Genomic DNA, 56,132 nt, shown 5'->3' with positions numbered 1-56,132 from the left:
ACGGCCAACGCGGCCTTGGACAGCGGCAGTACGACGGAGACGAGCACCCGCCAGTCCCCCGCCCCGTCGAGCCGCGCGGCCTCGTACAGCTCCTCGGGGACGCCCTGGAAGAAGCCGCGCAGGACGACGAGGTTGAAGACGTTGACGAGGACGGGCAGCACCAGGGACGCGTAGCTGTCCAGCAGGCCCAGTTCCTTGACCAGCAGGAAGCTCGGGATCATGCCGGGCGGGAAGAGGAAGGTGAACAGGACCAGGAGCAGTACGGGGCGGCCGCCGAAGACGCCGGGGCGGGAGAGGGCGTAGGCGAGGGTGACGGTGCAGGCGAGGCTGAGCAGGGTGCCGACGAGCGTGACGCCCGCGCTGACGCCGAGGGCGTGGGTGACGATGCCGCCGTCGAGGATGTCGCGGTAGGCGTCGAGGCTGGGCTCGGTCGGCCAGAGCACCCAGCCGCCGTTCGCCACGACCTCGTCGGTGGAGGCGAGCGAGGTCGAGACGATGACGAGGAACGGCACGCAGACCAGGAGGACGACGGCGACGAGGGCCACCGCCTTCGCGCCCTGGGTGACGGGCCTCGGCTTCTCCATCCAGCCCGGCCGGGCGGGGACACGGGTTCCGGCGCTCACTTGTAGACCCCCTGTTCGCCGAGGCGGTGGGCGACCTTGTTGGCGGCGTAGACGAGGAGAGCGCCGATGACGCCCTTGAACAGGCCCGCGGCGGCGGCGAATCCGTAGTCGCCGCCGACGATGCCCTGGTAGTAGACGAAGGTGTCGATGATCTCGGCGGCCTCGGGGCCGACCGCGTCGCGCTGGAGGAGCATCTGCTCGAAGCCGACGGAGAGGATGTCGCCGAGCCGCATGATCAGCAGCAGCACGATCACCGGGCGGATGGCGGGCAGGGTGACGTGCCAGAAGCGGCGCCAGGGACCGGCGCCGTCGATCGCGGCGGCCTCGTACTGCTGCTCGTCGACCTGGGCGAGGGCGGCGAGGAAGATGATCGTGCCCCAGCCGGCGTCCTTCCAGATGACCTGGGCGACGACCAGCGGGCGGAAGGCGTCGGGGTCGCCGATGATGTCGACGGTGCGCAGTCCCATGCCGTCCAGCGAGGAGTTGAGCAGCCCGGTGTCGCCGAGGACCTGCTGGAAGAGGGCGACGACGATCACCCACGAGATGAAGTGCGGCAGATACGCCACCGACTGCACGAAGCGGCGGACCGTGCTCCAGGTGAGGCTGTGCAGCAGCAGGGCGAGGGCGAGCGGCACCGGGAAGTAGAAGACGAGCTGGAGGACGGCGATCCAGACCGTATTGAGGACGGAGTCCCAGAACGCGCCGTCCTCGAACATCCGCTGGAAGTTGCCGAGGCCCACCCAGGGGCTGCCCCAGAGGCCGTCGAAGGGCACGTACTCCTTGAAGGCGATGACGTTGCCGACCAGGGCGCCGTAGTGGAACAGCAGGAAGTAGGCGAGGCCGGGGAGCATGAGCAGGAGGAGGGCGCGGGATTGAAACCGTTTACGCTCCACTGATCCCCTCGTATCTCGGAGTTGGAGTGAGGGGAAGTTAAAACGTTTTCAGACGCCGGTCAACAGCCCTGACAAGAAGGGCTGTTGACCGGGGTCGCCGCGGGACGGCAGCCTTGTGAGGTCAGCTCCTGCCGCGCCGCGCCAGGGCCACCGCTCCCCCGCCCGCGAGGAGCAGGGCCACCGCGCCGCCCGCGATGTACGGCGTCATCGAGTTGCCGCCGGTCTCGGCGAGGTTCTCGTCGCCGGACTCGCCCTGGGGCTTCACGTCACCGGCCGGACCGGCGCCCGGGTCGGTGCCGGCCTCGGCGCTCGGGTCGGCCTGCCGGGCGGGTGCGGCCGGGGTCTCGCAGGTCGCCTTGGCCAGGGTCAGGGTGCCCTGGACGTCGGCCACGTTCAGCTTCAACGGGTTGACGGACACCTTGAGTTCGAGGGCGGTGGCGGCCGCCGTGCGCGAGGTCTGCTCCGTCTTGGAGTAGTCGAGGCGCACGTCGCCCACGCCGGGGACCTTGACGTTCGTGGTGCCGCCGGCGGTCAGGGTGACCTTCTTGCCCAGGACGGTGACGTCGCCGAGCAGGTTGGAGGTGGCGGTCGGCGTCTTGCCGGCCTCGCAGGTCGCCTTGGAGGTGACCTGGCCGACCTCGATGAGCGAGAGCAGCGGCAGACCGGGGACGTGGACCTTGGCGTGGGCGAGGTGGGTGTAACCCTCGGCCTTGCCGTCCTTAACGGTGGCCTTCGACTGGGCGACCTCGGCGTTCAGCACACTGAAGGGCCGGCCGCCGTCGACGCCGTTCAACTCGGCGGTCAGCGTGGCCTTCTCGGCGCTCCGCGGCGCCTGGACCTCGTTGAGGGAGACCGCGAGCGGGACGTTCACGGTCTTGTTGAGCAGGGAGACGTCGAGCCCGGTGCGGAGCACGACGGCGCTCGCGCGACCCTCGTCACCGGTCGCGTGCGCGGTGCCCGCGGCGCCCAGGGCCGCGGGACCGGCGGCCAGGGCGGTGGCCGTCGCGACGATCGCGAGACGGCGTGCGGGCAGGCGGAAGTTCTTGCCGTTCAAGGTGGGGACCCCCAGGGGAGACTTGCTCGGGACCCGGCAAGAATCGCGTACCGAGAGTGAACAGTCAGCAATCCGCCAGGACTTCACTCCTACGTGGGGTTTCCGTGAACTTTTTCGATTCGCGCGGCACGGGTGTTCCATGCTTTCACCGTCGCACCGGCATCTTTCCGAATACGCCGGTTGACGCCCCGGAGCGCGGGACGGCGTGCGCGACGCCCCACCGCCGGGTTCTGTCACGCTCCGTCGCGGTTCGTGCGGTCAGTCGACGACCCGCCCGCTCAGCACCACCCGCCGGGGCGCCGCCAGCACCCGTACGTCCGCCCGCGGGTCGGACTCGTACACCACGAGGTCGGCCGCGGCGCCCTCCTCCAGGCCGGGGCGGCCGAGCCACGCCCGGGCCGACCAGGTCGTCGCCGCGAGGGCCTCGACCGCGGGAATTCCGGCGGTGACCAGTTCCGCCACCTCGGCGGCCACCAGGCCGTGCGGCAGGGTGCCGCCCGCGTCGGTGCCGACGAAGACCGGGATGCCGGCGTCGTAGGCGGAGCGGACGGTGTCGTAGCGGCGTTCGTGGAGCCGGCGCATATGGGCCGACCAGCGGGGGAACTTGGACTCGCCGCCGTCGGCCAGCTTCGGGAAGGTCGCGATGTTCACGAGGGTGGGGACGATGGCGACGCCGCGCTCGGCGAACAGCGGGATCAGGTCCTGCGTCAGTCCGGTGGCGTGCTCGACGCAGTCGATGCCCGCCTCGACCAGATCCTGCAGGGAGTCCTCGGAGAAGCAGTGCGCGGTGACCCGGGCGCCCAGCCGGTGCGCCTCCGCGATGCCCGCCTCGACCGCGTCCCGCGGCCAGGTCGGCGCCAGGTCGCCGAGGTCGCGGTCGATCCAGTCGCCGACCAGCTTCACCCAGCCGTCGCCGCGGCGGGCCTCCTGGGCGACGTAGGCGACCAGGTCCTCCGGTTCGATCTCGTGGGCGTAGCCGCGGATGTAGCGGCGGGTGCGGGCGATGTGCCGGCCGGCCCTGATGATCTTCGGCAGGTCCTCGCGGTCGTCGACCCAGCGGGTGTCGGAGGGCGAGCCGGCGTCGCGGATGAGCAGGGTGCCGGCCTCGCGGTCGGTGAGCGCCTGCTTCTCCGCGACGTCGTCGTCGACGGGGCCGTGCGGGCCGAGGCCGACGTGGCAGTGGGCGTCGACGAGGCCGGGGAGGGCCCAGCCGTCCACGGTCCGGACGTCGCGGGCGTCGACGGGACGGTCATACGAGATCCGGCCGTCGACGACCCACAGCTCGTCCCGGACGTCGTCCGGACCGACGAGGACCCGGCCCTTCACGTGCAGCACCGCGCGTTCGCTCATGACTGCACCCTAATGAGCCGCTAGTCGCGCTTGCCGACCTGGTCGGAGGTCTCCTCCTCGACCTCGGCCATCGCCGGGTCCAGGAGCCGGGACAGGAAGTGGCGGGTGCGTTCGTGCCGCGGGTTGCCGATGACCTGGTCGGGGGTGCCGTCCTCGACGATCACTCCGCCGTCCATGAAGACGACCCGGTCGGCGACCTCGCGCGCGAAGGTCATCTCGTGGGTGACGACCATCATCGTCATGCCCTCGTTGGCGAGCATGCGCATGACCGCCAGGACGTCCCCCACCAGCTCGGGGTCCAGCGCGGACGTCGGCTCGTCGAAGAGCATCACCGCGGGGCCCATGGCGAGCGCACGGGCGATGGCGACGCGCTGCTGCTGGCCGCCGGAGAGGGAGGCGGGGTACGCCGACGCCTTCTCCGAGAGGCCGACGCGCTCCAGGTTCTCGGCGGCGACCTTCGCGGCGGCGGCCTTGTCCCGCCCCAGGACCCGCCGCTGCGGCAGGGTCAGGTTCTCGGTCACCGTGAGGTGCGGGAACAGGTTGAACTGCTGGAAGACCATGCCGATACGGCGGCGTACGGCGTCGATGTCGACGTCCGGGTCGGTGAGCTCGGCGCCGCCGACGAAGACCTGGCCCTTGCTGGGCTCCTCCAGCAGGTTCACGCACCGCAGCAGCGTCGACTTGCCCGAGCCGGACGGGCCGATCACACAGACGACCTCGCCCTGCTTGATCTCCAGGTCGATGCCGCGCAGCACCTCGTTGTCGCCGAAGGACTTGTGCAGGCCCCGGACGTCGATCTCCGGTCGGGGGCCGAGGGTCTTGTAGGTCACTTCACGGCCTCCTGGGCCTTCGCCTCCATACGGCGCACGACGAAGCCGAGCGGGATGGTCACCAGCAGGTAGCACAGGCCGGCGACCAGGATCGGCGTGGAGTTGGCGGTCTGGCTGGCCAGGTCGCGGCCGAACTTGGACAGTTCGCGCTCCTCCAGCGTGACACCGAGGAACAGCACCAGCGAGGAGTCCTTGAAGAGCAGGACGAGTTCGTTGGTGAGCGGCGGGAGGATGATCCGGAACGCCTGCGGGATGATGATCGAGACCATGGCCCGGGCGGGCGAGAAGCCGAGCGAGCGCGCCGCCTCCATCTGCCCCTTGGGGACGGCCTGGATGCCCGCGCGAATCGTCTCCGCCATGTAGGCGGCGGCCACCAGGCCGAGCGCGAGCGCGACCTTGCCGTACGTCCCGCCCGGGATCTCCGTGCCGGGGAAGGCCAGCGGTACGGCGACCCCGATGAAGATGAAGATCAGCAGGGCGGGCAGACCGCGGAAGATCTCGATGTAGACGCCGGCGAGCCAGCGGTACGGCCCGACGGACGACAGCCGCATCAGCGCGATCACCATGCCGAGGACCAGTCCGACGACGAAGCCGGACACGGTGTACAGCACGGTGTTCTTCAACGCCAGCGTGATGACGTCCGGGAACATCTGCCGGGCGATGTCACCTTGCGCGAACTGGTTCGCGAGCCGGTCCCAGTCGGCCGCGACCGCGAAGGCGATCAGGACCGCGACGAAGACGACGTACTGGACGCCGCGGGACAGGCTGCGCTTCTGACGCCGGGTCAGGCCCTTTTTCTTGGGCTGGAGTCGTACGTCCGTGTCGGCCATGGATCAGGCGGCGGGCGACGCGGAGGCGGCCGACTCGTCGTACGGGCCGATCCACTGCTCGTACAGCTTCTTGTACGTGCCGTCGGCCTTCGCGTCCTTGAGCGCCTTGTTGATGGCCTCGCGGAGCTTGGTGTTGCCCTTCTTCACCGTGAAGCCGTACTGCTCACCGGTGTTGATCTGCTCGGCGACCTCGAAGGCGGCCGCGTTGGCCTTGTCCTTCAGCCAGCCCTGGACGACCGGGTAGTCGATGACGACCGCCTGGACCTGGCCGGTGCGCAGGCCGTTGATCACGGCGTCGGAGGACTCGAAGGAGACCGGGTCGAGGCCCTTGCTCTTGGCGTAGTCCTCGCCGGTGGTCTGCGCCTGGGCGCCGACCTTCTTGCCCTTGAGGTCGGCGAAGGACGAGATGCCGCTCTTCTTGTCGACCAGGACGGCCTGGGTGGCCTCGAAGTACGGGTCCGAGAAGTCGACGTTCTTCTTGCGCTCCTCGGTGATGGTCATGCCGGCGGCGGCGAGGTCGCACTGGCCGGCGTTGAGGGAGCCGCCGGTCTTGAAGTTCTCGAAGGGCTGGTCGACGATCGCCTGCTTCACGCCCAGGTCGTCCGCGACCAGGTCGATGAGGGCGACGTCGAAGCCCTGCACCTTGCCGTCGATCTCCGACTGGAAGGGCGGGTAGGGCAGGTGGGTGCAGGTGGTGAGCTGGCCCGCCTTGACGACTTCGACACCGCCGGCCGCCGTCTTCGTACCGCTGCCGCCGTTGCCGTCGGAGGAGCAGCCGGCCACGAGCACCAGCCCGGCCGTCGCGGTGGTGGCGGCCAGAACGCGGGTCCGGCGCCCGAGGGTCGTCTTCACGGGGGGCCTCCTGTCAGGGAACTATGAGTTCCGATTATAAGGAGAGGTTTGAGATCCCCAAACCAAACCGATGGTTAAGGGGCCGTTCGACCTAAGAAGTCGGGAGTGGGGAGGGGCGTCGGGGTGCGCGGTTACGCTCGTCACGTCGTCCCCCTGGAGCACAGAGAGCGAAGAGAGCCCGCCGTGACCCACCCCGCCTCGACCCATCCCTTCCTGGACCTGGCCCCGCTGAGCGCCGCCCGATTCGCCGCCATCGAGGACCGGGTGGCGCGGCTGCTCGGTACCGGGCAGGACGTCGTGATCATGCAGGGCGAGGCTCTGCTGCCCCTCGAAGGGGCGATCCGGGGGACGGCCGGGCCCGGCACGGTCGCGCTGAACGTCATCACCGGCCCCTACGGGCAGACCTTCGGTGACTGGCTGCGGGACTGCGGGGCGACCGTGATCGATCTGGCGGTGCCCTTCCACACGGCGGTCACCGCGGACCAGGTCCGGGAGGCCTTCGCCGAGCACCCGGAGATCGACTTCGTGTCCCTGGTGCACGCGGAGGCGGCGACCGGCAACACCAACCCCGTCGCGGAGATCGGTGAGGTCGTGCGGGCGCACGGGGCGCTGTTCTACCTGGACGCGGTGGCGTCGATCGGGGCCGAGCCGGTTCTTCCGGACGCGTGGGGTGTGGACCTGTGTGTCATCGGGGCGCAGAAGGCGATGGGCGGGCCGGCCGGGGTGTCGGCGGTGTCGGTGAGCGAGCGGGCGTGGGCGCGGATGGCGTCCAATCCGCGGGCGCCGCGGCGGTCGTATCTGTCGCTGCTGGACTGGAAGGAGCGGTGGGTCGACGGGGGGCGGAAGGTGCTGCTGCATGCGCCCGCGCAGTTGGAGATGCTGGCGTTGGAGGCGTGTGTGGAGCGGATCGAGGGGGACGGGCTGGAGGCGGTGATGGGGCGGCATCGGGCCGCCGCGCTGGGTACTCGGGCCGGGGCGGTGGCACTGTGCGGGGGTCTTGAGCCGTATGTGCGCGATGTCCGGGAGGCTGCGCCGGTCGCTACGACGTTGAGGGTGCCTGAGGGGGTGGCGGCGTCGGAGGTGGTGGCTCGGGCGGTGGCGGGTGATCCTGGGTTGCCGCTGGTCGCCGGGGGTGGGGCGTTGGCCAAGGAGATGATCCGGGTCAATCACTACGGGGCGGATGCGGGGGTGGGGGTGGTACGGGGGTGCCTTGCCGCGCTGGGTACTGCGCTGGCTGAGCAGGGGCTGATTGTGGATGTGGAAGGGGCACTGCGCGCGGTCGACGCCGGCTGGCACTGACCCCGCCTACCTCGCCCCCGCCGCCCCTACCCATCCCATCCCCAGGGGCTCCGCCCCTTCGACCCCGGTGTCGCTCTTCGGGTGCAGCCCGGCGGGGGTTGGTCGCGCAGTTCCCCGCGCCCCTTCTGGGGCTCCGCCCCAGACCCCGCTCCTCAAACGCCGGAGGGGCTGGATTTGCCGGGCCTGGATCTTTCAGCCCGTCCGGCGTTTGAGGACGAGGCCCGGAGGGCCGATAGCGGGGGTCTGGGGGCGCAGCCCCCAGGGATGGGACGGGTAGGGGCGGCGGGGGCGATATTTTGCGGGAACGTGTTGACGGTGTAACCGGAGCCTGAATTCAACGTAATTCCAGGAATTCTTTTCCGGGCAGCTTCCCATCTTCTTCTGCCCGCTTTCTCCAGCCCTAAACGCAAAGATTTCGCGAACGCCATCCGTACCAATTCGGGCAGGTCTCGTGAGAGTTACATGGCTGTGACGCGTTCCACATCGTGACCGTTTTGGGCGGGATTTAAGGGATGAAACCGGGCAAGCCGCCCCGGTAAGCCGAGGGCCCTCACGCCCGCGTGATAACACACCCACCGCTCATACGTAACCCCACACGGCCATGCAATTTCGAATTTCCCTCGGTAAATTCAATTCGCATGACTGCCGCACAAGCAGACCTGCAAATCGACCGTCCGGCGGTGGCCGACGGGGCCGCGCTGTGGCGTATTGCCCGAGACTCCAAGGCCCTCGACCTCAACTCGTCGTACAGCTATCTGCTGTGGTGCCGCGACTTCGCCGGCACGTCGGCCGTCGCCCGCGACGAGCGCGGTGAGCCGGTCGGCTTCGTCACCGGATACGTACGGCCGGAGCGACCGCGCACCCTGCTCGTCTGGCAGGTGGCCGTGGACGACGCCTACCGCGGACGCGGCATCGCCGCCGCGCTGCTCGACGGGCTCGTCGCCCGCGTCGGTGGCGAGTACGGCGTCACGAACGTCGAGACCACCATCACCCCCGGCAACATCGCCTCCGAGCGCCTGTTCGACGCCTTCGCCGAGCGGCACGGTGCCGCTCTGGAGCGCGAGGTGCTGTTCTCCACCAGCCTGTTCCCCGACGGGCCGCACGACCCCGAAGTCCTGTACCGCATCGGTCCCTTCTCCCTCTGACCTCCCCCCACGCAACGAGGAGCGATTCGTCGTGACCATCACCCAGCCCGACCTCAGCGTCTTCGAGACCCTGGAGTCCGAGGTGCGCAGCTACTGCCGCGGCTGGCCCACCGTCTTCGACCGTGCCCGGGGCAGCCGGATGTACGACGAGGACGGCCACGAGTACCTGGACTTCTTCGCCGGTGCCGGCTCGCTGAACTACGGACACAACAACCCCGTCCTGAAACGGGCGCTGATCGACTACCTGGAGCGTGACGGCGTCACGCACGGGCTCGACATGTCCACCAGCGCCAAGCGGGCCTTCCTGCAGACCTTCCAGGACCTGGTGCTGCGGCCGCGTGACCTGCCGTACAAGGTCATGTTCCCCGGCCCCACGGGCACCAACGCCGTGGAGTCGGCGCTCAAGCTGGCCCGGAAGGTGAAGGGGCGCGAGGCCATCGTCTCGTTCACCAACGCCTTCCACGGCATGTCGCTGGGCTCCCTCGCCGTCACCGGCAACGCCTTCAAGCGGGCCGGCGCCGGCATCCCGCTCGTGCACGGCACGCCCATGCCGTTCGACAACTACTTCGACGGCACGGTCGAGGACTTCCTGTGGTTCGAGCGGCTGCTCGAGGACCAGGGGTCCGGGCTGAACAAGCCCGCCGCCGTGATCGTCGAGACCGTGCAGGGCGAGGGCGGCATCAACGTCGCCCGCCGGGAGTGGCTGCAGGCACTCGCCGCGCTGTGCGAGCGGCAGGACATGCTGCTCATCGTCGACGACATCCAGATGGGGTGCGGGCGTACCGGTGCCTTCTTCTCGTTCGAGGAGGCCGGCATCACCCCGGACATCGTCACCGTGTCGAAGTCGATCAGCGGCTACGGACTGCCCATGTCGCTGTGCCTGTTCAAGCCCGAGCTGGACATCTGGGAGCCGGGCGAGCACAACGGCACCTTCCGCGGCAACAACCCCGCCTTCGTCACGGCCACCGCGGCCCTGGAGGCGTACTGGGCGGACGGGTCCGCGATGGAGAAGCAGACCCGCAAGCGCGGTGAGCAGATCGAGCAGGCGCTGATCTCCATCACCGAGGAGAACCTCGCCGACGTCAAGGAGTACCGCGGGCGCGGGCTCGTGTGGGGCCTGGAGTTCCACGACAAGGAGCGCGCCGGACGCGTCGCGCACCGAGCCTTCGAACTCGGGCTGCTCATCGAGACGTCGGGCCCCGAGAGCGAGGTCGTGAAGCTGCTTCCGGCACTCACGATCACCCCGGAGGAACTGGACGAGGGACTCAGCGTCCTCGCCCGCTCCGTCCGGGAAACCATCTGAAACACCACCTAGGAGGCATCGCAGCACCGTGATCGTCCGTTCGTTCAAGGACATCGAAGGAACCGACCGCCATGTGAAGTCGGCGTCGGGCACCTGGGAGAGCAAACGCATCGTCCTCGCCAAGGAGCGGGTCGGCTTCTCGCTCCACGAGACGATCCTGTACGCGGGTACGGAGACGTCGATGTGGTACGCGAACCACATCGAGGCCGTCGTCTGCGTCGAGGGCGAGGCAGAGCTGACCGACCACGAGACCGGGCGGACGCACCTGATCACGCCCGGGACCATGTACCTCCTGGACGGCCACGAGAGGCACACGCTGCGGGTGAAGGAGGACTTCCGCTGCATCTGTGTCTTCAACCCGCCCGTGACCGGCCGGGAGGACCACGACGAGAACGGCGTCTACCCGCTGCTCACCGAGCCCGAGGAGGTGTGAGAAACCCATGACCACCGCCATGACCGGAAACGTCACCGATCTCTACCCCAGCCGCGGCGCCACCGAGGTGTCGACCCCGCGCAAGGACCCCGTCGTGTGGGGCTCCCCCGACACGCCGGGCCCGATCGCCACCGGTGACCTGCAGTCCTTCGAGCGCGACGGTTTCCTCGCCATCGACCAGCTCATCACCGAGGACGAGGTCGCGGTCTACGCGCGGGAGCTGGAGCGGCTGGTCACCGACCCGGCGATCCGCGCGGACGAGCGCTCGATCGTCGAGCCGCAGTCCAAGGAGATCCGGTCCGTCTTCGAGGTGCACAAGATCAGTGAGGTGTTCGCCTCCCTGGTGCGCGACGAGCGGGTCGTCGGGCGGGCACGGCAGATCCTCGGCTCGGACGTGTACGTCCACCAGTCGCGGATCAACGTCAAGCCGGGCTTCGGGGCGAGCGGCTTCTACTGGCACTCGGACTTCGAGACCTGGCACGCCGAGGACGGTCTGCCCAACATGCGGACGGTGTCCGTCTCGATCGCGCTGACCGAGAACTACGACACCAACGGCGGGCTCATGATCATGCCCGGGTCGCACAGGACCTTCCTGGGCTGCGCGGGTGCCACGCCCAAGGACAACTACAAGAAGTCCCTGCAAATGCAGGACGCGGGCACGCCGTCCGACGAGGCGCTCACCGCCATGGCGTCCGAGTACGGCATCAAGCTCTTCACCGGCAAGGCCGGTTCGGCGACCTGGTTCGACTGCAACTGCATGCACGGCTCCGGCGACAACATCACGCCGTTCCCGCGCAGCAACGTGTTCATCGTGTTCAACAGCGTGGAGAACACCGCCGTCGAGCCCTTCTCGGCTCCCGTACGGCGGCCGGAGTTCATCGGTGCGCGGGACTTCACGCCCGTGAAGTGAGCCGCACGTGAGGTGAACTCACAGCAAGGCGCCCCGGAACGGCCATGCCGCTTCAGGGGCGCCTTGCGCTTGCCCTCGGCAGTGGTTCAAGAGGACAGGACGTCCAGCAGGCGTTCGACGTCGGCCGTCGTGTTGTAGAGGTGGAAGGCCGCGCGCAGGTTGCCCGCGCGGTTGGAGGTCTCGATGCCGGCGGCGCTCAACTCGGGCTGGCGGTGGCCGAGTCCGGGCACGGAGACGATCGCCGAGCCGGGTGCGGGCACCGGTTCGTGCCCGAGGCTCGCGAGTCCCGCGCGGAAGCGGTCGGCGAGGCCGAGGTCGTGGGCCTCGATGGCGGAGACGCCCAGTTCCTCGATCAGCTCCAGGGACGCGCGCAGCCCGGCGTGGCTGAACAGGCTGGGGCTGATGTCGAAACGCCGTGCCGAGTGGGCGAGGTCCTCGACGGGGCCGTAGCAGCTGTCCCAGGGGAACTCCCCGGCGACCCAGCCGGCGAGCAGCGGGGTCAGCCCGCCGAAGTCCTCGGGGACGACGCAGAACGCGGCGCCGTGCGGGCCGAGCAGCCACTTGAAGCCGACGGCGGCGACGAAGTCGTACGCCCCGGCCTCCAGCGGCAGCCAGCCGGCCGACTGGGAGGCGTCGACGTAGGTGCGGGCCCCGTGCGCCTCGGCCGCCGCGCGCACCGCGGCCAGGTCGGCGATCCGGCCGTCGGCGGACTGGGCGGCGCTGACGGCGACGAGGGCGGTGTCCGGGCGGACGGACTCGGCGAGGCGCTCCAGCGGAACGGCGCGGACCTTGAGGTCGCCGCGCATGTGGAAGGGGTTCACGAGGGAGGCGAAGTCGGCCTCCGCGGTGAGGACTTCGGCGCCGGCGGGCAGCGAGGCGGCGATCAGCCCGCCGTACTCGGCGACCGACGCACCGGTCGCGACCCGCTCGACGGGAACACCGGCCAGCCGGGCGAAGGAGGCGCGCACGGCCTCCACGTCCTCGTACAGGGGGCCCGTCGGCGTGCCCTCGGCCCGCATCCGCACGGCCCGGTCCAGGGCGGTGACGGTGCGGGCCGGCAGCAGGCCGTTGCTCGCGGTGTTGAGATAGACGTTCTTCGGGGCGAACTCGGCACGGACCAGGCTCTCGAAGGTCTCCATGGCTCCACTCTGAGCCCTGAGCACCTATTGGTCCATTGCGATTCTTTACGCGGTTTCGCTAAGCAACGCTTATAGATCCCCCGTGACCTGCGGGTTCGCTCGGTGACTCAGTGCTGCGGCACCGCGCACCCGTCGGGACCGCACGCGTCCGCGTCGCCCTGGTCGATGAGCTGGAGCGGCGACCGGTCGCCCCACGCCTGCGTCAGAGCCTGCGTGAAGACCTCGGCGGGCTGGGCGCCGGAGACGCCGAACTTACGGTCGAGGACGAAGAACGGCACCCCGCCCGCGCCGAGCTCGGCGGCCTCGCGCTCGTCGCTGCGGACGGCGTCGGCGTAGGCGTCCGGGTCGGCGAGAACCCCCCGGACGTCGTCGGCGTCGAGCCCGGCGGCGACGGCCAGCTCCACCAGCCGCTCGTCGCCCTCGGCGAACACGGACCGCTCCTCGACGAAGTTCGCCCGGTAGAAGGCCTGGATCAGCGCGTCCTGCCTGCCGTGTTCCTTGGCGAGGTGGAGCAGCCGGTGCATGTCGAAGGTGTTGCCGTGGTCGCGGCCCTCGGTGCGGTAGTCGAGCCCCTCAGCGGCGGCCTGCGCGCCGAGGTTCTCCTCTCCGGCCTGCGCCTGCGCCTCGCTCATGCCGTACTTCCTGGTGAGCATAATGATCACGGGCTGGATGTCGCCCTTGGCGCGTCCGGGGTCCAGCTCGAACGAGCGGTGCACCACCTCGACCTGGTCGCGGTGCGGGAAGGCGTCGAGCGCCTTCTCGAAGCGGGCCTTGCCCACGTAGCACCAGGGGCAGGCGATGTCGCTCCAGATCTCGACGCGCATGTCTGTGGCTCTCTCCAGTCGTACGGTTCGGAGACTCCCTCCGCTCAGTGTGTGAACCTTCAATCAGCCGACTTCATTCCCCGTTGACGGAGAAGCGCAGGAAGAGATGGTGGTCGCCCTCGGCGGGCGGGTTCTCCGGGTCCGGGACCCAGCCCTGACGGGCGTAGAAGCCCTGGGCGCGCCGGTTGTCGACATGCACGTCCAGCACGGCCGTCCGCTTGCCGTCGGCCCGCCACTCCTCGACGCAGGCCGCGTGCAGGGCGGTGCCGACGCCGGAGCGCCAGTGGTCGGGGTCGACGTGGAACTGGAACAGCTTGACCGTGTCACGGGGGGCGTCCTTTGGGGTGCGGAAGGAGGCCAGCCCGATGATCCGGCCCTCCTCGACGACGCACAGCACATGCCCGTCCGGCCGCTCGATGGCGCTGCGCCAGGAGGCGAGCCAGTCGGTGCCGTCCTGCGGGATCCCGTCGGGGTAGTACGTCGCCCGGGCGCGGGCGTGCAGCGCGACGACGTCCTCGGCCTCGGCGGGCACGGCGGTGCGGATCACACGGTGTGCGGTCATCCGGTCACTGATCATGCAACGGAGGACGTGGTTGCCGCGGCGCCGGTTCCGAGCCGGCTGAACTGCGCCCGGTAGGCGCTGGGCGTCAGTCCGGTACGCCGGACCAGATGCCCCCGCAGCGAGTCGGCCGTGCCGAGGCCGCAGGCGTGGGCCACCTGGTCCATGGGCAGGTCGGTGGTCTCCAGCAGCTCCTTGGCGCGCTCGACGCGCTGGTGGAGCAGCCACTGCAGCGGGCTCACCCCGCTCTCGGCGTGGAAGCGGCGGGTGAGGGTGCGGACGCTGACGCCGGCGTGCCGGGCCAGGTCGGTGAGGGTGAGCGGCTTGTCGAGGTTGCGCATGGCCCAGCCCCGGGTGTCGGCGCAGGCGTCACCGCGCTCGGGCGGCAGCGGGGTCTGGGTGAACTGGGTCTGGCCGCCGGGCCGTACGGGCGCGACGAGGGCACGCCGGGCGACCTCGTTGGCGACGGCGGCGCCGTAGTCGGTGCGGATGACGTGCAGGCACAGGTCGATGCCGGCGGCGTAGCCGGAGGAGGTGACGTACGGCCCGTCCTGGACGTACAGCACGTCCCCGCAGAGCTGGACGTGCGGGTAGCGGCGGCGCAGTTCGTCGGCGTGCGCCCAGTACGTGGTGGCCCGGCGCCCGTGCAGCAGGCCCGCCTCGGCGAGCTGGAAGGCGCCGGTGCACAGGGACGCGATCCGCTTGCCGGCGGCGGCCGCCTCGCGGACGGCGGTCACGATCCTGGCCTCCGGTTCGTAGGGTTCCCCGGTCCCGGCGACGAGCACCGTGTCCGCCTCGCGCACGACGTCGAGTCCATGACGTACGTACAGGTCGAGTCCGCCGCTGGTGGGCACCGGGCCGGGCTCCGCGGCGCAGATGACCACCTCGTAGCCGGGTTGTCCGGCCACCTCGACCTTGCCGAACAGCATCTCGGGGATGGCGAGGTTGAACATCGAGACGGGTGAGGGGGCGACGACGGCGATGCGGTGCGGGGTACGCGACTGCGGCATGGCCAGAACCTCCGGGTGCATGGCATTCCGGCCACTACTGTACGACGGTCCGGGCCCCCAGCATGGAGGGCATGTCAACGAACCAGACCCTGAAGGGCGACGAACTCGCCCTGCCGCACGGCGCGTTGGAACCCAGCAGGTCCTCCGCCGCCGTCACCCTCACCGCCGGTCTTCTCGGCTTCGCGCTGGTCTGCCTCGACGCGTCGATCGTGAACGTGGCGCTGCCCGCGATGGGTTCCTCGCTCGGGGGCGGGATGTCCGGCCTGCAGTGGGTGGTGGACGCCTACACCTTGGCGTTCGCCGCGCTGATGCTGTCGACCGGGGCGTTCTCGGACCGGGTGGGTGCGAGCCGGGCGTTCGCGCTCGGTGCCGCCGTGTTCACGCTCGCCTCGGCGGCCTGCGGTCTGGCGCCGAACCTGCCGACGCTGATCGGCGCGCGGGTGGTGCAGGGCGTGGCGGCGGCCGTCGTCCTGCCGGCCTCGCTGTCGCTGGTGCGGCAGGCGTACGCCGATCCGGCGCGGCGGGCGCGGGCGGTCGCCGTGTGGGCGGCGGGCGGTTCGGCGGCGGTGGCGCTGGGCCCGGTGGCGGGCGGTGTGCTGACCACGGCGTGGGACTGGCGCGGGATCTTCTTCGTCAACCTTCCCGTCGGCGCCCTGATCCTCGTCCTGCTCCTGCGGGCCCCGCGCTCGGAACGCCGCCCGGCGCCGCTGGACCTGCCCGGGCAGGTGACGGCGGTGGTGGCGCTCACCGCGCTGACGTTCGCGGTGATCGAGGGCGGCACGGCGGGCTGGGTGGCGCTGGCGGTGGCCGTGGTGGCGGCGGCCGTGTTCCTCTGGGTCGAGGCACGTCACCCGCATCCGGTCGTCCCGCTCGGCCTGTTCCGTGACCGGACCGTCGCGGTGACGGTGGCGGCGGGCACGGCGGTCAGCGTGGCGTTCTACAGCATGGTGTTCGTCTTCTCGCTCTTCTTCCAGCAGGTGCAGGGGCGTTCCGCGCTGGCGGCCGGGCTGATGTTCCTGCCGATGACGGGCCTGATCGCGGTGACCAACGTGGTGGCGGGCAAGCTCGCGGGCCGCCACGGCGCCCGGCTGCCGATGCTGCTGGGGCAGGGCCTGGCCGTGGCGGGACTGCTCGCGATGCTGTACGTCGACACCGACACGCCTGCGGCCGTGGTGGCCCTGCTCCTGGTCCCCATGGCCCTGGGCTGCGCGCTCACGGTGCCGCCGCTGACGGCGGCGATGCTGGAGGCCGTGCCCACCGAGCGGGCGGGTCTGGCGGCCGGGGTGCTCAACGCCGCGCGGCAGATGGCCGGGGCGCTGGGGATCGCCGTGTTCGGGGCGCTGGTCTCCGACGGTTTCGTGACGGGGATGCGGCTGAGCCTGGTGGTCAGCGCGGCGCTGCTCGCGGTGACCGGCCTGCTCAGCTTCCGTCTCGCAGGTCCTTCGGCCAGTCGGGCCTGAACTCCAGGTGGTCGTACGTCACGACACACCCCTCCCCCATCGGCGACTGCGTCATGAAGCCGACCAGGGCGGCGTCGGTCTCCTTCTCCTCGCCCAGCGTGAAGAGCCGGACGAAGGTCCAGCGCTCGCCGTCGCGGGAGGCGTGGAAGGCGAAGGCCCGGCCGGTCCGGCTCACCCGCAGCCAGACCGAACTGCCCTCCACGGTGAAGGAGTTGGCGTCGTCGGAGTGCCCCCGGGTGACCACCGTGCAGACGGTGGGCACGTCCGGGGAGTACTCCAGGCAGAGTTTCGCCCAGGCCCGTTCCCCGACGTGGACGTAGAGGACCCCGGCGTCGAAGGCGGCGGCGAACCCGACGGTGACCCGCGCGATCAGCTGGAAGTCGCCCTCGGGCGCCCCGAGCAGCCGCGGCGCGTCGGAAGCGGGGTCGAGGCCCTCACCGGTGGGCGGCACGAACCGGTCCTGGCGGGGGCCCGCCCATCCGGAGAGGATGCCGTCCTCGTAGGCCCAGTGGCCGTCGGGGCCGTAGGTGCGGAGGGGAAAGGGCAGTTCAGGAAGTTCCACGTCCATCTCCTGAGTCTTTCAGTTTCCCCTCCGCCATGTGGCCCTTAATTCGTTCAGCGTTCGAGCTGACCGTTGAACCGGCGCGGCAGCCCCAGCGGGTTGTCGTCCCGCAGTTCCGGCGGCAGCAGCGCCTCGGGGGCGCCCTGGTACGCCACCGGCCGCATCCACCGCTCGATCGCCGTACCGCCCACCGACGTGGACGTCGAGGTCGTCGCCGGGTACGGCCCTCCGTGGTGCTGGGCCGCCGCCACGGCGACGCCCGTCGGCCACCCGTTCACCAGCACACGCCCGGCCAGCGGCGTCAGCTCCGCGAGGATCTCCGCCCCACGTCCCTCACCCGCCGCCTCCTCGGCCGACAGGTGGACCGTGGCCGTGAGGTTGCCGGGCAGCCGGGACAGCACGGTCTGTGCCTGCGCGTCGTCGTCGTAGCGGACCACGACGGTCACCGGGCCGAAGCACTCCTCCAGGAGCAGGTCGTACGCACCCTCGCTCGCGAGCTTCTCGGCGGCGACCGTCAGGAAGCCGGCGCTCACGGTGTGCTCGCCGCCGGCGCCCGGCGTCACCGGGGTCTCCACGTCGGGGAGCTCGGCACGCTCGGCGACCCCGGCGATGAAGTTGTCCCGCATGCGGTGGTCGAGCAGGACACCGGAGTCGGTGTCGCTGACGGCGTCCGTGAGCGACTTGACCAGGCCGTCACCGGCGGCACCGGACGGCACCAGCACCAGGCCCGGCTTCACACAGAACTGGCCGACGCCCAGCGTCATCGAGCCGGCCAGCCCGGCGCCGATGGCCTCCGCGCGCTCGGCGGCCGCGGCCTCGGTGATGACGACCGGGTTCAGGGAGCCCAGCTCGCCGTGGAACGGGATCGGCACCGGCCGCGCGGCCGCCGCGTCGAAGAGGGCGCGGCCGCCCCGGATCGAGCCGGTGAAGCCGGCCGCGGTGATCAACGGGTGCTTGATCAGCTCGATGCCGGCCTCGAAGCCGTGCACGAGGCCGATGACACCCTCGGGGATGCCGTGCTCGGCGGCGGCCCGCCGCAGGACGGACGCGACCAGCTCGGACAGGGCCGGGTGGTCGGGATGGGCCTTGACGACGACCGGGCAGCCCGCGCCCAGCGCGCTCGCGGTGTCGCCGCCGGCGACGGAGAAGGCGAAGGGGAAGTTGGACGCCGAGTAGACGGCGACGACTCCGAGGGACACCTTGTAGCGGCGCAGATCCGGGATCGGCGGGGTCGCGGTGTCGTCGGGGTGGTTGATCACGACGTCGAGGAAGGCGCCCTCGTCGACGATGTCCGCGAAGGACCGCAGCTGGTAGCAGGTGCGGGCGAGTTCGCCGGTGAGCCGGACCGGGCCGAGCGCCGTCTCGGCGTCGGCGGCCTCGACGAGGTGGTCCTTGGCCGCCTGGAGCCTGTCGGCGGCGGTGCGCAGGAAGGCCGCGCGGACCGTGCGGTCGGCGAGGGCGCCGCGCGCTTCGTGCGCGGCGCGGACGGCGGCGTCCACCTCCTGGGCTGTGGCCTCCACCGCAACCTGTTCACGCTGCTTCCCGGTTCGGGGGTCGACACTCCAGACTGGTGCTGCTGCCACCGCGGGTCCCTCCACACATGTATTGCCGCAGTACGGGGTCATCCACCAGGCTCGTTCGATATACTGAACGTTGTCTCTGATGATGAATATGCTTCGGAGACTATTTCCCGTCCAACGAAGGGGTCAAGGGCGATGTCGGCTGGCGAGACGGGCGGCGGGGCGCAGGTCAAGTCCGCGGTACGGACGGTTGAACTGCTGGAATACTTCGCCGGACGCCCCGGCATGCACTCCCTCGCGTCGGTCCAGGAGGCCGTCGGATATCCCAAGTCCAGTCTCTACATGTTGCTGCGCACGCTCGTGGAGCTGGGCTGGGTGGAGACGGACGCGACGGGCACGCGGTACGGCATCGGCGTCCGGGCGCTGCTGGTCGGCACGTCCTACATCGACGGCGACGAGGTGGTCGCGGCGGCCCGCCCGACGCTGGACCGCCTCTCGGACGACACGACCGAGACGATCCACCTGGCCCGCCTCGACGGCACGAACGTCGTGTATCTGGCCACCCGCCAGTCCCAGCACTACCTGCGCCCCTTCACCCGGGTCGGCCGCCGCCTCCCGGCGCACTCCACCTCCCTCGGCAAGGCGCTGCTGAGCACCTACTCGGACGAACAGGTCCGCAAGCTGCTCCCGGAGACGCTCCCGGCCCTGACCGAGCACACGCTCACCGACCGCGAGAAGCTCATCGAGGAACTGCAGCAGATCCGCGAGCAGGGCTTCGCCGTGGACCGCGAGGAGAACACGCTGGGGCTGCGCTGCTTCGGCGTCGCGATCCCGTACCGCACCCCGGCCCGGGACGCGATCAGCTGCTCGGTGCCGGTGGCGCGGCTGACGCCCGCCCATGAGCAGCTGGTGAAGGACGCGCTCTTCGACGCGCGGGACCGGCTGACCCTGGCGACTCGGAGGCTCTGACTGCCTAGGCTCTGTCCTCATGGATGTGGAGCTCCGTGAGGTGCACGACAGTGATCTGCCCGTCTTCTACCGGCAGATGAACGACCCGGAGGCCCTGCGCATGGCGGCCTTCACCCCCAAGGACCCGGCCGATCGGGACGCTTTCGACGAGCACTGGAAACGGATCCGGTCCTCGTCGGACGTCCTGCGCACGATCCTGGCCGACGGCGACGTGGTGGGCAGCACGGCCGTGTACGGGGAGCCGGGCGAGCGGGAGGTGACCTACTGGGTCGACCGCGCGTACTGGGGGCGCGGTGTCGCCACGGCCGCCCTGCGGGGGCTGCTCACCGAGGTCCCCGAACGCCCGCTGTACGCCCGTGCGGCGGCGGACAACGAGGGCTCGCTGCGGGTGCTGCACAAGTGCGGGTTCCGGGTGACCGCGCAGGCGAGGGGGTTCGCGAACGCGCGGGGCGAGGAGATCGACGAGTTCGTGCTGCATCTGGAGGGGTGAGGGCCTCTCCCGAACGCCCTGACCGACGCCACGACCGGCGCCTCCCCCTGCCGCCCCGGCGGCGGTCACGGTCTGCGGGGCATCGCCGACCGGACGCGGCTGCTGGGCGGGACCGCGCAGGCCGGGGCTGCCGGGGGGACGTGGCGGCTGAACGTACGACTGCCCATGAAGGGACCATGAAGGGACCCGCATGAGCGACCGCCCGCCCGTCCGTGTCGTCCTCGCCGACGACGAGCGCATGGTGCGCACCGCCCTGCGCGCCATCCTCTCCGTCGAGCCACCGAGCAGATCCTCGCCACGCTCGACGAGCCGCCCCGCATCGTGCTCGTCACCACTTTCGAGAACGACTCCTAGGTGTACGACGCGCTGCGCGCCGGAGCCGCCGGGTTCCTGCTGAAGCGGGCGGACGCCGACGCGCTGGTGCAGGCCGTGCGGCTGGTCTCGCCCACCGACACTCTGCTGTTCCCGGCGGCCGTGCGCACCCTGGCGGCCGAGCACGCACGCGCGTACCCGGCGCCACCGCCCTGGGTGGCGCGGCTCACCTGCCGGGAGAGCGAGGTGCTGCGGCTGATGGCGCGGGGCCTGACCAACGCGGAGATCGCGCGGCGCATGGAGGTCGGCCCGGCCACCGTGAAGTCGCATGTGGCGGCGGTCCTCGCGAAGACCGGCATCCGGGACCGTACGCAGGCGGTGATCGCCGCCTACGAGGCGGGCTTCATGAACGCGGCTTCATGAACCCCCGATGAGAAAACCGGGTGGAAGGGAACGTTCCACCCCATCCTGATCGTCCTTCGGAGTGGGATGAACAAGACGATCAGGCGGGCGTCCGTCTTCGCGCTGCTGCTGGTGTTGGCTCTGCTGGTCAGGGCGACCTGGGTGCAGTTCTACGAAGGCCAGGCGCTCGCGGACGACAAGGAAAACCGGCGGAACACGATCGCGCTGTACAGCGAGCCGCTCGGCAACATCGTCGTGGGCGGAGAGGCCGTCACCGGTTCGGCGCGGATGAAGAGCGGCGACCTCGCGTACAAGCGGACGTACAAGGACGGCGCGCTGTACGCGGCGGTGACCGGGTACAGCTCGCAGGCGTTCGGGGCGACTCAGCTGGAGGGCGTGTACCGGGACCTGCTCGACGGGACGGACAACCGCCTGAAGAGCGTGATGGACACCGTCACCAACAAGCGGTCCGACCCGGGCAACGTGATCACGACGATCGACCCGGACGTCCAGAAGGCGGCGTACGACGCGCTCGGCGACAACAAGGGCGCCGCCGTCGCGATCGACCCGGCCACGGGGAAGATCCTCGCGGTCGTCTCCACTCCGTCGTACGACCCGTCCCGGATCACCACGGGCGACTCGGACGTCTGGAAGCAGCTGACCAAGGACTCCGACAAGCCGATGACGAACCGCGCGCTGCGCCAGCCGCTGCCGCCGGGTTCGACGTTCAAGCTGGTCGTGGCGGCGGCCGCGCTGGAGGACGGGCTGTACTCGTCGGTGGACGAGAAGACGGACAGCCCGGACCCGTACCCGCTGCCGCAGTCGAGCGACAAGCTGGGGAACGAGAACCCGTCCGCGCCCTGCGAGAACGCCTCGATCCGGGTCGCCCTGCAGTACTCCTGCAACAACGTCTTCGGGAGCATGGCCGTCGCCCTGGGCCAGGACAAGGTCAGGGAGATGGCCGAGAAGTTCGGCTTCAACGACAAGGAGCAGGACGTGCCGGTGCGGGCGTACACCAGCGTGTACCCCTCTGACATGGACGAGGCGTCGACCGCTCTGAGCGGCATCGGCCAGTTCGACGTCACCGCCACGCCGCTCCAGATGGCCATGGTGTCGGCCGCCATAGCCAACGACGGCAAGCTGGTCTCGCCGCACATGGTGTCCCAGATCACCGACGGCGGCGGCGACGTCCTGGAGAACTACGACGACGACGCCGACTCCACGGAGATCGTCAGTTCCGACACCGCCGAGCAGCTCCAGTCGGCCATGCAGACGGTCGTCGAGAAGGGCACGGGCACGAACGCGCAGATCTCTGGCGCGACGGTCGGCGGCAAGACGGGCACGGCCCAGCACGGCGAGAACAACAGCAAGACGCCGTACGCCTGGTTCACGTCCTACGGGAAGGCCGACGGCAAGGAGGTCGCCGTGGCGGTGATCATCGAGCAGTCGAACGCGGAGCGCTCGGAGGTCAGCGGCAACGGGCTGGCCGCCCCCGTCGCCAGGAAGGTGATGGAGGCGGCGCTCAAGAGCTAGGTCCTGTCTGCCCGGGCCCGGGAGCCGGGGAGGTCTACTTGACGCCCAGGATCTGCTCGATCGGGTTGATCGCGAAGTACACCAGGAACAGCAGCGAGGTCCCCCACAGCAGCCAGTGGATCTCCTTCGCCTTGCCGAGCACGACCTTGATCACGACGTAGGCGACGAAGCCGGCGCCGATGCCGTTGGTTATCGAGTAGGTGAACGGCATGACGGCGATGGTCAGGAACGCCGGGATGGCGATCTCGTACTTGTCCCAGTCGATGTGCTTGACCTGGGTCATCATCAGGAAACCGACGGCGACCAGGGCGGGGGCGGCCGCCTGGAGCGGGACGATGGTGAGCAGCGGGGTCAGGAAGAGGGCCAGGGCGAAGAGGCCGCCGGTGACCAGGTTGGAGAAGCCGGTGCGCGCGCCCTCGCCGACGCCGGCCGCCGACTCGATGTAGGAGGTCGCCGAGGACGAGGAGGCGGCGCCGCCCGCGGCCGCCGCGGCGCCGTCGATCAGCAGCACCCGGCCGAGGTTCGGCACCTTGCCCTGTTCGTCGAGGAGTCCGGCCTCGGCGCTGATGCCGACGACCGTGCCCATGGTGTCGAAGAAGTCGGACAGGACCAGGGTGAAGACCAGCAGGACGACGGTGATGGCGGTGGTCTCGCCGAACGCGCCGAACAGGCTGAAGTCGCCGATGAGTCCGAAGTCAGGGGTGTCGACGATCTTGTCGGGCCAGGCGGGTGTGGTCAGGCCCCAGGCCTTGATGTCGGCGATCGAGTTGATGATCATCGCGGCGACCGTCATCGTCACGATGCTGATGAGGATGGCGCCCTTCACCTTGCGGGCGAGCAGGGCGATCGTCAGCAGGACACCGAGGCAGAACACGAGGATCGGCCACCCGCCGAGCTGGCCGGTGCCGCCCAGCTGAACCGGCACGGTGGTGTTCGCAGCGTCCGGGATGCGGCTGACGAACCCGGCGTCCACGAAGCCGATGAAGGCGATGAACAGGCCGATGCCGACGCTGATCGCCTGCTTCAGCGGCTGCGGGATGGCGTGCATGACGGCCTCGCGCAGTCCGGTGAGGACGAGCACACAGATCAGCAGGCCTTCGAGGACGACCAGTCCCATCGCGTCGTCCCACGCCATGAGCGGGGCGATCTGGAAGGCGACGACGGCGTTCAGGCCGAGCCCCGCGGCGAGCGCGAGCGGGAGGTTGCCGCCGACGCCCATGATGATCGTCATGACGGCGGCCACCAGGGCGGTGGCGGTGGTGAGTTGGACGGCGTCCAGCTGGTGGCCGAACTTGTCCTTCGCGCTGCCCAGGATGATGGGATTCAGGACAAGGATGTAGGCCATCGTGAAGAACGTGGCGAAGCCGCCGCGTATCTCACGGGCGAAGGTGGAGCCCCGCGCGGAGATCTTGAAGTACCGGTCGACGCTGTTCACGCCTGGCGGCGGGGCACTTGACCGGTCGGCCACCTTCTGGGATTCGGACATGACGGTTGCTCCTTGCTGCCTGACTTGATCGGTGTGCGGATGCTGGCTGGATTGTTCCCGCGTTGAACGCGGTTCAGGTTTTCTCCGTGTTACGGAATCAGAGCTGTTCACGTGCGACGTACCACACGGTGTTCGAAGTCCCGTACGAAACGGGCTCTCGATCGCTGCTACAGTTCCGGACCTCGACCGGATGATCGCGAATTGATCGCCGGACGACCACATTCGTGATCGAAACGACACTTCGCAGGCAGGAGGGGTCGCCCGTGGGTACGGTCGTCGACGACGCCGCCTCCGTGGAGTTCCATGCCTTCTTCGAGCGCCACTACGCCGAACTGTCGCGCCTGGCCCATCTGTTGACGGGTGAGGCGGACGCCGCCGACGATCTGGCGGCGGACGCGCTGCTCGCGCTGTGGCACCGCTGGGATCGTGTACGCGCGGCCGACCATCCGGTGGCGTACGCGCGCGGGGTCGTCGCCAACCTGGCCCGCACGAAGATCCGCAGCGCGGTCCGGGAGCGGCGGCGGGTGGCGCTGTTCTGGTCGCAGCGCGAGGAGAAGACCGAGAACCCGGACGTGGCGGGGGTCGTCGACGTCCAGGAGGCGTTGCGTAGACTTCCGTTCCGCAAACGCGCCTGTGTGGTGCTGCGGCATGCGTTCGACCTCTCCGAGAAGGACACCGCGCTCGCCCTGGGCATATCGGTCGGTACGGTGAAGAGCCAGACCTCGAAGGGGATGGGCGAGCTGCAGCGGCTGCTCGGGACGCAGGGCGCTCCGCTCAAGGTGCACGCGGCGGCCATGGCCCGCACCGGGGGCGCCGGAGGAAGGAACCGATGATGCGGCGGGACGTGCACGACGAACTGCGCGCCCGGCTGCACGAGGCGGCCGAGGAGCACGAGCCCGACCGCGCACGGATCCTGGCCCGGATCGAGCGCGGCATGGCGGAGCCGTCCGGGCAGTCCCGCCGCGACCACCGCGCGACCCGTCCGCCCGTGTACGGCTGGGCCAGGGTGGTGACCGCCACGGCCGCGGTCGCCGGCGTTCTCGCGGTCGGCGGTTACGCGGTGGCGTCCGCCGTGAAGGAGGACACCCCACAGCAGACGGTGGCCACCTCGCCGACGCCGACCCCGTCCCCGGACGCCACGAGCCCTCCCCCGGCCCCGCCCGCCCCGCCGGCGGACCCGACCCCGCAGAACACACCGGAGTCCCGGGCGACGACCGGTGCACCGACCCGGCAGCCGCCCCCCACCGCCGCGCCGCCCGCCGCCAAGGGCGAGGAGGACGGCCCCCTGTGGTCGGACGGCTCGGTGGACCCGCACAGCAACGACTTCTGGGCGCAGAGCAACCTGACCCTGAAGACGAGCGAGCAACTCACCGCGCTCACCGTGCGGTTGACGGTGGCGCAGACCGGTGGGGTCAACAACACGGGCGCCTGGCGTTCGCTGCCCGAGGACGACTTCACGCTGACGGTCGAGGAGCAGGACGGCTTCCTCGTCTACACCTGGGTGCTCAGGGAGGGCCGTACGGTCCGTGCGGGCGAGTGGGTGTTCGCCGGGCAGTACGACCATGAGCGCGGCGGCCGGGACGCGCAGGACGACCGCTATGCGATGACGGCCACCGCGGGCGGCGAACAGCTGTCCGTGGCGGGCGACTTCGCGGCGCACGACGACAACGACTCGGCAGCGGACGGGGATTCGTAGCGAAGTTTCCGCCGGACCGGCAACCCCTTCCCCACGCGTGGCGACCAGGAGACGCAAGGATCCCCCCTCCACGCAAGGAACCGGTTCATGACAGCACAGACCGAACAGCGCGTCCGGCACCGCCGCAAGGCCACGAAGCGCCGGGCGCTGATCGCCGGAGTCTCCGCCCTCGGCCTCACCGGCGCGGCCGTCGTCACCACCACGTCGTTACTGTCGTCGGCCGGCGCGGCCGCGGCCTGGCCGACGCCCACCGACAGCAAGCCGGTGTCGAAGACGATCCCGGTGTCGGGCACGTACGACGGCAAGCTCGCGAAGTTCTACGGCACCGGCGACCTGGGCGGCAGCGGCCAGGAAGAGGGCCAGGACCCGATCTTCGAGCTGGCCGACGGCGCCACCCTCAAGAACGTCATCATCGGCTCCCCGGCCGCGGACGGCGTCCACTGCAAGGGCTCCTGCACGCTGCAGAACGTGTGGTGGCTGGACGTCGGCGAGGACGCCGCGACCTTCAAGGGCAAGTCGCCCTCGACCGTGTACACGGTGTACGGCGGCGGCGCGAAGAACGCCGACGACAAGGTGCTCCAGTTCAACGGCGCCGGGAAGCTCGTCGTGACCAGGTTCCAGGTGCAGAACTTCGGCAAGCTGGTGCGCAGTTGCGGCAACTGCTCCACGCAGTACAAGCGGTCGATCATCATCAACGACGTGGACGTCACCGCGCCCGGCAAATCGATCGTCGGCGTCAACTCCAACTACGGTGACACGGCCGCGCTGCGCAAGATCCGCGTCCACGGCGACAGCGGCAAGAAGATCAAGACCTGCACCCGCTTCGAGGGCAACAGCAGCGGCAAGGAGCCCAAGGAACTCGGCACCGGTCCGGATGGAACCGCTTGCCGGTTCTCGGCATCTGACATCACGTACCAGTGATCGATCCCCAAGGACCTGCTGATCTGAGCCCCCCTCGGTCAGCAGTGGAACGCCCCCGCCGGTGACGACCGGCGGGGGCGTTCGCGCCCTTAAGGGGCGCGGGGCTGTATTGATGATGCGGCTCCGCCGCGCGGGCGCGACCAGCCACGACCGAGCCTGCAGTCCGCAACCGGCCTTTAGCGGCAGTCACTTCATCGTCGAGCCGATCGCCGACGCCCCTGTCGTCAGGAATGTCGTCGTCGGCAAGGCCCCGCTCGCCTGCCGCGAGGCATACGCCGTCGCCGCGTCCGTCGACCTGAACGCCGGAGCAGCCACCCCACCGTCCCAGTTGTTCGCCGCACACACGGTGGACGCCCCGACCCTGGAAAGCGCCTTCTTGTTGCCCACCGCGAGATTCCGGGCCAGCCGGGCCTTGCCCGTGGCGAAGTAGAACCCGGTCTCGGCGTTGGCGTACGCGGTGTTGCGGTTCAGGACGATCGCGCCCGTGTTGGAGTTCTCGGTGAAGCCGTGCAGCGTGTTGTCCCAGGCCGCGTTGTTGTTGACGACGTGGGCCACCGAGGCACCCCCGCCGCCGAGCTTGAAGCCGTTGCCGTTGCCCTCGAAGGCCGAGTCGGACCAGCGGTTCTTGCCGTTGCCGAAGGCCCAGGTGTGTTCGATGGTGACGGGTGAGGAGAACTGCCAGAGGTCGAGGCCGTCATCCGAGTTGCTGTAGAGGCGCGCCCCGGTGATCCGGTTGCCGGTGCCGGAGCCGAACTTCACGGCGATGCCGTCGGCGTTCTGCCCGTGCCCGGCCGGGTCGTAGTTGCCGTGGCTGTCGAGGTTCTGCACGAGGTTGTTCGTGGTGCCGTCGCCGCGCAGCGTGAAGCCGGAGTCGCCGTTGTCCGCGGTGACGAGGTTCTTGAAGACGCCGCCGACGGACGACGTGGCGACGAAGCCCTGGGCCGGGGAGTTGACGAAGGTGAGGTTCTGGACGGTCCAGTAGTCGCCGTAGATACCGGCCAGCCAGGACCCCGCGGGCAGCTTGGCCCCGTCGATCCTCACCTTCTCGCCGCCGTACGCCTGGAGGGTGATGCGGGCCGAACCGGTGCCGTTCGCCGTGGACTTGAGGGTCGCGGACGGGGTGTACGTGCCGCCGCGGACCTGGATCGTCGTACCGGCGACCGCGTTCTTGACAGCCGCCTCCAGCCCCGCGGTGTCGGACACGGTGACCGTCGTGGCGGCGGCCTGGGCGCCGCCGTCGGAGAGGCCGAGGTAGACGCCGCCCGCTCCGGAGGCGACGGCGACGGCCGCGGCGATGGAGAGCGTACGGGTCCTGCGGTGACGGCCGGTGCTCGGACGCACGGGTGGTTCCTTTCCTGGGCCAACGGGGACGAAGCGGGCCGGAGGGGCCGCCCCGGCCCGCCTCTGCCATCCGGTCGCCGCCATGCCGGGGGAAGGTTGCCGCGCCTCACCGAAAGCAAGCGAAACTTTCGCCGGCTCTCATCGCCCACTCACCGATTGACGTGCTGTTTCCCACTGGTGAGACTCCGAAGGCGCACACGACCCAACAGGAACCCCCACACCCCCACACCCCCACACCCCCACACCCCCACACCCCCACAGGAGTGACATGCGCCCACGAATCCTCCTAGTCGCCTGTCTCTCACTGCTTCTCGCCCTCCTCACCGTCCCGTCCAGTACCGCCGGTACCGCTAACTCCGGAGCACCACCCGTGAAGAACCCCAAGTACGCCGGCTACCTCTTCGCCTACTTCACCGGCGAGGGCACCGCCGACGGCGAGCAGATCCGCTACGCCCTCAGCCGCGGCAACGACGCCCTGCACTGGCGGGAGCTGAACGCCGGGAAGCCGGTCCTGACCTCCACGATCGGGGAGAAGGGCCTGCGCGACCCGTTCGTGATCCGCTCCCCCGAGGGCGACAAGTTCTACATGATCGCCACCGATCTGCGGATGTACCAGAACAGCAGCGGCAGTTGGGACCAGGTCCAGCGGCACGGCAGCAAGTCCATCATGGTCTGGGAGTCCACCGACCTGGTCCACTGGACCGACCAGCGCCTGGTGAAGGTCTCGCCCGACAGCGCGGGCAACACCTGGGCGCCGGAGGCCTACTGGGACGACAGCCTCGGTGAGTTCGTCGTCTTCTGGGCGTCCAAGCTGTACGCCGACGACGACCCCGACCACACCGGATCGACGTACAACAAGATGCTGTACGCGACCACGAAGGACTTCCGCACCTTCAGCGCCCCGAAGGTCTGGGACGACCCCGGCTACTCGGTCATCGACTCCACGGTGGTCGAGCACGACGGCACGTACTACCGCTACACCAAGGACGAGCGCGACCCCTCCTCCAGCTCGCCCTGTTCGAAGTTCATCACGGCCGAGAAGTCGACGACGCTGACCTCGACGAAGTACGACTTCGTGGCCGACTGCATCGGCAGCGGCGCGATGGAGCGCGGCGAAGGGCCGACGGTGTTCAAGTCGAACACCGAGGACAAGTGGTACCTGTTCGTCGACGAGTACGGCGGCCGCGGCTACGTCCCGTTCGAGACCACCGACCTCGACTCGGGCAAGTGGACCCCCTCGCAGAACTACCAGCTGCCCGCGAGCCCCCGGCACGGCACGGTGATCCCGGTGACGCAGGCCGAGTACGACCGGCTGCTGGCCGCGTATCCGGCGAGCCCCGCCTCGGTGGTGGACGCGACGGCGAAGGACCAGAAGGGGTACGCGATCGTCACGGACGGCGCCGCGAAGGTCGTGCTCCCGATGGGGCCGGACGCGGACCTGTCCCGTCTCGCCCCGAAGCTGTGGATCGGCGAGGGCGCCTCGGTCAGCCCCCGCTCCGGCACCCCGCGCGACTTCCGCAAGCCGCAGAAGTACACGGTGACGGCCGCGGACGGCACGAAGCGCACCTGGACGGTCGAGGCGGTGCGCACCAACAGCCCCACGCTGCCCGGCCTCAACGCCGACCCCGACGTGCACTACCTGAACGGCGAGTACTGGATCTACCCGACGACCGACGGCTTCCAGGGCTGGAGCGGGACCCGGTTCAAGGCGTACTCCTCCAAGGATTTGGTCCACTGGAAGGACCACGGCGTCATCCTCGACCTCGGTCCGGACGTGAGCTGGGCCGACACATACGCCTGGGCGCCCGCGATAGCCGAGCGCGACGGCAAGTACTACTTCTACTTCTGCGCCGAGCAGCAGATCGGCGTGGCCGTGGCCGACTCCCCGGCCGGTCCGTTCAAGGACGCGCTGGGCAGGCCGCTGATCGCCAAGGGCGGTGCGCTGAAGGGCCAGATGATCGACCCCGCCGTCTTCACGGACGACGACGGCACGGCGTATCTGTACTGGGGCAACGGGCACGGGTACGTGGTCCCGCTGAACGACGACATGGTGTCGTACGACGCCTCGAAGGTCCGGGACATCACCCCGGACAACTTCCGCGAGGGCTCCTTCGTGATCAAGCGCAAGGGCGTCTACTACTTCATGTGGTCGGAGGACGACACCCGTAGCGAGAACTACCACGTCGCCTACGCGACCGGACCGTCCCCGCTCGGCCCGTGGACCAAGAAGGGGACGATCCTGTCCAAGCGTCCCGAGTACGGCATCCTCGGCACGGGCCACCACTCGGTGGTGAACACCCCCGGCACCGACGACTGGTACGCCGTCTACCACCGGTTCGCCCTGAACGGCCCCGGGAGGCCGGGCGGTGACGGCATGCACCGGGAGACGACCGTCGACCGCCTGGAGTTCGCGGCCGACGGATCGATCCTGCCGGTGGTGCCGACCCTGGAGGGCGTCAAGCCCGTACGCCGGTGAGCGGGCTCAGCTGACGTAGTACGTCGGGTTCGGGAGCTTGTAGGTCTTGTCCGCGTACCCGCCCTCGAGGTCCGAGTACTGGTCGCCGAAGTTGGCGACGATGTCGTACCCGAGGTCCTGCTCGATGTGCTTCCGGGTGCCGGACTTGTACTGCACCGTCGTGCAGGTCCAGGTGCCCGGAGTGGCACACGCGCTCAGGTAGGACGGCGGGGCGGCCTTGTCCTTGAGGAACATGTGGTCGGCGTCGAGGTTCACATCGGCGCCGATCTTCTTCAGGTTCTCGACGGCGGCGGTGCGCTGCGCCTCGGAGAGACCGGAGTTGTAGAAGACCTCGACGCCCCTGGCCTCGGCGTACCGGACGAGTTCGGCGCTGCCGAAGACTCCCGGACGGTCGGCCTTGTTCACGTAGTCGGCCCAAGTGGTGGCGTTGTACGTGTAGTTGGTCTTCTTCTCGTAGTCGAGGCTGAGCAGCAGCGTGTCGTCGATGTCGAAGACGACCGCGGGCTTGTGGCCCTTCTTCGAGGCCTTCTTGGCGGCCTTGTCGATCTGCTTCCTCGCCGCGCGGTCGATGGCCGCGAGGTCCTTGGCGTACTGGCTGCTCGCCGACGCCTGGTAGACGCCGTTGGCGTCCAGGGTGGTGCCGTAGTAGGTGTCGATGTCCTTGACCAGGACGCCGATGTTGTACGGCTCGTGGGTGCTGTTCGCGGTGGACTGGCCGGCCGTGGCCGCGCCGGCGCCGTAGAGGCCGGCACCGGCGACAACACACGCGGCGGCCATGGCCGCGATTCGCAGTGGCTTATGCATGACAGACGTTCTACGCGCGTCACCCGGGTGAGCGCGAGACCCGCAGGGCAAAAAACGGGTCAAGCGCCCCGGGAGGCGGTCCATGCTCAGTCCATCGTGGCGCCGATGGTCGTCGAGCCCGTCTTGAGGAAGTTCGTCGTGGGCAGGGTGCCGCTGGTGCTGCGGGCGTTGTACGTCGACGAGGCGTCCGTGGAGACGAACGACGGCGTCGAGATGCCGGAGTCCCAGTTGTTGCCGTCCGAGGTGACCGACGAGCCCTTGTTGACCGAGCCGCCGCCGTTGCTGACGGCGAGGTTCTTGCCGAGGCGGGCGGCGCCGGTGGCGAAGTAGTAGCCCCACTTGGCGTTGGCGTAGGCCGTGGTGCGGTTGATGACGATCGCGCCCTTGTTGCTGTTCTCGGTGAAGCCGTTGCCGGCGTTGTCCCAGGCGGCCGAGTTGTTGATGACGTGGGCGACGGTCTCGCCGTCGCCGCCCAGCTTGTAGCCGTTGCCGTCGCCCGCGAAGGCCGAGTCGGACCAGCGGTTCTTGCCGTTGCCCATGGCCCAGGTGTGCTCGACGGTGACGGGCGAGGAGAAGGACCAGAAGTCCAGACCGTCGTCCGAATTGTTGTACAGGCGGGCGCCTGTGATCAGGTTGCCGGTGCCGGAGCCGAACTTCACGGCGATGCCGTCGGCGTTCTCGCCGTGGTTGGCGGCGTCGTAGTGCCCGTAGGAGTCGATGTTCCTGACCGTGTTGTTGACGGTCCCGTCGCCGGTGAGCGTGAAGCCGGAGTCGCCGCCGTTGATGGTCTTGATGTTGTTCCAGTTGGTGCCGGTGCAGGACTGGCAGACGACCGCGCTGTCCGGGGAGTTCTGGAAGGTGATGTTGGAGACGTTCCAGTAGTCCGCGGTCAGCTTGAAGATCCAGTCGCCGTCGGGGAGGTTCGAGCCGTCGATCTTGACGGTCTCCGAGCCGTACGCGGTGAGCTGGACGGGCGAGGACGAGGTGCCGTTGGCCGTGGACTGGAGGGTGGCCGTCGGGTAGTAGGTGCCGCCGCGGACCTGGATCACGGTGCCGGCGGTGGCGTTCTTGATGGCGTTGGCCAGGTCGGTCGAGTTGCTGACGACGACGGTCGCGGCCTGCGCCTGGGTGGGGAGGACGGCCAGGCCGGCGCCCAGGGTGAGGGCCGCCAGGGTGGCGAGAGCGGTACGAGACATGGAGTGCGGGTCCTTCCTCGTGCGGGCGGGGGGACGGTGCACAGGCGAGGGTTCACAGGACGGCGTCGAGCCAGGTGAAGGCCTCTTCCTGCATGCGGTCGACGAAGACGTGGCCGAGGTCGGGCCAGGTCTTCAGGTGCAACCGCTCCTCGGCGTGGCGGGAACGCCAGACGGCGCGCAGCTTGTCGTGGGCCGCGCGGACGCCGTCGGCGGGGAACAGCGGGTCCAGCCCGCCGTCGAAGAACAGCATCGGCCTGGGTGCGGCGATGCTCGCCACGTCGGGGAAGTCGAGGAACCGGGGAAGCCCCGGGTGGAGCATGTAGTACGACGACTGCCCGCGCAGGGTGTTGTTGCCGGGCACCATCATTTCCTTCAGGCCGGTCATCCAGCAGACGGCGGCGGTGGCCGCGACGACGTCCGTCAGCGCGGCGGTCTGCCAGGCGCGGTAGGCGCCCATGGAGAACCCGAGGGCCGCGACGCGGTGTGCGTCCACGCGGTCGAGGCCCGCCAGGAACCCGGCGGCCCGGGCGTCCTCGCGGGCCATGAGTCCGGCGAGCGAGGAGCCGAGGTTGAAGAAGTTGGAGGCGAGGGCCTGCTGTTGGTCGTAGGTGAGCGGCCCCCGGTCGCCCCAGCCGAGCGCGTCCGCGCACAGCACGACGTAGCCGCGCCGGGCGAGCTCGTCGCCGACGAACCGCCCGCTGAAGTACTTGTCGGCCCAGGCCTGCGCGGAGACGAGCCGGGTGTCGTCGTACCAGGGCCGGACCAGCTTCTCCTTGCCGATGTCGAACTTCGCCCCGTGGTCGTGCAGCAGCAGCACGGCGGGGAACGGTCCGGGTCCGTCCGGGGTGAGGAGGGCGGCGCGGACGCGTTCGTGGCGGGTGAGGGAGAGGGTGACCAACTCCCCTGTGTAGCCGTCACCTTGGTCCGCGTCGGTGAACTGGGGGGCGTACGGCGTCCCGTCCTCGCGGTCGACGAGGAGATGCGCCTCGACCTTGGCGCGGGCCGCGCGCCGCCAGGACCCGAAGTCGCGGACCGGTGAAGTCCCCCAGGCGAGCGGGAAGTTCAGCCGCGCCTTGAGCGCCGGGTGGAAGTCGGGCAGCGGGCCGTCCACCACCCCGGCCTCCGCGGGGCTCACCGCTCCCCCGGCCAGGACGGCCGCTCCGGCGCCCACCATGAAAGCCCTGCGCCCGAGGGCGTCATGGCCGCCCATACTGCCTCCCGGTGCCGGCGTGCGTCAGGACGTGGCGCTCGACCGCCGCGGCGGAGGTGAGCGGCCGGTAGTCGTACACGTCGGCCGGGTCCCAGCCCACGTCGTCGGTCAGGCCGAGACCGGCGGCCGCCGCTTCCAGACGGGCCGGACGGCGGTCGAGCCAGGAGCCGGTGTCGTGGAAGCGTTCGCCTCCGTAGGCGGCGAGGATCGCGTCGTGCCGGAAGACGTTGCGCTCGGAGTAGAGCGCCGACTCGACGCCGACGCCGAGGGCGTAGAGAGGGGCCCGGCCCCGGGACACGTACAGGTTGTTGACGACGTGCACCTGCCCGAAGCGGACGCGGGGCCCGCGCTGCACGATGTCTTCGAACAGGTTGCGGAGGAACGTCACCTTCAGATGCCCCCGGTCCCGGTCACCGCGTCCGTCGCCGGAGCCGACGAGGATCGCCTTGTCGTGGTCCTCGAAACGGCTGTCGGAGACGGTGACGAAGTCGGAGCCGTCCTCGATGTCCAGCAGCCCGTCGTGACGCTGGACGCGTTCGCCGTGGAAGCCGAGGGGGGCGGTGCGGTCGGGGAAGCGGCCGTCGGTGAAGGTGCAGTGGTCGATCCAGAGGTTCTTGCCGGTGATGACCGTCAGCGCGTCGAAGCGGGCGTTCCAGTTGCCCTGGGTGCCGTCGTCCGGTGACCAGCTGGTGAAGTGGTCGACGGGTGCTTCGAGTCGAAGGTTCCTGACCACGATGTTCGTGCCGGTGTTGACGGTCAGGAAGACCCCGAGGAGCCGGGCGTCGTCACCCGTACCCACCAGCGTGGTGTTGCTCGGCACGGTCAGCTGGATCTGCGCCTTCTCCTTGTTCGACCCGGTCTGCCGGAGCCGGCGCTGCTGTTTGCAGTAGTCGTGGCGGGTGTCCGACCACTCGGCACCGTCCTCGCCGAAGCAGGACATGTACTTCGCCAGGTCGTACCCGGGCGCGTAGTCCTGCTCCCCGAGCAGCGAACCGTCGTCGCTCTCGTGTCCGTTGATGGCGCCGACGACGTGGATCACCTTGGGCGCGGTCGGGTCGCCGCCGCCCGCCAGGGCCTCCTTGAGCTCGGCGCGGGTGTGCACGGTCCAGGTCGTGCCGCCCGCGCCACCGGTGGTGCCGGCGCCCCAGCCGGCGGGGCCGCGCTCGGCGGCGGAGGCCGGCGCGGCGGCCCCAACGAGGCAGGCGCACGCGAGGAGGGCGGCGGCTCTACGCATGGGGCCGCCAGCCGCGCAGGTAGGTCTCCTTGGTATGCGCCTCGGCCTCGGCAGAGGCCAGTTGAGGCCGGTTCTCCGGAACCGTGATCACCGCTCCCTGGCCCGTGTTGCGGTGCTCCCGGAAGCGCATGGTCTGCCAGGGGTACGCCTCCCGCATGTTGGTGTAAGGCGCGACGGGGTCGATCCCCGGCCCGATCCGGGTGTCCCGCACGACCAGCGACGGCCACGCGCTCGTCTCGTACGTCGGCACCCACGGCCGGGCCAGCTTGTACGCCCCGTCCTCGGCGCCGGAGGTGATGCGGGAGCGGAGGGCGAGGATGCCGTACGGGTTGGCGCGGGCGGTGGACGGGGCGAAGACCATGCCCTTGGGGGTGAAGTCGACGTCCCGCTGGAGGGTGTGGAAGTGGCACTCCTCGAAGACTGCCGTGGCCCGGCCGAAGACGAAGTCGACGTCGCCCTCGATGTGGCAGCGGTGGAAGTACTGCCGGTCGAAGGCGTCGAGCGCGGACGTGTCGACGAAGAGGGTGTCCTGGTGGGCGAGGAGGCGGACGTTCTCGAAGTGGGTGCGGTCGCCGGTGAGGTACGCGGCGACGGCCTGGGTCCCCGTGATGTCCGGGTGGTCGGCGCGCAGCCAGTCGTTGGCCAGGGTGAGGTCGCGGACGGTGAGTCCGGGCGCCGCCGAGCTGAAGGTGGCGGAGCCCGCGGTGCCGTAGGTGCCCGAGCCGTCGGGCTTGGGGGTGCCGTTGGCGTTGTCGAAGACGATGACGGCGTCACGCGGGTCGCGGGAGGCGCCGCGCAGCGTCAAATCGACGGCGCTGACGGGGACTTGGACGACCTCGCGATAGGTCCCCGGGTGCACGACGATCGTCCGGCCGGGCCCGTCCACCGCGTCCACGGCCGCCTGGACGGAGTCGCCGGGGCGGACGTGCAGGACCCGGCGGCCTGCGCGCGGCGTCTCGGCGAAGGCGGGCCGGCCGCCGGCGACGGCGACGGCGAGTCCGGCCGTGACGCCGGCGAGGAGGGTGCGTCTGCCCAGCATGTCAGCACCCCTCCCGCCATGGCCGCCAGTCGCCGAGGTAGGCCTCTCGGGTCACCGACTCGGCCTGCTCGCGGGCGAGTTGGGGCCGGTTCTCCGGGACGGTGATCCGGGCGCCCGGGCCGGTGTTGCGGTACTCGGCGAAGCGCTGGTTCTGCCAGGGGAAGGCGTCCGACATGTTGGCGTAGGGCGCGACCGCGTCGATGCCGGGGCCCAGCCAGGTGTCCCGCACCACGAGCGAGGGCCGGGCGGTGGTGTCGGAGCTCGGCACCCAGGGCCGGGCCAGCTTGTAGTAGGCGTCGGGGGACTCGCTGCTGACACGGCTCCCGGTGACCAGGTAGCCGAGCGGGTTGGCGCCCGCCGTCGAGGGCGCGAAGACGAAGCCGTACGGCGCCGAGGCCAGGTCGGTGCGGGTCAGGGTCCGGAAGTGGCAGTGCTCGTAGACGGCGGTGGCCCGGCCGAAGACGAAGTCGACGTCGCCCTCGGCATAGCAGTGGGAGTAGTACTGGCGGGCGAAGGCGGTCAGGGCCATCGAGTCGGCGTACAGGGTGTCCTGGTGGCCGAGGAAGTGGCAGTGGTGGAAGGCGGCGCGGTCGCCCTGCACCTTGATGGCGACGGCCTGGGTGCCGGAGACGCCGGGGTGGTCGGCGCGCAGCCAGTCGTTGGCGAAGGTGATGCGGTGGGCCGTGAAGCCGGCGGCCTGGACGAGGGTGGTGGCGGAGCCGGTGGTGCCGTAGGTGCCGCCGCCGGGCTTCGGCGTCCCGGCGGCGTTGTCGTAGACGATGACGACGTCACGCGGGTCGTCACCGGCGCCGAGCCAGGTCATCTCCGTACGGGTCACGTCGACGGCGACGGTCTCCCGGTACGTCCCCGGCGCGATGACCAGCGTCCAGCCGCTGCCGCCGGCGGCGGTGACGGCGGCCTGGACGGAGGTGAAGTCGCCCTGGCCGGACGCGTCGACGTACAGGGTCTGCGGGGTCAGGCGGGCGGCCGGGGAGCCGTAGCGGCCGAGGGGGCGGGGTCGGGCGGCGGCTCGGGCGGGGACCGACGCGACCGCGACGGCGGCTCCGGCTCCGGCGCTCGCGAGCAGGAACCCCCTTCTGGACAGGGACACGGGGAGTCGGCGGTGGGGCGAGGGCATGCGGGTGCTCCTTCGCAGTGGGCCGGGGCTGCGCGCCCCGGCCCGGCGGCGGTGGGTCAGTGCAGGCGGCCGGCGCCCGCGCAGCGGTTGAGGATCCCCGGCAGTGCCTTGGGGTTGTCGACCTTGGTCCGCAGGGTCGGCTTCCAACCCGCGCCGGACTGGAGGGTCTCCCCCGGGATCTCGGCGTTGTGGACGGCGATGAGGTCGGTCAACTTGCCGTTGACGTAGTTGTTCTCGGCCGTCAGCGGCGACTCGTTCCACTTCTTCAGGACCTTGCCGACGCTCGCGCCGGCCGGCAGCGAGACGGCGTTGTCGCTGGCGTGCAGCTGCGAGGAGATGCCGACGCCGAAGACGTAGTAGTCGTCCTTCTGTTCCTCGGTCACCACGTAGTGGTTGTTGTAGACGTCGACCTGTCCGAACCGCACGCGCGGGGAGCGCTGGAGGATGCCCTCGAAGCGGTTGTGGTGCATGGTGACCTTGAGCTTGCCGCTGTCGGTGGTGGCGAGGCCGTCACTGTTTCCGATCAGCATGTTCTTGTCGTGGTCCTGGTAGCGGTTCCAGGACACGGTCACGTAGTTGGAGCCGCGCACGATGTCCGTCAGCCCGTCGTGCTGCTGGAAGACCTTGCCGAAGTAGACCGGCCGCTCGCTGTCGGGGTAGCGCCCGTCGGTGAACGTGTTGTGGTCGAGCCACACATGGTCGGTTCCGTAGACGACCACGGCGTCGTACTCGGAGTTCCAGGCTCCGGTCTTGTTGTCGTCGGTCGGGTCCCACTTGGGGAAGCAGTCCAGCGGCGCCTCGATGGTGAGGTTGCGCATGATGACGTTCGAGACGCCCTTGATCTGGAGGCTGCCGCCGAGGATGCCGGAGTTCTGGCCGACGCCGACGATGGTGGTGTTGCTGGGGACGTTGGCCTTGATCTCGGTGTCCTGCTTGGCGGCGGAGGCGACCCGGGCGTCCTCCTGCGGGCCGCTGGCGACCTCGTCGTTGCCCCAGACGGCCGGGTCGTAGTCCTTGAGGTACTGCTGGAGGTCGTAGCCGTCGGTGACGAAGGCCTCGCAGCCCTCGGAGACGGCGTCGATCATGCCCTTGACCTTGATGATCTTCGGGGCGTCACCGCCGGCCTTCAGCGCGGCCTTGAACTCCGCCCAGGTGGTGACGGTGTACACGTGCTCGGCGTCGGCGGCCGACCCGCCGGTCGTCCCGGCGCCCTCCGACCCCCAGCCGTCGTTCGCGCCGAGCACCTGCCGGCCGAGCTCGCGGGGGCCCGCCTCGGCGCTGGCGCCGGTGAGACCGAGAACGAGCGCGGTGCAGCCGATCAGCACAGCGGACTTTGCTGTGACATGCCCATGCCATACATGTGCGTTCATTGTGCGGTTCTCTTTTCTGCGGTTCGGGGATGGTTACGCGGCGGCCTGCGGCCAGGTGATCCAGGTCTCCGGGATCTCCTCGCCGAGCCGGCGCACGTCCTGCGGGGCGAGCACACGCGTCCGCAGCAGCTCCCGTGCCACGAGACGCGCCACGGCGATGGCGCCCGGCGGATTGAAGTGCGTGTTGTCCTGCTCCGTCGCCGTCCAGTTGAAGTACGTCTTCGTCCCCTCGACCCCGATCCGCTGCCACAGCGCGAGGGACAGGGCCTGGACGTCGAGCAGCGTGACCCGCTCCTCCTGCGCGAGCGCACGCATCGCCACCGGATAGTCGCCGTGGGTCGGCACGGCGTTGCCGTCGGCGTCGAACTTCCGCCGCTCCACAGCGGTGGCCAGCACCGGCCGCGCACCACGAGCCCGAGCGCCCTCGACGTACAGCCGCAGATAGTCCTGGTACGTCGTCCAGGGCTCGGTGTACCGGGTCGGATCGGCGACCTTCTCGTCGTTGTGCGCGAACTGGATCAGCAGCAGGTCACCGGGCTGGATGGCCTGGAGAATGGCGTCGAGTCGGCCTTCGTCGACGAAGCTCTTCGAACTACGCCCGTTCACCGCGTGATTGGAGACGAGCAGGTTCTTGCGCAAGAAGAAGGGGAACGCCATGCCCCACCCGGTCTCCGGGGCGGCGTCGGCGTATTTCTGGGCGGCGGTGGAGTCGCCGGCGATGAAGACAGTGCGGGTGCGATGGCGCTGCGCTGCTTGGGCGGTACCGGTGACCGCGAGGGCGAGGGGGGCGGCGGCGAGGGCCGCCAGACTGACCTGTCTGCGGGTAAGAGACACAGCGGTGCCTTTCAGCAGGGGTGAGTTGTCCCACCTAGGGGCGCGGGGAACTGCGCGACCAGCCACACAACCCGCGGCCGGTCGCACAGAGAAAGCCACCGACCTCTCAGCCGTTCCTTTCCTTCCACTCGGCCTGAGCCTCGTTCAGCTGACCGGCCATCGTGTCCAGGAACTCCTTGGCACTGAGGTCCCCGTTCAGCACCTTCTGGAAGTTCGGCTCGTTGTCGGCCTTGGAAATGGTGTTCCAGTCGGGCAGGTAGTACGGCAGCTGCACAATCGTCGTCGACCCGTCCGTCAACGCGGCGGCAGCCAACTTCGTGGGCTCGGCCTTGGAGATCCACGCATCCTTGGCCGCGTCGTTGTTGGACGGCACCTGCCCCGCCGCCTCGTTGAACTTCGAGTTCTCCGCCTTCGACGTGGCGAACTCGATGAACTTCCAGGCGGCTTCCTTGTTCTTGGAGCTCTTGAACAGCCCCATCCCGTCAACGGGGTTGGACACCTGAACCCGCTTACCGGCGGAGCCGACCGGCTGCGGAATACCCCGGAACTTGTCCGTGCCGAGCGCCTTCACATGGTCCTGGTACGACCCCAGGTTGTGGTTCAGCATCCCGATCGTGCCGGAATCCCACTGGGCGACCATCTTGGTGAAGTCGTTGTTGAGGTCGGCGGCCGGAGTGACCTTCTTGTAGAGCGCGGCGTACTTCTCCAGCGCGGCCACGTTCTTCGGGTCGTTGACGGTCGTCTTCTCCCCGCCGGCCACCCAGAAGGAGGTGATCCCGGACTGCCCGTACATCGCGTCCAGGGCCTGCGCGATGGAACCGGCGCCACCGCGGATGGTGTAACCGAACTCGTTCTTGCCGGAGTCGGTGAGCTTCTCCGCGGCCGTGTAGAAGTTGTCCCACGTGGTCGGCTCCGCCAGCCCGGCCTTCTTGAACAGGTCGGTGCGGTAGTACAGCACGCCGTTGTTCGCGGAGGTCGGTATCGAGTACAGCTTGTCGTCGCCGCCGCCCGCGGCCTTCAACGAGGTGACCATGTCCTCGTTGAGCTTGCCGTTCAGGGAGGACTTGGCGAGCCGGTCGTCCAGCGGCTCCAGCGCGTTCTGCGCGGCGAAGCCGGCGAGCATCGCCGCGCCGACGCCGCCGACGTCCGGCAGGCCGCCGCCCTGGATGGCGGTGTCCACCTTGGACTGGTAGTCGGTGGACGGGATCCCGACGTACTCGACCTTGATGTCCGGGTTCGCCTTCTCGAAGTCGGCGATGATCTCCTTCCAGCTGTCGGTGCGGACACCGCCGTTGTTGTCCCAGAAGACGATCTCTCCCTTGCCGCTGCCCTCGGCGCCGCTGTCGCCGCCCCCGCCGCCGCTGCCGTCGTCACCGCAGGCGGTGGCGGTCAGGGCGAGGACGGAACCCAGAGCGACGGCCACGGCGGCGCGCCTGCTTCTGCGAATGCTGCTCTTCATTGCTCGGCTCTCTTCGTCTGGATCAAGCACTTCTGGATCGAGTGGAGATATGCGGTTGTGGGGGTCTCAGTGGCGCGCGTACGGCGCCCAGCCGTCCGTGCCCCGGAGGTAGTCGGCGACGGTGTGGACCCGCGCCTCGTCCCTGCTCATCTGCGGCCGGTCCGCGGTGACGGCCGCCCCCGGTCCGAAGTTCCGGTACTCCGCGAACCGCGCGTCCTTCCACGAGAACCCGCCCATGTCGGTCCACGGGGAGGACTTGATCGCGGCGGGCAGCTCGGTCTCCCGGATCAGCACCTGCGCGACCGCCGCCGGCTCGCCGCCCGGGTGCCAGGGCCGCCCGAGGTGGTAGGTCCCGTCGGGAGCGTCGCTCACGATCCTCGACCGGGTGATCAGGAAGCCGTACGGGTTGCCGGTCCAGGTCGAGGCGGCCGTGATGTAGCCGTTGTTGGTGTCCGACCCCCGGCTCAGCGCCCGGATGACGGACCGCTCCACCACCGTGGTCGCCCGCCCGTACACGAAGTCGACGTCGCCCTCGATGTACGAGTCCCGGATGTAGACCCGGTTGATCACGTCCAGCTTGGGGCTGTCGGCCATCAGCGTGTCCTGGTTGCCCAGGAAGGCGGTGTTCTCGAAGACGATCCGGTCGCCCGTCGTCTTCATCGCGAGGGCCTGCTCTCCCTTCAGCTCGACCGCGGCCTCGTCGAAGTCGTTGCTGAAGGTGAGGTTGCGTGCGGTGACGTCGTGCGCGGCGATACGGACGGTCGCGCTGCCCGTCGAACCGCCGTACTCGGCGGGCGTGTCGAAGACGATGACGGTGTCGGAGCGGTCCCGTCCGGTCCCCAGCAGGACGAGGTTCGGCTTGCCCGCCGGGACGAACACCTTCTCGCGGTAGGTCCCCGGCGCGACGGCGATCGTCACCGGCACGGCGTTCCGGTCGGGCACGGCATCGACGGCCGCCTGCACGGTCGGGTAGTCGGCCGGGACGTGCAGGGTGGTGCCGATCCGCTGCTGCGGTCCGGAGAACCTCTTCACCAGCGCGGGTACTTCGGCCGCCGGGTCCAGCCGGTAGTCGTAGAAGTCACGCGGTTCGAAGGCTGTCCCCCACGCGTCCTGCCGTCCGCTGACGTTCTTCAGGATCGATCCGCGCTGCACCAACTCGGCGGTGGCGTCGGCCTGGTAGGGGTGCTGGACACCGTCGTAGTAGCCGTTCTCGATGACCATCCGCGTCCTGCCGCGCGACCAGTTCCCGTACGTCCAGGTCGGGTCGGCGTCGGCCACCTGTGCGGAGACGTAGTTGTTGTAGAGGTGGGCGTAGGCGCAGTTGTCGGCGGACGGGTTGCGTTGCTTGGTGCCCGTGAACCAGTTGTGGTCGATCGTGATCTCCGTCTGGACGTTGGTGGTCCAGCCGATCCCGAACGCCTTGTTGTGGTGGGCGAACTGGTTGTAGGAGACGGTGATGTACCGGCTGTCCTTGCGGATGTCGAGGAGTCCGTCGCCCATGTGCGTGAAGCGGTTGTGGTCGATCCAGACGTGGTCGACGGTGTCCATCTGGATGGCGTCGAAGTCGGTGGACTTGCCGTCCCAGTCGCCCTCGACGTAGGAGTCGCGGATCGTCAGGTTGCGGATGATGACGTTGCTGGTGCCGGGGTTGAGGTGCAGTTCGCCGTGGACGATCTCGCCGGTGTCGCCGACGCCGACGATGGTCTTGTCGGACGCCACCACGATGTCCGAGCCGAACGGCTCGACGTCGATCGACCCCGACACCCGGATGATGTACGGCTCCTTTGCCCCCGCGTACTCGGCCAGCGAGGCCTGGTCCGTGACGGTGACGACCTTGCCTCCCGCCCCGCCGGTCGTGCCTCCGGCGAGGGAGGCGAAACCGTGCGGCCGGTCGCTCCAGCGGTCGGCGGAGGCGGGGGTCGCCGTCGTCGGGCTCACGGCCCTCGCCTCGCCTATCGCCCCGAGGCTCAGCGCGGCGACGAGGCCGAGCACGGCGGCCAGGACCTTGCCTTGCCCCGGTTTGTGCAAGCGCTTGCTATCAAGGTGCTGCGTCATTGCGGCTCCATACAGGCTTACGGGTCCCAACAGGCTTACGGGTCAGGTGCGTTACAGGGGGTCGATCCTGAAGTGCGAGAAGGTTGCCGCGCCGGCGTGTCCCGGGCCGACGGGCGCGAGGGCGAACAGGCCGAGCAGGGCGCCGACCCAGCGCCAGGGGGTGGCCGCGAAGACCGGACCGGAAGGGATCAGCCCCTCCCCCACGTCGTGGAAGAACCGGCAGCGCGCCCCCGCCCCGATCTCGATCCGCAGCCGCACGCGCCCCTCCGGCGCGGGCCGCGCGGGTGCGGCGTCCCGCTCCCGCTCCGCGACGCCCTCCGCGAACCGGTGCACCACCTCCGCCTGTCCGTCCGTGCCCCGCTGCAGCCCGATCCAGCCGAACGCGTCCCCGAGCACCGCGAGCCCCGCCCGCGCGCCCGGCTCCTCGCTGTCCAGCCGTAGCTCCACCTCGACCGCGCAGGGCGTGCCCGGCAGTCGCTGGGTGAGGATGTTCGACAGTTTCCGCAGGTCATGGGCGTCGGCCGAGCGGACGCAGGCCAGCCTGAGCCCGTCGCCGGAGTGCTGGGTGGCCCAGCCGTCCCGCGGGGTGGCGGTCCAGGACCACTGGCGGCCGAAGCGTCCGCCGGGGAAGTCGTCGTCGGTGGCGGGCGCGGCGGGCGGCTGCGGCGGGAGGTCGGGCCTGCGGTGTACGGCGACGGGGGCGCCGTCGTCGCCGAGCACCGGCCAGCCGTCGGCGGACCAGCGCATCGGCTGGAGGTGGACGACACGGCCGTAGGCGCCCCGCTGCTGGAAGTGCAGGAACCAGTCCTCACCGGACGGGGTGCGCACCCAGCCGCCCTGGTGGGGGCCGTTGACGTCGGTGTCCTTCTGTTCGAGGACAATCCTCTCCTCGTACGGCCCGAAGAACTCGCGGGAGCGGAACGCGCCCTGCCAGCCGGTCTCCACTCCCCCGGCGGGCGCCAGGATCCAGAACCAGCCGTCGTGCCGGTAGAGCTTGGGTCCTTCGAGGGTGAACCAGCCGGGGATGCGGTCGCCGTCGACGATCAGCTTGCCGTCGTCGAGGAGTTCGGTGCCGTCGGGGTGCATACGGTGGCCGGTGAGCCGGTTCTTGACGCCGGACCGGGACTTGGCCCAGGCGTGCACGAGGTAGGCCTCGCCGGTCTCGTCGTCCCAGAGGGGGCAGGGGTCGATGAGGCCCTTGCCGGCCTTGACCAGGTGCGGGCGGGTCCAGGGGCCGCGGATCTCGGCGGCGTTGACCTGGAAGATGCCCTGGTCGGGGTCGCCCCAGAAGATCCAGAACCGGTCGTCGTGGTGGCGGAGGGAGGGGGCCCACACGCCGCAGTCGTGCCGGGGGGTCGCGAACTCCTCGGCCGGTTCCGGGTGGTCGACGGCGTGGCCGACCAGGGTCCAGCTGACCAGGTCGCGGGAGTGCAGCAGGGGCAGGCCCGGGGCGCGGCCGAAGCTGGAGGCGGTGAGGTAGAAGTCGTCGCCGACGCGGAGGACGTCCGGGTCGGACCAGTCGGCGTTCAGGACGGGGTTGGTGTACGTCTCGCCGGTCACGGGCTCACCGCCTTGCGGACCAGGGAGGAGGCTTCGAGCCGGCTGATCCGGCCGTCGGCGACGACGGTGACGATCCGGCGTACGGCGGTCTCGCCGGCCGGGAGCGGCAGCCGTTCCTCGGAGGCGAGCGAGGAGCCGACGCCGGGGTACTCCTCGGCGCGCACGAACCACGGGTCCCGGCGGGTCTGCTCGGTGGCCCCGGCGAAGATCAGCGTCCAGGTGGAGCCGGTGAGCGCCACCCAGGGGGCGCGGGTGCCGTGGATCTCCTGCTCGCCCTCGCGGTCGACGGTGAACACGTCCGGCGCCGAGTCCTCCTTGCGGGCCCGCCAGAAGAAGCCGCCGTACGCCGCGCCGGGGCGCCCGTTGGTGGCGGGGCTGCCGATGGACAGCGGGCCGGAGGTGACGTTGGTCAGGGAGAAGGTGAAGTCCAACGCCCAGGCGAAGTCGGTGAGTTCGGTGGCCGCGACCGTACGGCGCTCGCGCAGCAGCTCGGCGCCGGAGGCCACCCAGCGCAGTTCCTCGACGAAGCCGTCGGGGTCGCGCAGCTGGAAGGCGGTGTGCCGCTGGGCGCCGTGGTTGTCCAGTTCGGTCGGGCCCTGGCCGCGGACGTAGGTGCGTCCGCCCCAGAAGTTGGACCCCTCGACGTCGGGAACGGCGACACCGACGCCGAGGTGGTGTATGTGGTCGGCGGGGCTGAGTTCGGTGACCGCCGTGCCGGCCAGGGTGGTGACGGGGTGCAGATACGGGCGTGGGGAGAGCCTCGGCGGCAGTTCGGGCCGGGTGACGTACCGGCCGACGGGGCGGCCCGCGACGCGCAGCACCGCGTGGTCGTGGGGGGTCATATCAGGTGCTCACCTCTTTCGTTCTCGCCGGCAGCGCCCAGGCGGCGCCCAGCTCGGAGTAGAGGGCGAGGGTGTCGGCGGCGGCCGCGACCAGGCCGTCGATGCCGGGCACGACCCGGCGCTGCTCGTCGGGGAGCAGGTGCCAGGTGCCGTCCGGCAGCGGGGTCGGGTCGGGGGCCAGGCGGATCGCCTCGACGACCTTCATGAAGGCGCCGGTCGCGTCGGGAGCGGCCAGCAGGGGAGCGCCGTCGGTCAGGTGCTCGACGAGGTTCTCCAGCAGGTCCGTGCGGTCGTACTCGAACTCCTCGGGGCCGTGGCCGGCGCGCTGGAGGAGGACGCGGTCCTGCTTGTACCAGAAGGTGATCCGGCCGCGGTCGCCGTGGACGACGACGTACGGCTCGTCGGGGTCCTCGGCGCACAGGGTCGCGGCGACGACGACCTCGGGGCCGTGCGCGGTGGTGACACGGACGCAGGAGGTGTCGTCGGACTCGATGTCGTTGGCGCGCAGCAGTTCGGTCTCGATGGCGGTGACGTCCTCGGCGTGCACGGTGCCGCCCAGCGCGAGGGCGGTGGCGACGGCGTGCGCGAGCGGGTTGGTCAGTACGCCGTCGATGACGTCGACGCCGTTCAGCCGCCGCTTGCCCGCCCAGGGCGCCCGCCGGTAGTACGCCTCGGCACGCGCCCAGGCACCGGCCCCGCCGATCCCGGCGATCTCGCCGATCGCGCCCTCGGCCATCAGCTCCCGGATCGCGGGCACGGCGCGCGAGCCCAGCGACTGGAAGCCGATCTGACAGACGACCCCGGCCTCGGCCACCCCGTCGGCCATGCGGCGGAACTCGGCGTACGACGGGGCGGGCGGCTTCTCCAGCAGGATGTGCACGCCCCTGCGGGCGGCCGTCAACGCCAGGTCGGTGTGGGTCGGGATCGGTGTGCAGATCACCGCGACGCTCGCGCCGGTGGAGTCCAGCAGCGCGCCGAAGTCGGCGGACTGCTCGGGCGTTCCCAGGCCGTCGGGGAGCTCGTCCGCGCCCAGCGGGGTCAGCTCGCAGATCCCCGCGAGCCGGACGATCCCCTTGTCCTGGAGCCGGCGGATGTTGTCCAGGTGCCAGCGGCCGTGGCCACGGGCTCCTGCGAGGACGACGGGTACGGCAGTGCTCATGGGATCCTCCCTGCGCCCGCGCCGCGTGCCACCTCACGGTCGGCCGTGGCGGCGCTGTCGATCTTTGTGTGCAGGGTAGGTGTCCAGCCGACGTCTGCCGTGAGATCACGCTCGCTGCCGGAGTTGTAGGCGTTGTGGATGGCCAGTAAGTCCACCGGATAGCCGTTGAAGAGGGTGCCGGACTGGTGGAGGGCGGTGCCGTTCCAGCTCTTGACCAGGTCGGCTGCCTCGATGTGGCCGGGGGTGGTGAAGGCGTTGTTCTCGGCGTAGAGGGCGGACTCGGTCGACACGCCGAGGGAGTAGCGGTAGTCGTGGGCGTCGGCCGGGACGACGTACCGGTTGTTGTAGAGGTGCACCTGGCCGAAGCGGACGCGCGGGGCGCGCTGGACGACGGACTCGAACTCGTTGTGGTGCAGGGTGACCCGCAGCCTGCCCCTGTCCCCCGTCGCGGTGTCGCCGTTGCCGATCAGGATCGCCTTGTCGTGGTCGGCGAACCGGCTCCAGGAGACGGTGACCAGGTCGGAGGCGTTGGTGATGTCCAGCAGGCCGTCGTGGCGGAGGTAGTTGCGGCCGAAGTGGGTCGGCTCCTCGGCGTCCGGGTGCCCCTTGTCGCTGAGGGTCACATGGTCGATCCACACATGTGTGGCGCCGCGCAGCCATATGTTGTCGTACGCCGTCTTCCAGTCGCCGAGGCCGCCGGTGTTGGGCTGCCAGAGGGGGAAGCAGTCGTAGGCGTCGCGCAGTTCGAGATTGCGGACGATCACGTTGTCGGCGCCCTTGAGCTGGAGGCTCGCGCCCTTCAGTACGGCCTTGTCACCGAGGCCGACGAGGGTGGTGTTGGAGCCGACGGCCAGCTCGATCCGCCCGGCCTGCCGGGCCGCCGACGCCTGCCGGGCCTCCTCCTGCGGACCGCTGGGCTTGGCGGAACCCCAGGTGCGGGGGTCGTAGGCCGCCAGGTACTTCTTCGTGGTGTAGCCGTCGGTGGCGTAGTCGGCGCAGTCCAGGTGGTCGCCGTCGTCGTCGGTGTCGGCGTCGATGGTGCCGGCGACCTGGATGATCTTCGGCGTGGCGCTGCCACCGTCGAGAGCTCGAACGAGCTCATTGCGGTTGCGTACGGTGAAGACGTGAGCGTCGTCGGCAGTGGAACCCCCCGTGGTACCACCGTCGACGGCGGCCCAGCCATCCTTGAGGGGAAGGGTCTCGCGGCCCAAGTCACTGAGAGAGACGTCAGCGGCAGCGCCGGAAAGGGGCGCGGGGCTGTATCGATCTGCGGCTCCGCCGCGGGGCGCGACCAGCCCCGACGGCGCAGCAGACGACCAACCACCCATCGCGCCACTACCAGCTGCGAGTACCGGCAACAACACAGCGACCAGGCTGATCCGACGGAGTCTCATCCCTTCACCGCCCCCGCGCTGAACCCGGTGATCAGCCACTTCTGAATGAACGCGAACACGATCACCACCGGCACCGCAGCGATGATGCCGCCGGCGGCCAACGCGCCCAGGTCCACACTGTCCGCCCCCATCAACGTGTTGAGCCCGACCGGGATGGTCTGCTTCTCCTGGTTGTTGAGGAACATCAGGGCGAACAGGAAGTGGTTCCAGGAGTGCACGAAGGCGAAGGAGCCGACGGCGATCAGACCGGGCCGCAGCAGCGGCAGGACGACGATCCTGAACGCCGTCATCCGGTTGCAGCCGTCGACCCAGGCCGCCTCCTCCAGGGAGTACGGCACGTTCTTGATGAAGTTGCTGATCAGGATCATCGACAGCGGTAGCTGGAACACCGTCTCGGCGATGATGACGCTGCCCAGCGAGTTGATCATCTGGAGCTCGGCGAAGATCTCGAACAACGGCACCAGCAGCAGCGCGCCCGGCACGAACTGGGAGCACAGCAGGGCCAGCATGAACGCGCGCTTGACCTTGAAGTTGAAGCGTGCGAGGGCGTAGCCGCCGGCCAGGGCGACGAGGGTCGTCATCAGCAGGGTGACGACGCCGACGAGGACGCTGTTCTGGAAGTACGTCCCGAAGCTCCGCTCCGTCCAGACCTTCTCGAAGTGGTCGAACGTCATCGGCCAGGGCACGAGCGAGGTCGAGCCGGCCGGACGCAGGGAGAACAGCAGGATCCAGTAGAAGGGGATGAGGGTGAAGACGAGGTAGATCGACAGCGGGAGGTAGATCTGCCAGCGCGGAACCTCGTCCCAGGAGCGGTTCCGCTTCTTCTTCGCACCCGGCGATTCAAAAGCGGCAGCACTCACGGGCGCCGGCGCGACCTTCGTGGCTTCCTTCACGCTCACTTGTCCTCACCTCCGAACTTGCTCAGCCGCAGATAGACGATCGAGCAGAAGAGCAGAATCACGAACGCGACCGTGGTCAGGGCGGACGCGTAGCCGAAGTTGTGCGCGTCGACGCTGGTGTTGGCGATATAGAGCGGCAGGGTCGTGGTGACTCCCGCCGGGCCGCCGCCGGTCAGCGTGTAGAGCAGGTCGACGTTGTTGAACTCCCACACCGCGCGCAGCAGCGTGGACAGGACGATCGCGTCCTTCAGATGGGGCAGCGTGATGTGCCAGAACTGCTTGATCCGGCTGGCCCCGTCGACCTCGGCGGCCTCGTACAGGTCCTTCGAGACGGACTGGAGGTCGGCGAGGATCAGAATCGCGAAGAAGGGCACGCCGCGCCACAGGTCGGCGACCACCGCCGCCGAGAACACCGTGGAGGTGTCCGACAGCCAGCTGGTGCCGTAGGAGCCGATGCCGACGTCCGCGAGGTAACGGGTGATGCCCGTCTGGGAGTTGTAGAGCAGCACCCAGATGGCGGAGGTCAGCACGCCGGAGACGGCCCAGGGCGAGAAGACCAGGGCGCGGCCCAGCGCCCGGCCCGCGAACGTCTGGTTGACGATCAGCGCGAGCGCCAGCCCGAACAGCAGCTGGAGTCCGACCTCGACGAACACCCACTTGGCGCTGAAGACCAGCGTGTCCCAGAACAGCGGGTCGTCGGTGAAGGCGTGGACGAAGTTGTCGAAGCCCGCGAAGCCGTTCCGCCACGGTTTGGTGGGGTTGTACTCCTGGAGGCTGTAGTAGAAGACGCTGATCACGGGGTAGGCGATGAAGCCCAGCATGAGCAGGGCCGCCGGGGCGATCAGCAGATACGGGAGCCTGCGCGGCGTGGCGGAGGCACGGCGTCGCCGGGGTGGCGTGGGCGGTTTCGCCACGGCTGCGGCTTGGGCCATGACAGGGTCTCCGATCTCGGTACGTCGTGCGAGGTCGTTCAGGAAGCGCTTTCTCTATGCGCAGGGCGCGGTACGGGGTGCCTCTTGTGGTTGTGTGGCGGCTGCGGGTGCGTCGTGGTTTGTCGCGCAGTTCCCCGCGCCCCTAGAGGGCGTAGGGGTCCCGTACCTTGCCCGGGCGAGCCAGGAATTCGAAGTCGCAGCCGGTGTCGGCCTGCGTGATCTGCTCGTTGTAGAGCGCTCCGTAACCGCGCTCGTAACGGGCCGGCGGCGCTGCCCACTCGGCCCGGCGGCGCTCCAACTCCTCGTCGTCCACGTTGAGTTGAAGGGAACGGCCCTCGACGTCGAGCGTGATCGTGTCCCCGGTGCGAACGAGGGCGAGCGGTCCGCCGATGTACGACTCGGGCGCCACGTGCAGCACGCACGTGCCGTAGCTCGTGCCGCTCATCCGGGCGTCGGAGATCCGGACCATGTCCCGTACGCCCTGCTTCAGCAGATGGTCGGGGATCGGCAGCATGCCGTACTCGGGCATGCCCGGGCCGCCCTTGGGGCCGGCGTTGCGCAGGACGAGCACGCTGTTCGCGGTGATGCCGAGCGACGGGTCGTTGATGGTCCGCTGCATCGTCTTGTAGTCGTCGAAGACGACCGCCCGCCCGGTGTGCTTGAGCAGGTGCTGCTCGGCGGCGATGTGCTTGATGACGGCGCCGTCCGGGCAGAGGTTGCCGCGCAGGACCGCGACCCCGCCCTCGCGGGCGACCGGGTTGTCGCGGGTGCGGATGACGTCGTCGTTGTGGACGACGGCGCCTTCGAGCTGCTCGCCGAGGGTGCCGTTGACGGTCGGCCGGTCCAGGTGCAGCAGGTCGGTGATCCGGGAGAGGAAGGCGGGCAGTCCGCCGGCGAAGTAGAAGTCCTCCATGAGGTACGTCTGTCCGCCGGGCCGGACGTTGGCCAGGACCGGGACCGTGCGGGCGATGCGGTCGAAGTCGTCGAGGGTGAGCTTGACGCCCGCGCGGCCGGCCATCGCGATCAGATGGATGACCGCGTTGGTGGAGCCGCCCAACCCGAGCACCGTGGTGACGGCGTCCTCGAAGGCCTCGCGGGTGAGGATCTCGGACGGCCTGAGCCCGGTCCAGGCGAGTTCCACGGCGCGGCGCCCGGAGGCGGCGGCCATCCGCTCGTGCCCGGATTCGACGGCCGGGATCGAGGAGGCGCCCGGCAGTGTCATACCGAGGGCTTCCGCCGCCGCGGTCATCGTGGAGGCGGTCCCCATGGTCATGCAGTGCCCGGGCGAACGTGCCAACCCGCCCTGGAGTTCGCGCAGTTCGCAGTCGGTCAGGTTGCCCGCGCGGTGCTCGTCCCAGTACTTCCACATGTCGGTGCCGGAGCCGAGGGTCTCACCGCGCCAGTGGCCGGGCAGCATCGGCCCCGCGGGAGCGAAGATCGACGGCACGTCGGCCGAGGCGGCGCCCATGAGCAGCGCCGGCGTCGACTTGTCGCAGCCGCCGAGCAGGACCGCCGCGTCGATCGGGTACGACCGCAGCAGTTCCTCCGTCTCCATCGCGAGCAGGTTGCGATAGAGCATCGGGGTCGGCTTCTGGTACGTCTCCGAGAGCGTGGCGACCGGGAATTCGAGCGGGAAGCCCCCGGCCTGCCACACCCCCCGCTTGACCGCCTCGGCCCGCTCGCGCAGATGGACGTGGCAGGGGTTGATGTCGGACCAGGTGTTGAGGATGGCGATCACCGGGCGGCCCCGGTACTCCTCCGCCTCGTAACCGAGCTGGCGCATCCGGGCGTTGTGCGACCAGGTACGCAGCTGGCCCTCGGTGCCGTACCACTGGTGGCTGCGCAGTTCCTCCGGGCTCATGCGCTTTTCGTCGGTCATATCGACCACCCGGCGGCGATGGCGGCGACCTCGGCGCGCTCGTCCTCGGGCAGTTCCCGGCTGGGCGGGCGCACCTCCCGGCGGCACAGCCCCAGGGAGGCCAGGGCCTCCTTGACGACGGTGACGTTGTTGGCGGAGCCGTTCGCGGCGCGCAGTTCCTCGAAGCGGCGGATCTGCTCCCAGACCTTCATGGCGGCCGGGTAGTCCCCGGATCGAAGCGCTTCGATCATGTTCAGCGAGACGGACGGAGCGACGTTCACGAGTCCGGAGGTGAAGCCGGTGGCGCCCGCGGAGAAGTAGGAGGGGGCGTAGGGCTCGGCGAGTCCGGCGACCCAGACGAAGCGTTCCAGGCCCGCGTCCCGTGCGAAGGCGGCGAACCTGGCGGCGTCCGGCACGGCGTACTTCACGCCGATGACGTTCGGGCAGTCGTCGGCGAGTTCGGCGAGGCGGGCGCCGGCGAGCCGGTCGTTGCGGATGTACGGGACGACGCCGAGTTCAGGGACGGCCTCGGCGATGGCGCGGTGGTAGTCGACCCAGCCGTCCTGGGAGACGTACGGGTGGACGGGCTGGTGGACCATCACCATCTGGGCGCCGAGCTCGCGGGCGTGCCGGGCGGAGGCGATGGCGGTGGGCACGTCGTGGCCGACGCCGACGAGGAGGACGGCGTCACGGCCGCGGGTCTCCTCGACGGTCAGCTCGGTGACCAGACGGCGCTCTTCGGGGCTGAGGGCGTAGAACTCGCCGGTGTTGCCGTTGGGGGTGAGCGTGGTGATGCCGCCGTCGAGCAGTCGACGCAGCAGGGCCCGGTGGGCGTCCTGGTCCACGTGGCCGTCCTCGGTGAACGGGGTCACCGGGATCGCCACCACGTCGGCCAGGGCCGTCCGCTGGGTCTCGAACGTCGTGGTCATGCCGGACCGTCCTCTCCATGGGCCTCTACCTCCGCGTCGGGGAAGGCCCGTTGCACGAACGACGCGATGTGGGCGTGCAGGGCGCGCGCGGCGCCGTCCGCGTCACCCTCCAGCGCGAGCCGCAGGATCTCCCGGTGCTCGCCGGCCTCCCGGTCCCAGGAGGGCGAGGCGGCCCAGGCGACGGCCGAGACGAGGGCGGCCTGGTCGCGGACCTCGTCGAGCATCCGGCCGAGCAGCGGGTTGCCGCACGGCAGATAGAGCGCGCGGTGGAACTCCCGGTTGGCGAGGGAGCGTTCGGCGGTGTCGTCGGCCGCGTCGGCGCGGGTCAGCGCGTCCCGGGCGGCGTCCAGGGAGGCGCCTCGTCGCACGGCCCGCTTGAGCGCCTCGGGTTCGAGGAGCAGCCGCACGTCGTAGACCTCGCGCGCCATGTCCGCGTCCACCATGCGCACCGTGACGCCCTTGTACTGGCTCATCACGACAAGACCGGTCCCGGCCAGTGTCTTGAGCGCCTCGCGGACCGGGGTCTTCGACACCCCGAACTGCGCGGCGAGCTCGGTCTCCACCAGGGCCTGACCGGGCGTCAACTGCCCGGTGAGGATGCGGCGTTTGATCTCCTCCAGCACAAACTGCGTGCGCGAGGGGATCGGCGTGGGCACAGAGGTCATGCGCGCCTCTCGGATCTTCGCGGGATGGCTCTCGCGTATGGGATCTCACGTATCGCGTCTCATATATGACGTACGAAGTACGACGCGATGAAGGTAGGAAGGGGCGCATGGTTCGTCAATGCTTCTGACAAAGGAAGTTGGGACCGCGGGCCTACGCTGCTCCGACGGACCCCCTCAGGGAGGACACACCCGATGACGTTCGCACCGCTTCCCGACCGACCGCGGGACCGGTCGTCGGCGTTCCGTCTGCAACTGGCCGAACTGGCCCGGCTGATGGAAGTCGACCTCCCCGCAGGGGTGCCGTTCGACCGGGAGTGGCAGGGGCAGGCACGGATGGCGTTCCGGCGGGCGCTGCGCGACGTCGACGCCCTTGCCGACCAGCTCTTCGAGCCGCTGCTGCACACCGGGGTCCTCGATCCCGACCCCAGCCACAACCGGCTGTTCGTCGAGGCCGCGGTGACCGTGTTCGGCCGCCGGCGGGTGCAGGCCGCGCTGATCGGGTATGTGCGGTCGGGAACCGACAGCGAGCGCGCCGGAGCGGCCCGCGCCTGGTACTGGGCGCAGGCGCCGCTGAGATTCCGTGGCGGGCAGACGCGTGTGCCGACGCCCGGGAGCAAGGCCGAGTTCGACGCCGTGGCCGACCTCCGCGCCGCCTGGCACGAGGCCACGCTGCGTGCGTTCGTGGACAACGACGACCTCGACGTACGCCGCTGCATCCTCCCCGGGCTGCCTCTGAACCCGCGCCACTACCCCGCCGAGCTCCACGCCCTGGTCGCGGAGGCGGTGCACATCGCGCGTACCCACCCCGACGAATATCTGCGGCATCGGGTGGAGCATCAGGTCGGCTAGGTCAGCGTCGCTCGGGCCCCCAGCCCGGGTCCCGTCCGCTCAGGCCGATCGCCCGGTCGAGCAGGGGCGCGTCGGCGGGGACCGGCACCACGGGACCGAAGATCTGGCCTCGGCCGGGGTCGTCGACGGCGGCGAGGAGGAAGTCGTGCGAGGCCTGCAACGCGGCGGGGTCGGGGGTGTACTCCTGGCCGGTCGCGCGGGCCAGGTCCCAGCCGTGGACCACCAGCTCGTCCACGGCCACAGCGGCCGCCACCTCGCCCGGCAGGTCCAGGCCGCCCGCGCGGGTCATCCCGCTCCGGGCGCCGGGGTCCCGCCACGCCTCGGCCAGCTCGTCCAGCACCTTGGGCAGCTCCGCACGCCACCCGGGCCCGATGTCCGGTACGGCGGAGTCGGGGCTGGTGTCGGTCGTGACGCCGAGGTCCTTGCGGGCGGCGTCGCGGAAGGCCACGGTCAGCCCGAGCAGGTGCCCCAGCAGATTCCGCACCGCCAGCTCCGGACAGGGCGTCGGCCCCGACAGCTGGTCATCGGCGACACCGTCGGCGAGACGGGCGATGACACGCGTCTGCGGTCCGAGGTCGAGGGTGCTCGTGTCGGTCATGGTCCGGCTCCTCACAGATCTGGTCCTGGAGGGTGGACCGACGGCGCCGGCGAAACTCATCGGCCGGCACCGGAAACGGCGACCGATGTCAGCAGACGGGCTCCACGGCAACGGCGGTCGACGTCTCCGCGGTCGTCGACTCCTCGGACTCCACGCCCTCTTCCCGCCGCTTCTTCAGAGCCAGTTCCCTGGCCGTCTTTTCCGAGAACAGCCTCATTTCGGCCTCGGTCCGGAGATCGAACACCATTGCCTCCTTCAAGCGCGGTCGAGCCGCGGCTCCCTTGACCACCGCAGCGCCTCTTTGCCTGAACATTACCTTGTGATCCATTCCCGAGTCACGATCAAATTGCGGTCGCACACAAGGAATTGGCGCACTGTTCACCCTGGACGCGCCCCCGTCGCACGCCGCTCGCGCCCCTCCACATCCAGGGAACTTCCCCCATCCCCGGGCCCCCGCCTTAGCCGCACGATGGCATGGCATGACGACGACCCTCCCCCGCGTCCTGCGCGACCGCGACGCCGCCCTCTACCTCACCGCAGCCGTGGTCTCCGGTTTCGGCACCTCGGCGTTGTGGCTGGTGTCCGGCGTCTGGGTCAAGGACCTCACCGGGTCCGACGGCCTGGCCGCGCTGTGCATGCTCGCCCTGTGGGCGCCCGCCCTGGCCGGCCCGCTCCTCGGCACGCTCGCCGACCGCACCCGCCGCAAACCCCTGCTGATCGGCGCGAACCTCCTGCCGGCCGCCCTTCTGCTCACCCTCTTCACCGTCGACTCCCCGGACCGCCTCTGGCTCCTTTTCGCGGTCCTGTTCGTCTACGGCGCCGCAGGCGTCGTCCACGACGCCGCCGAGTCCGCCCTCGTCGCCTCCGCCGTGCCCGCACCCCTGCGCGGCGACTTCAACGGGCTGCGCATGACGGCCACCGAGGGCATGAAACTCCTCGCCCCGCCGGCCGGTGCCGCCGTCTACGCGGCGTACGGCGGTGCGAGCGTCGCCCTGCTCGACGCCGTGACGTTCGTGGCCGCGACCGGGCTGTACGCCGGCCTCCGCGTCCGCGAGAGCAGGCCCGAGCCGCCGCAGGGCGGCTGGCGGAAGCGGACCGCCGAGGGGGCCCGCCACCTCTGGACGCACCCCCGGCTGCGCCCCCTCGTCCTGGCTGGCGGCGCCACCATGCTCTGCGCCGGCCTCAACGGCGCCTTGATCTACGCCGTCATCGACAACCTCGGGCACGCCCCCGCGTACGCCGGTGTGCTGTACGGCGTCCAGGGCGCCGGGTCGGTGGTGATCGGGCTGCTGTCCGGCGCAGCGCTGCGCCGACTGGGCGAGCGCCGGTTCGCCGCGTACGGCATCGCCCTCGCGGCCGTCGCGGCCGGTCTGCGGGCCGTCCCGTCCGACCCCGTGGCCCTGGCGTGCAGCGCGGCGATCGGCGCGGGCCTGCCGTGCGTGCTGGTCGCCGCGCTCACCGCCGTACAGCGCGAGACGCCGGACGCCCTGCTCGGCCGTACGGCGGCCACCGCCAACACGCTCGTCTTCACGCCGAACGTCATCGGGCTGGCCGCCGGGGCGGCGCTGGTCGAACTCTTCGACGTACGGCTGCTGTCGGCCGTCCTGGGTCCGGTCTGGCTGCTGGCCGCCGTACCGCTGCTGCGTCAGAGGGCGGCGAGTCCCTCGCGTACGGCCACCAGGTCCCCGTCGGACGCCAACCCCGCGTGATAGAGCCGGATCTCGGTGGCGCCCAGCTCACGCGCGCGTGCCGCGTCCGACGCGAGGGTGCCGGGGCTGCCGCCCATGCCGGAGACCACACCGAGGTTGGCGGCGATGACCGCGCCCTCGCGGCCCTGTTCGGCGAAGGGGGTCAGCAGGGCGGGGCCGCCGGCGCAGGGTACGACC

General features: G+C 70.1%; 52 protein-coding genes and 1 pseudogene (2 of these 53 cut by a window edge). 16 read left to right on the top strand and 37 right to left on the bottom strand.

Annotation, left to right across the window (positions count from 1 at the left end; genetic code table 11):
* The 7 genes from AQJ67_RS15455 to AQJ67_RS15425 form a co-directional block, all read right to left on the bottom strand.
* Positions 1–584 carry the 5' portion of a carbohydrate ABC transporter permease gene (locus tag AQJ67_RS15455; RefSeq protein WP_062719282.1) on the bottom strand. The gene continues 277 nt to the left of window position 1, outside the view, so 584 of the gene's 861 nt are visible here — the first part of the coding sequence; it begins with the start codon at positions 582–584; its stop codon lies beyond the left edge, outside the window.
* A gap of 35 nt (positions 585–619) precedes the next feature.
* Positions 620–1,474, bottom strand: coding sequence for an ABC transporter permease (locus tag AQJ67_RS15450; RefSeq protein ID WP_062719281.1), 855 nt, complete (start codon positions 1,472–1,474; stop codon positions 620–622).
* Between the two features lie 163 nt (positions 1,475–1,637).
* Complete coding sequence (locus tag AQJ67_RS15445; protein ID WP_062719280.1) at positions 1,638–2,570, bottom strand: SCO1860 family LAETG-anchored protein; 933 nt, start codon at positions 2,568–2,570, stop codon at positions 1,638–1,640.
* A gap of 258 nt (positions 2,571–2,828) precedes the next feature.
* Positions 2,829–3,920, bottom strand: a complete 1,092-nt coding sequence (locus AQJ67_RS15440) for an amidohydrolase family protein (RefSeq protein ID WP_062719279.1) — start codon at positions 3,918–3,920, stop codon at positions 2,829–2,831.
* 20 nt (positions 3,921–3,940) lie between these two features.
* Positions 3,941–4,750: an amino acid ABC transporter ATP-binding protein gene (locus AQJ67_RS15435; RefSeq protein ID WP_062719278.1), complete on the bottom strand. Its 810-nt coding sequence runs from the start codon at positions 4,748–4,750 to the stop codon at positions 3,941–3,943.
* Positions 4,747–5,580, bottom strand: a complete 834-nt coding sequence (locus tag AQJ67_RS15430) for an amino acid ABC transporter permease (RefSeq protein WP_062719277.1) — start codon at positions 5,578–5,580, stop codon at positions 4,747–4,749. The genes AQJ67_RS15435 and AQJ67_RS15430 overlap by 4 nt, the downstream gene beginning before the upstream one ends.
* 3 nt (positions 5,581–5,583) lie before the next feature.
* Positions 5,584–6,432 (bottom strand): transporter substrate-binding domain-containing protein, encoded by an 849-nt coding sequence (locus AQJ67_RS15425; protein WP_062719276.1) that lies wholly within the window; start codon positions 6,430–6,432, stop codon positions 5,584–5,586.
* A gap of 183 nt (positions 6,433–6,615) precedes the next feature.
* Here AQJ67_RS15425 and AQJ67_RS15420 point away from each other — a divergent pair, with 183 nt between their 5' ends.
* From AQJ67_RS15420 to thpD, 5 genes are all read left to right on the top strand, one after another.
* Positions 6,616–7,731, top strand: coding sequence for a pyridoxal-phosphate-dependent aminotransferase family protein (locus AQJ67_RS15420; protein WP_062719275.1), 1,116 nt, complete (start codon positions 6,616–6,618; stop codon positions 7,729–7,731).
* A 638-nt stretch (positions 7,732–8,369) separates the two neighbouring features.
* Entirely contained in the window at positions 8,370–8,876 is a 507-nt protein-coding gene (gene ectA, locus AQJ67_RS15415) for a diaminobutyrate acetyltransferase (RefSeq protein WP_062719274.1), read from the top strand.
* Between the two features lie 31 nt (positions 8,877–8,907).
* Positions 8,908–10,179 carry a diaminobutyrate--2-oxoglutarate transaminase gene (ectB, locus tag AQJ67_RS15410; protein ID WP_062719273.1) on the top strand — a complete coding sequence of 424 codons (1,272 nt, stop codon included), beginning with the start codon at positions 8,908–8,910 and terminating at the stop codon, positions 10,177–10,179.
* Between the two features lie 28 nt (positions 10,180–10,207).
* Positions 10,208–10,612, top strand: a complete 405-nt coding sequence (locus tag AQJ67_RS15405) for an ectoine synthase (RefSeq protein WP_062719272.1) — start codon at positions 10,208–10,210, stop codon at positions 10,610–10,612.
* A 7-nt stretch (positions 10,613–10,619) separates the two neighbouring features.
* Entirely contained in the window at positions 10,620–11,522 is a 903-nt protein-coding gene (gene thpD / locus AQJ67_RS15400) for an ectoine hydroxylase (protein ID WP_062719271.1), read from the top strand.
* An 86-nt stretch (positions 11,523–11,608) separates the two neighbouring features.
* Here the strand turns inward: thpD and AQJ67_RS15395 are convergent, their stop codons facing one another.
* From AQJ67_RS15395 to AQJ67_RS15380, 4 genes are all read right to left on the bottom strand, one after another.
* Entirely contained in the window at positions 11,609–12,661 is a 1,053-nt protein-coding gene (locus AQJ67_RS15395) for an aminotransferase class V-fold PLP-dependent enzyme (protein WP_062719270.1), read from the bottom strand.
* A 107-nt stretch (positions 12,662–12,768) separates the two neighbouring features.
* Entirely contained in the window at positions 12,769–13,485 is a 717-nt protein-coding gene (locus AQJ67_RS15390) for a DsbA family oxidoreductase (protein WP_062719269.1), read from the bottom strand.
* 73 nt (positions 13,486–13,558) lie between these two features.
* Positions 13,559–14,062 carry a GNAT family N-acetyltransferase gene (locus AQJ67_RS15385; protein ID WP_208614963.1) on the bottom strand — a complete coding sequence of 168 codons (504 nt, stop codon included), beginning with the start codon at positions 14,060–14,062 and terminating at the stop codon, positions 13,559–13,561.
* Positions 14,059–15,054, bottom strand: a complete 996-nt coding sequence (locus tag AQJ67_RS15380; RefSeq protein WP_062719381.1) for a GlxA family transcriptional regulator — start codon at positions 15,052–15,054, stop codon at positions 14,059–14,061. Before AQJ67_RS15380 ends, AQJ67_RS15385 begins: the two co-directional genes overlap by 4 nt.
* 71 nt (positions 15,055–15,125) lie before the next feature.
* Between AQJ67_RS15380 and AQJ67_RS15375 the strand changes: the two genes are divergently transcribed.
* The gene (locus tag AQJ67_RS15375; RefSeq protein WP_062719382.1) at positions 15,126–16,514 is read left to right on the top strand and encodes an MFS transporter; all 1,389 of its coding nucleotides are present in this window, start codon (positions 15,126–15,128) and stop codon (positions 16,512–16,514) included.
* On the opposite strand, the gene AQJ67_RS15370 is transcribed toward AQJ67_RS15375, so the two are convergent.
* A complete protein-coding gene (locus AQJ67_RS15370; protein ID WP_048583637.1) occupies positions 16,474–17,082 on the bottom strand; it encodes a DUF1349 domain-containing protein in 609 nt (202 codons plus the stop codon). The genes AQJ67_RS15375 and AQJ67_RS15370 overlap by 41 nt on opposite strands.
* A gap of 47 nt (positions 17,083–17,129) precedes the next feature.
* Entirely contained in the window at positions 17,130–18,659 is a 1,530-nt protein-coding gene (locus tag AQJ67_RS15365; protein WP_079055969.1) for an aldehyde dehydrogenase (NADP(+)), read from the bottom strand.
* Positions 18,660–18,791: 132 nt separating this feature from the next.
* Here AQJ67_RS15365 and AQJ67_RS15360 point away from each other — a divergent pair, with 132 nt between their 5' ends.
* The 4 genes and pseudogenes from AQJ67_RS15360 (at position 18,792) to AQJ67_RS15345 (ending at position 22,302) form a co-directional block, all read left to right on the top strand.
* Positions 18,792–19,565, top strand: a complete 774-nt coding sequence (locus AQJ67_RS15360; protein ID WP_062719267.1) for an IclR family transcriptional regulator — start codon at positions 18,792–18,794, stop codon at positions 19,563–19,565.
* 19 nt (positions 19,566–19,584) lie between these two features.
* A complete protein-coding gene (locus tag AQJ67_RS15355) occupies positions 19,585–20,055 on the top strand; it encodes a GNAT family N-acetyltransferase (RefSeq protein WP_062719266.1) in 471 nt (156 codons plus the stop codon).
* Between the two features lie 190 nt (positions 20,056–20,245).
* Positions 20,246–20,790: pseudogene (locus AQJ67_RS15350) on the top strand (response regulator transcription factor).
* A gap of 66 nt (positions 20,791–20,856) precedes the next feature.
* Positions 20,857–22,302 (top strand): peptidoglycan D,D-transpeptidase FtsI family protein, encoded by a 1,446-nt coding sequence (locus AQJ67_RS15345; protein WP_062719265.1) that lies wholly within the window; start codon positions 20,857–20,859, stop codon positions 22,300–22,302.
* A 34-nt stretch (positions 22,303–22,336) separates the two neighbouring features.
* On the opposite strand, the gene AQJ67_RS15340 is transcribed toward AQJ67_RS15345, so the two are convergent.
* On the bottom strand, positions 22,337–23,788 hold the full coding sequence (locus AQJ67_RS15340) for an NCS2 family permease (RefSeq protein ID WP_062719264.1): 1,452 nt from the start codon (positions 23,786–23,788) through the stop codon (positions 22,337–22,339).
* Between the two features lie 263 nt (positions 23,789–24,051).
* On the opposite strand from AQJ67_RS15340, the gene AQJ67_RS15335 reads away from it, so the two are divergent.
* From AQJ67_RS15335 to AQJ67_RS15325, 3 genes are all read left to right on the top strand, one after another.
* On the top strand, positions 24,052–24,621 hold the full coding sequence (locus tag AQJ67_RS15335) for a SigE family RNA polymerase sigma factor (RefSeq protein ID WP_062719263.1): 570 nt from the start codon (positions 24,052–24,054) through the stop codon (positions 24,619–24,621).
* Positions 24,618–25,484: an anti-sigma factor gene (locus AQJ67_RS15330; RefSeq protein ID WP_062719262.1), complete on the top strand. Its 867-nt coding sequence runs from the start codon at positions 24,618–24,620 to the stop codon at positions 25,482–25,484. The genes AQJ67_RS15335 and AQJ67_RS15330 overlap by 4 nt, the downstream gene beginning before the upstream one ends.
* Before the next feature lie 87 nt (positions 25,485–25,571).
* Positions 25,572–26,405: a pectate lyase gene (locus tag AQJ67_RS15325; RefSeq protein WP_062719261.1), complete on the top strand. Its 834-nt coding sequence runs from the start codon at positions 25,572–25,574 to the stop codon at positions 26,403–26,405.
* A 186-nt stretch (positions 26,406–26,591) separates the two neighbouring features.
* Here AQJ67_RS15325 and AQJ67_RS15320 read toward each other — a convergent pair whose 3' ends face one another.
* Positions 26,592–27,746: a right-handed parallel beta-helix repeat-containing protein gene (locus AQJ67_RS15320; RefSeq protein WP_062719260.1), complete on the bottom strand. Its 1,155-nt coding sequence runs from the start codon at positions 27,744–27,746 to the stop codon at positions 26,592–26,594.
* Between the two features lie 268 nt (positions 27,747–28,014).
* Here AQJ67_RS15320 and AQJ67_RS15315 point away from each other — a divergent pair, with 268 nt between their 5' ends.
* Entirely contained in the window at positions 28,015–30,222 is a 2,208-nt protein-coding gene (locus AQJ67_RS15315) for a glycoside hydrolase family 43 protein (protein WP_062719259.1), read from the top strand.
* Between the two features lie 6 nt (positions 30,223–30,228).
* Here AQJ67_RS15315 and AQJ67_RS15310 read toward each other — a convergent pair whose 3' ends face one another.
* From AQJ67_RS15310 to AQJ67_RS15220, 19 genes are all read right to left on the bottom strand, one after another.
* A complete protein-coding gene (locus AQJ67_RS15310) occupies positions 30,229–31,026 on the bottom strand; it encodes an HAD family acid phosphatase (RefSeq protein WP_062719258.1) in 798 nt (265 codons plus the stop codon).
* A gap of 86 nt (positions 31,027–31,112) precedes the next feature.
* A complete protein-coding gene (locus AQJ67_RS15305) occupies positions 31,113–32,222 on the bottom strand; it encodes a right-handed parallel beta-helix repeat-containing protein (protein ID WP_062719257.1) in 1,110 nt (369 codons plus the stop codon).
* Between the two features lie 52 nt (positions 32,223–32,274).
* Positions 32,275–33,432 (bottom strand): dienelactone hydrolase family protein, encoded by a 1,158-nt coding sequence (locus tag AQJ67_RS15300; RefSeq protein WP_062719256.1) that lies wholly within the window; start codon positions 33,430–33,432, stop codon positions 32,275–32,277.
* Positions 33,419–34,666, bottom strand: coding sequence for a pectate lyase family protein (locus AQJ67_RS15295; RefSeq protein WP_062719255.1), 1,248 nt, complete (start codon positions 34,664–34,666; stop codon positions 33,419–33,421). Before AQJ67_RS15295 ends, AQJ67_RS15300 begins: the two co-directional genes overlap by 14 nt.
* Positions 34,659–35,702 carry a pectinesterase family protein gene (locus AQJ67_RS15290; protein WP_062719379.1) on the bottom strand — a complete coding sequence of 348 codons (1,044 nt, stop codon included), beginning with the start codon at positions 35,700–35,702 and terminating at the stop codon, positions 34,659–34,661. Before AQJ67_RS15290 ends, AQJ67_RS15295 begins: the two co-directional genes overlap by 8 nt.
* 4 nt (positions 35,703–35,706) lie before the next feature.
* Positions 35,707–36,843 (bottom strand): pectinesterase family protein, encoded by a 1,137-nt coding sequence (locus tag AQJ67_RS15285; RefSeq protein WP_062719254.1) that lies wholly within the window; start codon positions 36,841–36,843, stop codon positions 35,707–35,709.
* 56 nt (positions 36,844–36,899) lie between these two features.
* Positions 36,900–38,213, bottom strand: coding sequence for a pectate lyase family protein (locus AQJ67_RS15280; RefSeq protein ID WP_062719253.1), 1,314 nt, complete (start codon positions 38,211–38,213; stop codon positions 36,900–36,902).
* 33 nt (positions 38,214–38,246) lie between these two features.
* A complete protein-coding gene (locus AQJ67_RS15275) occupies positions 38,247–39,047 on the bottom strand; it encodes a rhamnogalacturonan acetylesterase (protein ID WP_062719252.1) in 801 nt (266 codons plus the stop codon).
* Positions 39,048–39,153: 106 nt separating this feature from the next.
* Positions 39,154–40,506: an ABC transporter substrate-binding protein gene (locus tag AQJ67_RS15270; protein ID WP_062719251.1), complete on the bottom strand. Its 1,353-nt coding sequence runs from the start codon at positions 40,504–40,506 to the stop codon at positions 39,154–39,156.
* Between the two features lie 66 nt (positions 40,507–40,572).
* Positions 40,573–42,561 (bottom strand): pectinesterase family protein, encoded by a 1,989-nt coding sequence (locus AQJ67_RS15265; protein WP_062719250.1) that lies wholly within the window; start codon positions 42,559–42,561, stop codon positions 40,573–40,575.
* A 51-nt stretch (positions 42,562–42,612) separates the two neighbouring features.
* Positions 42,613–44,121, bottom strand: coding sequence for a glycoside hydrolase family 43 protein (locus AQJ67_RS15260; protein WP_062719249.1), 1,509 nt, complete (start codon positions 44,119–44,121; stop codon positions 42,613–42,615).
* Complete coding sequence (locus tag AQJ67_RS15255; protein WP_062719248.1) at positions 44,118–44,963, bottom strand: DUF6807 domain-containing protein; 846 nt, start codon at positions 44,961–44,963, stop codon at positions 44,118–44,120. Before AQJ67_RS15255 ends, AQJ67_RS15260 begins: the two co-directional genes overlap by 4 nt.
* A 1-nt stretch (position 44,964) precedes the next feature.
* On the bottom strand, positions 44,965–46,122 hold the full coding sequence (locus AQJ67_RS15250) for a Gfo/Idh/MocA family protein (RefSeq protein WP_062719247.1): 1,158 nt from the start codon (positions 46,120–46,122) through the stop codon (positions 44,965–44,967).
* Complete coding sequence (locus AQJ67_RS15245; protein WP_079055968.1) at positions 46,119–47,450, bottom strand: pectate lyase family protein; 1,332 nt, start codon at positions 47,448–47,450, stop codon at positions 46,119–46,121. Before AQJ67_RS15245 ends, AQJ67_RS15250 begins: the two co-directional genes overlap by 4 nt.
* Positions 47,451–47,512: 62 nt before the next feature.
* On the bottom strand, positions 47,513–48,415 hold the full coding sequence (locus AQJ67_RS15240) for a carbohydrate ABC transporter permease (protein ID WP_062719245.1): 903 nt from the start codon (positions 48,413–48,415) through the stop codon (positions 47,513–47,515).
* Positions 48,412–49,347: a carbohydrate ABC transporter permease gene (locus tag AQJ67_RS15235; RefSeq protein ID WP_062719244.1), complete on the bottom strand. Its 936-nt coding sequence runs from the start codon at positions 49,345–49,347 to the stop codon at positions 48,412–48,414. Before AQJ67_RS15235 ends, AQJ67_RS15240 begins: the two co-directional genes overlap by 4 nt.
* 142 nt (positions 49,348–49,489) lie before the next feature.
* Positions 49,490–51,226, bottom strand: coding sequence for an L-arabinonate dehydratase (gene araD, locus AQJ67_RS15230; protein WP_062719243.1), 1,737 nt, complete (start codon positions 51,224–51,226; stop codon positions 49,490–49,492).
* Entirely contained in the window at positions 51,223–52,134 is a 912-nt protein-coding gene (locus AQJ67_RS15225; RefSeq protein WP_062719242.1) for a dihydrodipicolinate synthase family protein, read from the bottom strand. The genes araD and AQJ67_RS15225 overlap by 4 nt, the downstream gene beginning before the upstream one ends.
* Positions 52,131–52,799 carry a GntR family transcriptional regulator gene (locus AQJ67_RS15220; RefSeq protein ID WP_062719241.1) on the bottom strand — a complete coding sequence of 223 codons (669 nt, stop codon included), beginning with the start codon at positions 52,797–52,799 and terminating at the stop codon, positions 52,131–52,133. The genes AQJ67_RS15225 and AQJ67_RS15220 overlap by 4 nt, the downstream gene beginning before the upstream one ends.
* Before the next feature lie 192 nt (positions 52,800–52,991).
* Between AQJ67_RS15220 and AQJ67_RS15215 the strand changes: the two genes are divergently transcribed.
* Positions 52,992–53,648, top strand: coding sequence for a hypothetical protein (locus tag AQJ67_RS15215; RefSeq protein ID WP_107122878.1), 657 nt, complete (start codon positions 52,992–52,994; stop codon positions 53,646–53,648).
* Position 53,649: 1 nt separating this feature from the next.
* On the opposite strand, the gene AQJ67_RS15210 is transcribed toward AQJ67_RS15215, so the two are convergent.
* Together AQJ67_RS15210 and AQJ67_RS47650 are read right to left on the bottom strand one after the other, a co-directional pair.
* Positions 53,650–54,246: a TIGR03086 family metal-binding protein gene (locus AQJ67_RS15210; protein WP_062719240.1), complete on the bottom strand. Its 597-nt coding sequence runs from the start codon at positions 54,244–54,246 to the stop codon at positions 53,650–53,652.
* Positions 54,247–54,334: 88 nt separating this feature from the next.
* Positions 54,335–54,535 (bottom strand): hypothetical protein, encoded by a 201-nt coding sequence (locus tag AQJ67_RS47650; RefSeq protein WP_159058769.1) that lies wholly within the window; start codon positions 54,533–54,535, stop codon positions 54,335–54,337.
* A 190-nt stretch (positions 54,536–54,725) separates the two neighbouring features.
* On the opposite strand from AQJ67_RS47650, the gene AQJ67_RS15205 reads away from it, so the two are divergent.
* Positions 54,726–55,955 (top strand): MFS transporter, encoded by a 1,230-nt coding sequence (locus AQJ67_RS15205; protein WP_062719239.1) that lies wholly within the window; start codon positions 54,726–54,728, stop codon positions 55,953–55,955.
* Here the strand turns inward: AQJ67_RS15205 and AQJ67_RS15200 are convergent.
* Positions 55,892–56,132 carry the final stretch of a hypothetical protein gene (locus tag AQJ67_RS15200; protein ID WP_062719238.1) on the bottom strand. 923 nt of this gene lie beyond the right edge of the window, so 241 of the gene's 1,164 nt are visible here — the last part of the coding sequence; its start codon lies beyond the right edge, outside the window; it ends in the stop codon at positions 55,892–55,894. The genes AQJ67_RS15205 and AQJ67_RS15200 overlap by 64 nt on opposite strands.

Source organism: Streptomyces caeruleatus, from assembly GCF_001514235.1.
In the GTDB taxonomy this organism is placed as follows: domain Bacteria; phylum Actinomycetota; class Actinomycetes; order Streptomycetales; family Streptomycetaceae; genus Streptomyces; species Streptomyces caeruleatus.
This window is presented reverse-complemented; position numbering and strand designations above follow the sequence as displayed.

What these genes read in the sequence shown, in the direction of transcription:
- AQJ67_RS15355 (WP_062719266.1), top strand. Translation starts at nt 19,585, where the DNA reads ATGGATGTGGAGCTCCGTGAGGTGCACGACAGTGATCTGCCCGTCTTC.
- AQJ67_RS15270 (WP_062719251.1), bottom strand. Translation starts at nt 40,506, where the DNA reads ATGAAGAGCAGCATTCGCAGAAGCAGGCGCGCCGCCGTGGCCGTCGCT.
- AQJ67_RS15250 (WP_062719247.1), bottom strand. Translation starts at nt 46,122, where the DNA reads ATGAGCACTGCCGTACCCGTCGTCCTCGCAGGAGCCCGTGGCCACGGC.
- AQJ67_RS15370 (WP_048583637.1), bottom strand. Translation starts at nt 17,082, where the DNA reads ATGGACGTGGAACTTCCTGAACTGCCCTTTCCCCTCCGCACCTACGGC.
- AQJ67_RS15340 (WP_062719264.1), bottom strand. Translation starts at nt 23,788, where the DNA reads ATGTCCGAATCCCAGAAGGTGGCCGACCGGTCAAGTGCCCCGCCGCCA.
- AQJ67_RS15430 (WP_062719277.1), bottom strand. Translation starts at nt 5,580, where the DNA reads ATGGCCGACACGGACGTACGACTCCAGCCCAAGAAAAAGGGCCTGACC.
- AQJ67_RS15220 (WP_062719241.1), bottom strand. Translation starts at nt 52,799, where the DNA reads ATGACCTCTGTGCCCACGCCGATCCCCTCGCGCACGCAGTTTGTGCTG.
- ectA (WP_062719274.1), top strand. Translation starts at nt 8,370, where the DNA reads ATGACTGCCGCACAAGCAGACCTGCAAATCGACCGTCCGGCGGTGGCC.
- AQJ67_RS15245 (WP_079055968.1), bottom strand. Translation starts at nt 47,450, where the DNA reads ATGGGTGGTTGGTCGTCTGCTGCGCCGTCGGGGCTGGTCGCGCCCCGC.
- AQJ67_RS15315 (WP_062719259.1), top strand. Translation starts at nt 28,015, where the DNA reads ATGCGCCCACGAATCCTCCTAGTCGCCTGTCTCTCACTGCTTCTCGCC.
- AQJ67_RS15210 (WP_062719240.1), bottom strand. Translation starts at nt 54,246, where the DNA reads ATGACCGACACGAGCACCCTCGACCTCGGACCGCAGACGCGTGTCATC.
- AQJ67_RS15360 (WP_062719267.1), top strand. Translation starts at nt 18,792, where the DNA reads ATGTCGGCTGGCGAGACGGGCGGCGGGGCGCAGGTCAAGTCCGCGGTA.
- AQJ67_RS15215 (WP_107122878.1), top strand. Translation starts at nt 52,992, where the DNA reads ATGACGTTCGCACCGCTTCCCGACCGACCGCGGGACCGGTCGTCGGCG.
- AQJ67_RS15300 (WP_062719256.1), bottom strand. Translation starts at nt 33,432, where the DNA reads ATGGGCGGCCATGACGCCCTCGGGCGCAGGGCTTTCATGGTGGGCGCC.
- thpD (WP_062719271.1), top strand. Translation starts at nt 10,620, where the DNA reads ATGACCACCGCCATGACCGGAAACGTCACCGATCTCTACCCCAGCCGC.
- AQJ67_RS15280 (WP_062719253.1), bottom strand. Translation starts at nt 38,213, where the DNA reads ATGAACGCACATGTATGGCATGGGCATGTCACAGCAAAGTCCGCTGTG.
- AQJ67_RS15450 (WP_062719281.1), bottom strand. Translation starts at nt 1,474, where the DNA reads ATGCTCCCCGGCCTCGCCTACTTCCTGCTGTTCCACTACGGCGCCCTG.
- AQJ67_RS15385 (WP_208614963.1), bottom strand. Translation starts at nt 14,062, where the DNA reads ATGATCAGTGACCGGATGACCGCACACCGTGTGATCCGCACCGCCGTG.
- AQJ67_RS15395 (WP_062719270.1), bottom strand. Translation starts at nt 12,661, where the DNA reads ATGGAGACCTTCGAGAGCCTGGTCCGTGCCGAGTTCGCCCCGAAGAAC.
- AQJ67_RS15305 (WP_062719257.1), bottom strand. Translation starts at nt 32,222, where the DNA reads ATGTCTCGTACCGCTCTCGCCACCCTGGCGGCCCTCACCCTGGGCGCC.
- AQJ67_RS15295 (WP_062719255.1), bottom strand. Translation starts at nt 34,666, where the DNA reads ATGCGTAGAGCCGCCGCCCTCCTCGCGTGCGCCTGCCTCGTTGGGGCC.
- AQJ67_RS15375 (WP_062719382.1), top strand. Translation starts at nt 15,126, where the DNA reads ATGTCAACGAACCAGACCCTGAAGGGCGACGAACTCGCCCTGCCGCAC.
- AQJ67_RS15255 (WP_062719248.1), bottom strand. Translation starts at nt 44,963, where the DNA reads ATGACCCCCCACGACCACGCGGTGCTGCGCGTCGCGGGCCGCCCCGTC.
- AQJ67_RS15325 (WP_062719261.1), top strand. Translation starts at nt 25,572, where the DNA reads ATGACAGCACAGACCGAACAGCGCGTCCGGCACCGCCGCAAGGCCACG.
- AQJ67_RS15380 (WP_062719381.1), bottom strand. Translation starts at nt 15,054, where the DNA reads ATGCCGCAGTCGCGTACCCCGCACCGCATCGCCGTCGTCGCCCCCTCA.
- AQJ67_RS15205 (WP_062719239.1), top strand. Translation starts at nt 54,726, where the DNA reads ATGACGACGACCCTCCCCCGCGTCCTGCGCGACCGCGACGCCGCCCTC.
- AQJ67_RS15235 (WP_062719244.1), bottom strand. Translation starts at nt 49,347, where the DNA reads ATGGCCCAAGCCGCAGCCGTGGCGAAACCGCCCACGCCACCCCGGCGA.
- AQJ67_RS15330 (WP_062719262.1), top strand. Translation starts at nt 24,618, where the DNA reads ATGATGCGGCGGGACGTGCACGACGAACTGCGCGCCCGGCTGCACGAG.
- AQJ67_RS15390 (WP_062719269.1), bottom strand. Translation starts at nt 13,485, where the DNA reads ATGCGCGTCGAGATCTGGAGCGACATCGCCTGCCCCTGGTGCTACGTG.
- AQJ67_RS15285 (WP_062719254.1), bottom strand. Translation starts at nt 36,843, where the DNA reads ATGCCCTCGCCCCACCGCCGACTCCCCGTGTCCCTGTCCAGAAGGGGG.
- AQJ67_RS15440 (WP_062719279.1), bottom strand. Translation starts at nt 3,920, where the DNA reads ATGAGCGAACGCGCGGTGCTGCACGTGAAGGGCCGGGTCCTCGTCGGT.
- AQJ67_RS15345 (WP_062719265.1), top strand. Translation starts at nt 20,857, where the DNA reads ATGAACAAGACGATCAGGCGGGCGTCCGTCTTCGCGCTGCTGCTGGTG.
- araD (WP_062719243.1), bottom strand. Translation starts at nt 51,226, where the DNA reads ATGACCGACGAAAAGCGCATGAGCCCGGAGGAACTGCGCAGCCACCAG.
- AQJ67_RS15310 (WP_062719258.1), bottom strand. Translation starts at nt 31,026, where the DNA reads ATGCATAAGCCACTGCGAATCGCGGCCATGGCCGCCGCGTGTGTTGTC.
- AQJ67_RS15265 (WP_062719250.1), bottom strand. Translation starts at nt 42,561, where the DNA reads ATGACGCAGCACCTTGATAGCAAGCGCTTGCACAAACCGGGGCAAGGC.
- AQJ67_RS15225 (WP_062719242.1), bottom strand. Translation starts at nt 52,134, where the DNA reads ATGACCACGACGTTCGAGACCCAGCGGACGGCCCTGGCCGACGTGGTG.